We start from the raw sequence: 57,671 nt of genomic DNA, 5'->3' as shown, positions 1-57,671 counted from the left end.
GACGACCACGACTGCGACCCCGACCCGACCATCCAGCCACCCGGCGCGGCCACCACCCCAGCCCCGGCCGGGACGACCAGCACCCCGCCAGGGACCACCGATCCCCCGCGCACGACGGCTGGCCGCCCACCCGGGACGTCCGACCATCCGTACGGGACGGCTGGCCGCCCGGGCCGAACGTCCAGCCGCCCAGGCGGCATTGCTGACCCGGCCTGGCGCGACGCCGGACCGGGTCAGTGGACGGCCGACCCGCGGTGGTGCGGGACGACCCGAGACGATGTTCAGAAGTGGACGACCGGGCAGGTGAGTGTGCGGGTGATGCCGTCGACCGCCTGCACCTTCGACATCACCATCTTCCCGAGGTCGTCCACCGTGGGCGCTTCGGCCCGGACGATGACGTCGTAGGGACCGGTCACGTCCTCCGCCTGAGTGACTCCGGGGATCTGCTCGATCTCCTTGGCAACCGAGGCGGACTTGCCCACCTCGGTCTGGATAAGGATGTACGCGTGGACCACAGACGCTCCCTCGTCGGACGTCGACAGCCCGCCCTGCAGAACTACGGGCCGACAGAAGGTAACAGGCAAACGGGCCGGATGAGAGGTTCCGCGACCGAGGAATTTCACCTACCCGGTCGACCAGCGCACATCGGCTGCCACGCAGACCTCTTCTGGCCGACAATCCTGCGGCCCAGCTCCCCCGGCCCGTACTCGACTGTGAGGACGGCCACCACCGCGGCCGCCGAACCCGCGGCCGTGAACCGAAGACGAATGGCGGGATATCCGATGTTCTCGAGGCTGCGTTGAGCCGGCCGCTCGGCCCTGCGAGCGCGAGCGGGGCGGGCGGCGCGCCGCCCGGGGTGGGGGTCGCGCCGCCGAGGGTGTTGACGATCGCCGGTTCGGATTCCGGCGGCGGCGCCGGAATCCAGGCTGACCTGAAGACCATGCTCGCGTTCGGCGTGCACGGCATGAGCGCGATCGTGGCGGTGACGGCCCAGAACTCGCTGGGGGTGCACGGCGTGTGGGACCTGCCGGCCGACGCCGTGCGGGGGCAGATCCGCGCCGTCGTCGACGACATCGGCGTCGACGCGGTCAAGACCGGGATGCTCTCGTCCGCCGCGCTGGTCGATCTGGTGGCCGCGGAGCTGGACCGGATCGACGCGCCGGTGGTGGTCGACCCGGTGGGGGTGTCCAAGCACGGTGACCCGCTGTTGGCGCCGGACGCGGTCGATGTGGTGCGCCACCGGCTGCTGCCGCGGGCCACGATCGTCACGCCGAACGTGGACGAGGTCCGACTGCTCACCGGCTTCACCATCGAGGATGTGGCCGACCTGCCGCGCGCCGCCGAGGCCGTGCTGGCGCTCGGCCCCCGCTGGGTGCTGGTCAAGGGTGGGCATCTGGCGGGCGATGCCGTCGACCTGCTGACCGACGGAGCCGTGCGCGTGGAGCTGCGCGGCCCGCGCTATGATCGCCGTCACACCCATGGGACCGGTTGTACCCTCGCGTCAGCCATCGCTTCGCGCCTGGCGTGCGGCGATCCGCCGGCACGGGCCGCGCAGGCCGCCAAGGACTATGTCAGCGGCGCGCTCGCGGCCGGGTTCCCGCTCGGCGCCGGCATCGGACCGGTGGATCACGGCTATCGTCACCGTGGGTAGTTTTCCGATTGCGGGGTGGCGGGCGGACGGTTCGGACCCTCCGGACCCTGCTTCCATCGCCCCGCCCAACGTGACCTGACGCATCCGCACCCTTGCCAGGGGAGGTAGCCCGTGGGGGCTCCCAGCACGACAGCGACCACGCCAGGTAGCACGGACCAACGGTGGTACCGCATCCGCGGTGGCGCGCCGCTGCACGGCTCGGTCGAGGCCTCCGGCGCCAAGAACTCGGTCACCAAGCTGATGGTCGCCACCCTGCTCACCCCGGCGCCGTGCACGCTGACCCGGGTGCCGCGGATCGCCGAGGTCGATGTCGTCCTCGGGATGCTGACCGAGCTTGGCACCCACGTCGAATGGCTCGACGAGCACACCGTGCGCCTGACCACCGAGCGGATCGCGGACGCCTCCCTGTCCGAGGCCTACTCGGGGGTGAACCGCATCCCGATCCTGATGATGGGTCCGCTGCTGCACCGGGTCGGCGAGGCCGTGATCCCGCTGCCCGGGGGTTGCCGGATCGGCAAGCGGCCGGTCGACTTCCACCTCGCCGGCCTGCGGGCGATGGGCGCGGAGATCGTCGAGCAGGTCCGCTCCGTCCAGGTCAAGACCCTGGGGCTGCGGGGGACGCACGTCGCGCTGCCCTTCCCCAGCGTCGGCGCGACGGAGAACCTGCTGCTCGCCGCGGTCCGCGCGCAGGGCACCACGGTGATCTCGAACGCGGCGGTCGAGCCGGAGGTCGTCGACCTCATCCTGTTCCTGCAGCAGATGGGTGCGCTGGTCGACGTCGAGGCCGACCGGACGATCGTGGTGCAGGGGGTCGACCGGCTGCGCGGGGCGACCCACGCGCCGATCCACGACCGGATCGAGGTCGCCTCGTTCGCCGCCGCCGCCGTGGCCACCGACGGCCGGATCGAGGTGGTCGGTGCCCGTCAGGACCACCTGATGACCTTCCTGAACCACCTGCGCCGGCTCGGCGGCGAGTTCGAGGTAACCCCGCGCGGCATGACCTTCTTCCGGGCCCGTGCGCTGGAGGCCACCCACGTGCAGACCGACGTGCACCCCGGGTTCATGACCGACTGGCAGCAGCCGCTGGTCGTGCTGCTCACCCAGGCCCGCGGGGCCTCGGTGATCCACGAGACGATCTACGAGGACAGGTTCGGGTACACCCGTCAGCTCGCCGAGATGGGGGCGGACATCGCCCTGTCGACGCTGTGCCTGGGCGGCAAGTCCTGCCGGTTCGCCGCCCGCGACTTCGAACACTCCGCCGTCGTCAGCGGCCCGACCCCGCTGACCGGCGTCGACCTGACGATCCCCGACCTGCGGGCCGGCTTCGCCTATGTGCTCGCCGCCCTGAGCGCGGACGGGACCAGCGTCATCCGGGGCACCCGGTTCCTCGAGCGCGGCTACGAGGACCCCGTCGGCAAGCTGCGCTCGGTCGGCGCGCAGGTCGAGACCGACCCGGTTCCCGCCGACCGGGTAGCCGCCGACCGGGTAGCCGCCGACCAGGTACCCGCCGTCCACTAGCGATCAGTACTCGGGGCCCGGCTCGCGGCTCATCAGCTCCTTGACCGCCTCCAGCGGCGGGAGGCCCTCGTACAGCACGCGTTCGACCTGTCGGGTGATCGGCATGGCGACCCCGTGCTGGTCGGCCATGGCCAGCAGCGGTCGGCACGACCGCACCCCCTCGGCGACCTGCTGTTGCTCCGCCTCGACCTGGCCCAGGGTCATCCCCCGGCCGAGCTTCTCCCCGAAGGTCCGGTTGCGCGACAGCGTCGACCCGCAGGTGGCCACCAGGTCGCCGAGTCCGGCGAGGCCGGCGAACGTCATCGGATACGCGCCCAGTGCCGTCCCCAGCCGTTGGGTCTCGGCCAGACCCCGGGTGATCAGGGACGCCTCGCTGTTCGTCCCGAACCCCATGCCCGCGAGCATGCCCGCGGCCAGGGCGATCACGTTCTTCACCGCGCCGCCCAGCTCGCAGCCGATCACGTCGGCGCTGGTGTACGGCCGGAAGTAGGGCGTCCAGCAGGCCGTCTGGACCAGCTGGGCGGTCCGCGCGGACGTGCTGGCCACGACGGTCGCGGCGGGATGCTCGGCGGCGATCTCGTGGGCCAGGTTCGGACCGCTGACCACCGCGACCCGCTCCGGCGGTACCTGGGCGACCTCGGCGATCACCTGGCTCATCCGCAGCGTGCTGCCCGCCTCGACGCCCTTCATCAGACTCACGTAGATCGCGTCGGGGGCGGTCAGTGGCGCCCAGTGGGCCAGCGCCGGGCGGAGCACCTGCGCCGGTACCGCCAGCACCACCAGCCGCGCCGTCGCCAGCGCCGGCCCCGGCTCGGTGCTGGCGCGCACCCGCTCCGGGAGCCCGACCGCGGGCAGGTAGCGCGGGTTGACGTGGCGCTCGTTGATGGCCCGCACGAGCGCACCGTCGCGGGCGACGAGATCGACCCGGGTGCCGGCGTCCGCGAGCACCTTGGCGAACACCGTCCCCCAGGACCCGGCGGTCAGCACCACCGCGCGCCGGATCGGCTCCTCGCTGACGGACGGACGACCGGCGTCGTCGGCCCGTCGGCCCACCAGCACGTGACCGGGCGGGCCGGTCCGGGCCGGTTCGACGTCGACCGCGGGGGCGGCGTTGATCGGTTCGGCGATGACTGCTCCTCAGGGAGATCGGCGCCCTTCGGCGTCCCGTCGCCATCGACCGTAGACGCAACCCCCATGACCATCGTGCGCAACGCCCGCCCGACTCATGGCCTAGGGTCGCCTTCGTGTCGCTCCCCCGCGGCGAGGCGCCCTGGACGGTTCTGCTGCCCCTGAAGAACCTGGACCGAGCGAAGTCCCGCCTGCAACGATCCGATCGCCGCCGACTGGCCCTCGCCATGGCGCTGGACACGGTGACGGCGGTGCTCGCTCTCGCCCCGGACCGCGTCGGCGCCGTCGTGGTCGTCAGCGGCGACCGGACGGTGGACGAGACGCTCACCCGGGCGCCGGGCGCCGACGCCCGGCTGCTGATCGTGGCGGACCGCCCCGACCGGGGCCTCAACCCCGCGCTGCGCCACGGCGACCAGCACGCGCGCCAGCGCTGGCCGCAGCGGCCGGTGGCGGCGATGTCCGCCGACCTGCCCGCCCTGCGGCCGACCGAACTGCACCACGCCCTCACCGTCGCCGCAGGTCACCCGCGGGCGGTGCTCGCCGACACCTCCGGCGCCGGAACGGTGCTGCTCACCGCCCTGCCCGGGGTCGCGCTGGTCCCGCTGTTCGGCGCGGACAGTCACGCGGCTCATCGCCGTTCCGGCGCCGTCGACCTCACCGTGACGCTCGGCGCCGCGGTGCCCGGCCTGCGCCGCGACGTGGACACGACGACAGACCTGGCCGAGGCCCGCGTCCTCGGCGTCGGCCGCCACACCAGTGCCGCCCTGCACGCCGCCGCACCCGCCCGCTAGTCGGCGAGGGGCGGCGGGTCGCCGCGGCCGACCAGCGGGATCGGCAGCGGGCCGGGCCGGGCGAACAGGTAGCCCTGGCCGAGTTCGCAGCCGAGTTCGGTGAGTTCGGCCAGCTGGGTCTCCCGTTCGATGCCCTCGGCCACCACCACCGCCCCCAGCGCGTGCGCCAGGCTGATCATCGAGCGGCGCATCGCCGCGACCCGCCCGCCGTCGCGCGGCGCCTCGACCAGCGTCCGATCGAGTTTGACGACGTCGACGGGCAGCAGGTGCAGGGCCGCCAGGGTGCTGTGGCCGGCGCCCACGTCGTCGAGGGCGACGGACACCCCGAGGGCGCGTACCTCGTCGAGCACCTCGCGCGCACCGCGCAGATCGGTCAGCCGGCTGGTCTCGGTGATCTCCACGACCAGCCGGGCCGGGTCGAACCGGCTGGTCGCCAGCGCCCGCACCACGCTGTCGAGCAGGGTCATGTCCGCCACCCGGCTGGCCGAGACGTTGACGTGCAACCGCAGGCTGGAGTCGGGGAACGCCCGGGCGATCTCCCCGCAGGCAAGGCCCATGATCATATCGTCCAGGGTGCCGACGATCCCGCTGCTCTCGGCCGCGGCGACGAACGTGTTGGGCGGCACCGGGCCGCGGCCGGGGGCCGTCCACCGGGCGAGGGCCTCGAGCGCGACCGGCAGGTGGTCGGTCAGCCGCACGATCGGCTGGTAGTGCACGGCGAACCCGGCCGACCAGCCACCCCGACACAGCGCCGTGGCCAGCGCGTCGGCCAGGTGGGTGCCGGCGACGAGCTGCGCCTGCGGCGTCTGGCCCAGACCCGGCCGGTACACCACCAGTCGGTTGCGACCGGTCTGTTTCGCCGCGTGCAGTGCCATGTCGGCGCGGCGCAGCAGGACCTCGGTCGTCTCCTGGGTCCGGCCGGCGACGACCAGGCCCACACTCGCGTGCACCGGCCACTGGTGGCCGCCCACCGCGACCGGTTGGCGCAGCGCCGTCAGGATCCGCTCGGCGACCTGTTCGGGCAGCTCCCGGCCGCCGTCGAGCAGGATCGCGAACTCGTCGGAGCCGAGTCGGGCGACCGTGTCCGCCGTGCGCACGCAGTGCCGCAGCCGTTGCCCGACGGCCCGCAGCAGCTGGTCGCCGGCCGCATGACCAAGACTGTCGTTGATCACCCGGAAGTCGTCGAGGTCGCAGTAGACGACGGCGACGTCGCTGCCGTCGCGCCGGCGGGTGGCAAGCGCGGTGGTCAGCCGCTCGCGGAACAGCTCCCGGCTGGCGAGCTCGGTGAGCGGGTCATGGGAGATCCAGTGCCGGACCTCCCGTTCCGCGTCGCCGAGCACGGAGATCAGCTGCTCGTTGGTTCGCGCGGTGAGCAGCTGGCGCAGGACCACCGCTGTGACCAGCAGGGCCACGACGACGCCCTCGACGGGGTCGAGCGCACCCCGCGTCCGCGACCGCCCCAGCACCAGCGCCGCCACCACACCCGCGGCGAGGTAGGGCACCGCCAGCCGCGCCAGCAGGCCGCCGCACGCGCCGACGCCCCGCGGGACGCCCGGGCGACGCGCCCCCGATCGCGACCCGGCGGGACGGCGAAGCGCCGGGGGGGCGCCGCCGTGGCGGACCACCCGCAGCGCCGCCGCCACCACGAGCAGGGCTCCCAGCACGGTGGTCGCGGCCAGCCCGGCGGCGACGGGGCCCGCCGGCACCCCCCAGCCGCGGGAGACGTCCAGGTGGCCGGAACCCGGGCCCGGGCCCGGGACTGTGCCCGGTAGCGGCCCGAGGGCGGTTCGGGTGCTCCACAGGGCTGCCAGGGCCAGCGCGAGCAGGCCCACGCCCGCGCTGAGCACCGCCGGTCGGTCGACGGGCGCCCGGTAGCCGGCCACGTGCACGACGGTGAGGGCCAGCGCCAGGATCACCACCGGGTAGGCCACCGCCATCAGGTCCGCGCCGGCGGCAGCCTCGGTGGGCAGTCCGGTGAGCAGCCCCGACCAGGTGAGCAGGAACAGCGCGCCCGCCATGATCAGTTCGTCCAGGGCGACCGCGGCGGCCCCGGTGGGCAGGCCGGCCATGATCCCGGTGCCGGTCCGGCCGAAGCCGGCCGCCAGGGCCGGGCCCCACCGTCCGCTGCCGACACCGGCCGCACCCAGCAGGGTCGCCGGTGGCCCCAGCGGCACCACCGGCTGCCGCGTCCGGGACGCCGACCCGCCGCGCGACCAGGGCCGGTCCCCGCGTCGACCGACGTGCCGCGCCGGCACACTGGCCAGGGCGGCCAGCGCCAGCACCGGCATCGCCAGGTGCCCGGCATCCGCGAGGTAGCCGACCTGGGTGATCCCCCGGCGGCCGTCCATCGCCTGATCGAAGCGCCGCACCAGCCAGACCGCCTGACCCAGGGTCCAGCAGGACAGGGCGAGCGCAAGCCACCACATCCAACGGCCGCTGGAGCGGCCAAGCCGGCGCCCGGCCCAGCCGCAGCTGATCGCCGCACCCAGCCCAGCGGCGACGGCGGTGGCGTCGACGAGCAACACCCGCCTCGCCCTCCTCCCCCGTGCGTCGGCCACCCGGGACAGTGGGATCCGCGAAGAACGCGCGCATCGGCCGAACTGATCGCAGAAAGTTGCCAAGGGGTCGTTGCCGCCCCACGCGACCCTATTCCGTGATCGCCCTACCACAAAGAGTGGCGACACATCCCGCGTGCCGCGCGGTCCCGACAGTGCCTGTCGTCACTCTCGGTCGTCGATTGACTTCGGGAAGCGCCCATCCGGCGGGTGAACGGCCAGCACGCTCACCCGCTGGGTGGTCCGCAGCAGACCGCGGCCGGTGCCCGTGTAACGCCCCGAGGTGGGCGCGACGTCGGTGTAGTCCCGTCCGACGGCGACGGTGACGTAGCGCAGGTCGGCCTCCCGGTCGTGACAGGGATCGAAGGCGACCGCGACCGCGCCCGGCAGCCCGGCCAGACCCACGGGAGCCGCCTGGCGCGGCCGACCCGGCAGGCCGTCGGGCACGATCACCTCGACCCAGGCATGGGACGGCCCGTCGCCGACCAGATGCCCGGAGACGTACCGGGCCGGCAGACCGGCCGCCCGGCACAGCGCCAGCATCACGTGGGCCTGGTCCTGACAGACCCCGCTTCCTCGGGTCAGGGCCTGGGCCGCGGTCGTCGTCACGTCGGTACTGCCGGGGACGTAACGGATGTGGCTGTGCGCCCAGGCGCAGAACCGGCGGGCGGTCAGCAGCGGATCCTCCGCGCGCAGCGCCCGGGCCGCGGCGGTCAGCGCCGCGTCGGGCGCGGTCAGGGGGGTGGACGCGAGCAACCTGCGCCCGCCCAGCGCGGTGGCGCGCAGCGCGGGTCGCGGACCGCCGACCAGCCGCTCCAGGGTCACCTCGACGTCGAAGTCGAGCCGGGGCGGCACCCGTGCCAGTTCGATCACCGCCACCCGCAGGCCGTCGGCGCCGCGCTGCCAGGTGACCTCGGCGGCCGGCGCCGAGACCACAAGGCTCGACTCCCGCACCGACTGGTCACCATGACGCCGCGGCGGGACGACCACCAGACGGTGTCGCAGCGCGGTCGCCGCGCCGTCGTAGGTGTAACCGAGCCGCTGGGTGATCTGATAGCCGACCCGGGTTCCGGCGGGCAGCCCCAGCAGATCCTCGATGGCGGTGGTCACCTGCTGACCGCTCACGATCGACCCGTCGCGGCGCCACCAACGCCGGCCGCTGTGAGTTCGGACACGCTCCGGATGGTCGCCGACCCATCCGGTCGACCGCCGTCAGCCCACCGGTCCGACCCGGCGAGCGCCGATGTTTCGCTCACGCTGCCGATCGTCGCCGCCAGGTGTTTCCACACCGTTAACTCGGCCCTGACGGGCGGGTCGAGGGTTGCCGTTACCGCGACCAGCCACTCACAGCGGGGAGAGTCGGGCGAGACCCAGACCACACCGTGCCGCCAACCGCGCCCTGAGCGGGGCACTCGGGCCATTCGGCCGCAGTGCCGAGTTCGCCGGGGACTGGCACCATCTAGTGTCATGAGCGAGCTGATGGCGACCCGACCCGAGCAGCCTCAGCGCAAGGCCCGCAGCGGTCTGCTCGAGCCGTTGGAGGCGCCCCGCACCCCCGCGCCCTCGGATCTTCCCGCCGACCGGTTCATCAACCGTGAGTCGTCCTGGCTGGATTTCAACGCCCGCGTGCTCGCGCTCGCCGAGGACGTCGCCACGCCGCTGCTCGAGCGGGCGAAGTTCCTGGCGATCTTCGCGAGCAACCTGGACGAGTTCTACATGGTGCGGGTGGCCGGGCTGATGCGCCGGGAGGCCACGGGTCTGGCCGTGCGCTCCGCCGACGGGCTGAGCGCACGCGAGCAGCTGGACCTGGTGAGCCGGACGGCCTCCGAGCTGTCCCAGCGGCAGTCGCGCTGCTTCACCGACGAGGTGGTGCCCTCGCTGGCCCACGCCGGGATCAGCATCCGGTTCTGGTCCCAGCTCAGCGAGGCGCAGCGCGAACGGCTGCACGACTACTTCCACGAGCAGATCTTCCCGGTGCTCACGCCGCTCGCCGTCGATCCGGCCCACCCGTTCCCCTACATCAGCGGCCTGTCGCTGAACCTCGCGGTGCAGGTGCGGGAGCCAGGTGGGGAGACCGACCGCTTCGCCCGGGTGAAGGTGCCGCAGAACGTCGGACGGCTGGTGCCGGTGTCCCCCGACGAGCCGGACGCGGGTGGAGCCGGTCGTGGCCAGGGCGGCGCCGGGGGTGGCCAGCCGGACCGGCAGGCCTGCTTCGTGCCGCTCGAGGAGGTCATCGCCGCCCACCTCGACCAGCTCTTCCCCGGCATGGAAGTGATCAACTCGCATCTGTTCCGGGTCACCCGCAACGCCGACCTCGAGGTCGAGGAGGACGAGGCGGAGGACCTGCTCCAGGCCCTGGAGCGGGAACTGGCCCGGCGGCGCTTCGGCCCGGCGGTCCGCCTCGAGGTGGACGCCGGCATCGACGCCGACCTGCTGTCGCTGCTCATGCGCGAGCTCGAGGTGACCGAGCGCGAGGTGCACCGGGTGTCGGGCATGCTCGACCTGTCGGCGCTGTGGGCGCTCTACGAGCTGGACCGCCCGGAACTGCGCGACCCGCCGCGGGTTCCGATCACCCATCCGCGACTGTCCACCGAGGAGGGGGAGACCCCCGACTTCTTCTCGGTGCTGCGCGAGGGCGACGTGCTGGTCCACCATCCCTACGACTCGTTCACCACCTCGGTGCAGCGGTTCATCGAGCAGGCCGCCGCCGACCCGCAGGTACTGGCGATCAAGCAGACGCTCTACCGCACCTCTGGCGACTCACCGATCGTGGACGCGCTGGTCGCCGCCGCCGAGGCCGGCAAGCAGGTGGTGGTGCTGGTCGAGATCAAGGCTCGGTTCGACGAGAGCGCGAACATCCGCTGGGCCCGGGAACTGGAGCGGGCCGGCTGCCATGTGGTCTACGGCCTGATCGGGTTGAAGACCCACTGCAAGACCTGCCTGGTCGTCCGGCAGGAGCGCGGCGGGCTGCGCCGGTACTGCCATGTCGGCACCGGCAACTACAACCCCAAGACCGCCCGGCTCTACGAGGACCTGGGTCTGCTCACCGCCGACCCGGGGGTGGGCGCCGACCTCACCGACCTGTTCAACGTGCTGACCGGGTACAGCCGGCAGACCGAGTACCGCTCGCTGCTGGTCGCCCCCCAGCACATGCGCGACGGCATCCTGGCCCGGATCGACGCCGAGGCACGGGCGGCGGCGCAGGGCCGTCCGTGTGGCATCCGGCTGAAGGTGAACAGCCTGGTGGACGAGCAGGTGATCGACGCGCTTTACCACGCCTCCCAGGCGGGCGTGCCGGTGCACTGCCTGGTCCGTGGAATCTGCGCACTACGCCCGGGTGTGTCCGGACTTTCGGAGACCGTACGCGTCCGATCGATTCTCGGTCGGTTCCTCGAACACAGCCGGATGCTGGAGTTCGCGTCCACGGACGAGTTCTGGATCGGCAGCGCCGACATGATGCACCGCAACCTCGACCGTCGGATCGAGGCGCTGGTCCGGGTGGGTCAGTCGGCGGACCGCGACAGCCTGCGCGACCTGCTCGACCACGCCTTCTCCGACCAGGTCTCCGCCTGGGACCTGCGCTCCGACGGCCGGTGGGAGCGGCACACCAACGGGTCGGACGACGTCCGGCTCGCGGACTACCAGCATGACCTCATGGCGCAGGCCGTCCGGCGCGGGCACCGGTAACCGGCACCGGCTGGCGCCAGCCAGCCGTGACCGGCGCCCGCACCGCCGGTCAGTCCGAGCTCGCCGAGACGCTGGACTTGAACTCCGAACCGGGCCGGAACTTCGGCACGACGGAGGCGGCGACGTGCACGGGCTCGCCGGTCGCCGGGTTGCGGCCGGTGCGGGCGGCGCGCTCCACCCGCTCGAACACGCCGAAGCCGGTGATCGTCACCTTCTCGCCGCTGGCGACGGCCTCCTGAATCGCGTCGAACACCGCGTCGACCGCCTTGGTGGCATTCGATCGTCCGCCCTCGATCTGCTGGGCGATGCGGTCAACCAACTGGGACTTGTTCACGACAACCTCCGGACGCCCCGCAGGGCGCGGGATGGGGAGCAGATCGGGCATCACACTGCGCTGCACCGTAGGCATCTCCACTGGCGAGGGCAATTCCCGCCACCGTGTCGCGTCACACAAACCCGCACGTCATCGGGTTCGTGCCAGTGGGCGACGGGATGCGTGCTGTGCGAACCACCCCAACCAACCGGTAGATTCATCACGTTCAGTGACGAGTGCCGCCGGAATTTTTGGGCTCAATGTCACGCTTTGGTCGCCAGCCGCCTCCAACGGGGGCAGGCCCACTCTGCTACGTAGCCATCCAAACGCCTCGGGCGATGACCGGTGGCCGGATTGCCGACACCGCAGGGCAAGTCGCCGACCCGCCCCCGCACCCCTGTCGGCCCTTATGTGATTTCGATCACATTCTTGGCCGCAGGGGCTCGGGGACACGCGCGGGGGTGGGTCACCCGGTCAGCCGGTGGTCGGCAACCAGGCCGGCCGCGTGCGCTCGAACGCGGTGACGAGCTCCTCGTGCCGCAGGGTCAGGCCCACGTCGTCGAGGCCCTCCAACAGCCGCCAGCGGGTGAAGTCGTCCAGCTCGAAGGACGCCGTGACATCGGCCCCGCGGACCTCCCGGGCGACCAGGTCGACCGTGATCTCGAGGGTCGGGTCCTGCTCCACCGCCGTCTGCAGGCGCTCCACCGTCTGCGCCGCGAGCTGGACCGGCAGCAGGCCGTTACCGAGCGCGTTACCCCGGAAGATGTCGGCGAACCGGGCGGAGATGACCGCCCGGAACCCGTAGTCCTGCAACGCCCACACGGCGTGCTCGCGGGAGGAGCCGGTGCCGAAGTCCATCCCGGCGAGCAGGATCGAGGCGCCCGCGTAGGCGGGGTTGTTCAGCACGAAGCTCTCGTCCGCGCGCCACTCGGAGAACAGGCCGGCGCCGAAACCGGTCCGCTCGATGCGCTTGAGCCAGTCGCTGGGGATGATCTGGTCGGTGTCCACGTCGCTGCGGCGCAGCGGCACGGCCCGTCCGGTGTGGGTGGTGAACGCCTCCATCGGAAACGCTCCTTTCTGCGGTGGGACGAAGACAGGGTCGAGCGCGCGGGACGGTCCGGGCGCTACAGGTCGGCCGGGGCGGTGAGCCGGCCGGTGACGGCGGTGGCGGCGGCCACCTCCGGGGACACCAGATGGGTCCGTCCGCCCTGGCCCTGGCGACCCTCGAAGTTGCGGTTGGACGTCGAGGCGCTGCGCTCCCCCGGCGCCAGGGTGTCCGGGTTCATCCCGAGACACATCGAGCAGCCGGCGCTGCGCCACTGCGCGCCCGCCGCCTCGAACACCTCGTCCAGGCCCTCGGCCTCGGCCTCGGCCTTGATCAACATGGAGCCGGGCACGATCAGCACCCGGACCCCGTCGGCCACCCGCCGGCCACGCAGCACCTCGGCGGCCGCCCGCAGATCACTGAGCCGGCCGTTGGTGCACGACCCGATGAACACGGTGTCGACGGCGACCTCGGACAGCGGGGTGCCGGCCGTGAGGCCCATGTAGGTCAGCGCCCGCTGCGCCGAGGCACGGGCGGCCGGGTCGGCGTAGTCCTCGGGGGTCGGCACCGGCGAGCCCAGCGGGGCGGCCTGGCCGGGGTTGGTCCCCCAGGTGACATACGGCGTGAGGGTCGTCGCGTCGATCACGACCTCGTGGTCGTACGCGGCGTCCGGGTCGGAGCCCAGGGTGCGCCAGTAGGCGACGGCGTCATCCCAGTCGGTACCGGTGGCGACCCGCTCGCGGCCGGCGAGGTAGGCGAAGGTGGTCTCGTCCGGCGCGATCATGCCGGCGCGCGCACCGGCCTCGATCGACATGTTGCAGACGGTCATCCGGCCCTCCATCGACAGGCCCCGGATCGCCGCACCGCGGTACTCGATGACGTACCCGGCACCGCCACCGGTGCCGATCCGCGCGATGATCGCCAGGATCAGGTCCTTGGCGGTGACGCCCGGGGGAAGGTCACCCTCGACGGTGACGGCCATCGTCCTCGGTCGCCGCTGCGGCAGCGTCTGGGTGGCCAGCACATGCTCGACCTGGCTGGTGCCGATGCCGAAGGCCAACGCGCCGAACGCGCCGTGGGTGGAGGTGTGGCTGTCCCCGCACACGATCGTCATCCCCGGCTGGGACAGCCCCAGCTGCGGTCCGACGACGTGCACGATCCCCTGGCCGGGGTCGTTCATCGGGAACAGCCGCACGCCGGCCTCGGCGCAGTTCCTGCGCAGCGCCTCGACCTGCGCGGCCGACACCGGGTCCGCGATCGGCAGCAGCGTGTCCGTCGTCGGGACGTTGTGGTCCTCGGTGGCCAGGGTCAGGTCGGTCCGACGGACCGGCCGTCCGGCCAGCCGCAGCGCCTCGAAGGCCTGCGGCGAGGTGACCTCGTGCACCAGGTGCAGGTCGATGTACAGCAGATCCGGTTCGCCCTCGGCCTCGCGCACCACATGGGCGTCCCAGACCTTCTCCGCGAGTGTGCGGCCCATGACCGACCCGCTCCTTTCCGGTTTCCGGCGCTCGTCGTTCTCGCGCCGCTCGTCGATGCTGGGTGCCGACATCCCGGGCGTCACAGCCCCGAACGTCACAGCCCCGAACGTCACAGCCCCGAACGTCACAACGTCGAACGTCACAACGTCGGGCGCCATGACGTCGGGCGCCATGGCCCCGGACGCCACGACGCCGAACCGCCCGGATGTCGGGACGTCCGGGTGCCGGGTGCCGGGTGCCGGCGGGGCTGGCGTCGTCGGCCGGTGAGCGCCGTGGGGTGACGTCGTCCCGAGATGGTCCGCTCGGGATGTTGTCGTCCCAGGATGTTGTCGTCCCAGGATTCAGGATGGCAGTATCAGCTTATGAAACAGCTTAGCGGAGTCGGCGTCCTTGACAAGGCGGCCCTGGTCCTGGCCGCCGTCGAGCACGGCCCCGTCTCGCTCACCGATCTGGTCGCGCGCACCGGGCTCACCCGGGCGACGGCCCATCGACTGGCCAGCGCCCTCGAGGTGCACCGGCTGGTCGGGCGCGACCCGGCCGGGCGGTTCGTGGCCGGTCCGCGGCTGGCGGCGGCCGCCGGTATCGCGGCCCCGTTGCCGTGGGAGCTGGTCGACCAGGCCGACGCGATCCTCACCGAGCTGCGCCACGCCACCGGCGAGAGCACCCAGCTCTACGTGCGCCGCGGCGCACTGCGGCTGTGTGTGGCGGCCTCCGAGCGGGCCAGCGGGCTGCGCGACACGGTGCCGGTCGGCGCCGCCCTGCCGATGACGGCGGGATCCGGCGCGCAGGTCCTGCTGGCGTTCGCCGACGAGCCGGAGCCCGACCTGATCGGCGCCGCCCCCTTCGACGCGGCGGTCCTCGCCCAGGTGCGGGAGCGGGGGTGGGCGCAGAGCGTGGGTGAACGGGAGACCGGACTCGCCTCGGTGTCGGCACCGGTCCGCGACGAGGCGGGCACCGTCATCGCCGCGGTGTCGCTGTCCGGGCCGCTGGAGCGACTGACCCGTTCACCGGGACGTCGTCATGGCGCGGCGGTGATCGAAGCCGCCCGGCGGCTGTCGACCGCGGTGGCATCCGACTGAGCAATCCGCGCAATCACGCGTTCCGCACTGTCAACTGCCGGACACCGCAACAGTCAACTGCCGGACACCGGAAATCGGTGGATGGTTGCGCGGAGACGGGTGTGATCCACCATCCGGGCGTTCGATCACGTCCGCGGTTACCCCGATTCCGCTGGTGATCCGCGTGCTCGCGCCCCAGAGCGACAATGGGAATCACCCATTCGGGCCCCACAACAAATGCAGGCCGGGGCTACACCAACCGGGCGGTCAACCGACCGCGGCACCGCCCCGCCGCGGGTTGACGAGGCCCACCGTCGTAGCCTGTTCGAGTCGTCCGTCTCGGATGATCGGAGTGGCAGATCGGATGGTCCAAGCGGGCCATTGCAACTGGTAAGCACGTGGTGGTCCACCGCACCATCGAAATGGACCACCCGAGGCGCCAGCGGCATCCGGTCTCGGGGATCTCCGGGTTCCGCACGGATGGGCGAGAAGCGCCCACGGCGGCGCCGTCGAAAGGCATAACCGCCACGGGCGGCGCCAGGGAGGGGCAGGGCGCGGTGCGCAGACTCGGTTCGCGGTACGTGCTGCACGAGGTACTGGGGCAGGGCACGACGGGCCAGGTATGGCAGGGCGAGCGGGTCTCCGACGGCACGCCGGTCGCCATCAAGGTGCTACGGCCCGAACTCGCCGATGACCCGGTGATCGTCGAACGGTTCCTGCGGGAGTGGGACCTGCTCGCCAAACTGGACGACCCCGGTCTGGTCGCCGTGCGCGACCTGGTCAGGGAGCCGGACACGCTGGCCCTCGTGATGGACCTCGTCGACGGTCCTGACCTACGGGCCCATCTGCGGCAGTACGGGCCACGCCCCGCCCGGGAGGCGGTCGGCATCGCGATCGGCACGCTGGACGCCCTCGACCGGGTGCACGCGGCCGGCATCGTGCACCGCGACGTCAAGCCCGAGAACATCCTCATCGACTCCGCCGACCCGGATCGTCCGGTGGTGCGACTCACCGACTTCGGGATCGCCCGGATGATCGGTCGCCACACCCAGCAGGCCACCGGCCCGGTCGGCACTCCCCTGTACATGGCGCCGGAGCTGGCCGCGGGGGCCCCGCCGACCGCCGCCGTCGACGTCTACGCGGCCGGCGTCGTGCTCTACGAGATCCTCGCCGGCTCGCCGCCGTACGACTCGCCGAACCCGGTCGAGCTGTTGCGCGCGCATCGCGAGGACGAACCACAGCCGATCCACGGCGTCCCGGCACCCCTGTGGGATGTCCTGTCCCGCATGCTCGCCAAATCGCCGCGGGCCCGGCCGATCAGCGCCGCCGAGGCGGCCGACGAGCTCGACGAGGCCCTCGCCGCCAGCCTGCGTGGTGCCGCCGCGGCAGCGCCGGCAGGCATGCCGATCGGCCCCGCCGCGGCGCCCCCCGGGCGCTACACCTCCGTCGCCCGCCCCACCGGTGCCCGCCCCACCAGCACCCGGGTCCTGGGCGCCCGCTCCACCGGAGCCGCCGCCCAGGGTGCCACCGCGCCGCGCACCGCCGCGCTGGGTGCCGGCGTGATGGGAACCGCGGCGATGAGCGGCGGTGACACCCGGGGGAACTGGAGCGACCTGGAGCACACCCAGATCGCCGGCAGCCTGCCCGCGACCACCGTGGGACGAACCGGCCGAGGCTGGGACTCCGACGTGGAGATGACCCGGATCGCCGGAGCCACCGGTGCGGGCGCTGGTGCTGGTCGCGGCCTGGGTGCCGGTCGCGGTGCCGGTGGGGGCAGCCCGACCGGGAGCCGGGCCGGCGGCTGGAGCGACGCCGACGCGCCGACCGGGTTCGCCCCCGTCGTCCGGGTTCCGGCTCACTCCGGTGGCCCGGCGGCCGACACCAACACGGTCATGTCCGTGGCTCAGCAGCCCACCCCGTCCAGCGGTGGGCCGGGTGGCCACGGCGCACGGCGCGCCGACCGTCGGCGACGCACCCGGATCGCCGCCGGAGCCGGCCTCGTCGTCGCCCTGGTCGCCGGCGCCGGCGGCTGGGCGCTGGCGTCCAACGGTGACGCGAACAGCTCGCTGAGCGCGGCCACCGGCGTCGAGGTCTCGCTCAACCCGAGCGCGACCACCACGCCGGGCGAGTCGACGAGCCCCGGCGGCGGGATCGTCGCGATCCCCGGTGCGACGCAGGCGGGGGTCGTCGGTCGACCCGGTGCCCACCCGGTGTCCACCGCGGCCGGCGCCGCTCCCGCGGCCACGGCCGCACCCGCCACCTCGGCCGCACCCACGACCGGACCGACCGCGGGAAGCAGCCCGGCACCGTCCCCGACCGATGACGGGACGGCCACGGTGCCCAACACCGAGGGCTCGTCGGTCAACGCCGCGGTCAACACCCTCGGTGCCGCGGGCTTCCAGAACGTGGACAAGAAGTTCGACTGCTACGACAACGGGGCCGTGGACGCGGTCGTGCGCCAGAACCCCAAGGGCACGAAGGTCGCGAAGACCACCCGCATCGCGTTGCAGGTCCAGGGCAACGACTGCACGGTCGTCCCGAACGTCACCGGCATGACCGAGGCCAAGGCGAAGAGCACCCTGAACGCCGCCGGCTTCTACTGGATCAACGGTGCCTGCCCGTCCGGCTACACCAGCCAGGTCACTGGCTACACGCCCACCGGACGACGCCCGAGCGGCTCCACCACGGTGACCCTCACCCTCACCTGCGCCGCCCCCGCGACCACCCCGCCCCCGGCCAAGGCGCCGCCCGCCAAGGCGGCGCCCGCGACCGCCAAGTAGGCCGGGGCCCTTCCCGGACACCCGTCCAACGCCCGGTCGGACTGCCCTCACCGGCAGCCCTGCCGGGCGTTGTCGTGCGTGGCGTCCCCGACACCCCACGGCCCGCTGCGCTGCCCGCTTGCATCGCCCGCCGCCCGCGGATGCCCGCCCTCGACGATGGCACGTCCTGTGGCGCGGCTCCTGGGGGCCGGCGGGGTCGGTGCCGGACCTGCGGCGGACACCGGGCCGGGGCGGACAGCAGGACGAGCGGCGGCCTTCGGGCGTGCGGCGGCGGCCCGGCGGCGGAGGCGGCCCGGGAGGTCAGCCGAAGCGGTCGATCGGGAGGGAGCTGACGTCCGAGGAGGAGGGCAGGGAGCGCAGCTCGGGGCGGCTGCGGCCCAGCGATCGGGACGGTCGGCTGTCGTCCACCCGCAGGCTGCGTGGCAGGGGCATGGGGACCGGGAGCTCGGACTCGGGTTCGTCCACGGTGGGGATGGCGGTCGCGGTGGCGGCCCAGAGATTCACCTCGACGATGATCTCACCGCTGTCCGACGACATGCGCAGCCGGCCGCCGTGCACCTCGACCAGTCTGCGCACGACGTACAGGCCCATCCCGGCGCCGTCCGTGGAGCGGGTCGCCGTGCCATCGCGCTGGGTGAAGGGCTCGAAGAGCTGGCGGATCGTGTCGGGATCCAGGTCGGGGCCGGGGTTGCGCACCCGCAGGACGACCTCGTCGCCCACCCGGCCGGCGATGAGCCGCACCGGCGCACCCGGCCAGGAGTGCACCAGCGCGTTGTCCACCAGGTTCGCGACGACCTGGATGAGGGCCTGGCGGGCCATCCGGACGGACAGCTTGTCCGGCAGGTCGACCGTGACACTGCTGGGGGAGCTGGTGTAGGGCAGGCCGGCGAGGACGTGCCGGACGACCTCGGGCAGGTCGGCGATCGTCGTCTCGTCGGTGCCGGTGGCCGTGGCGGCCGTCAGCATGTTCTCCAGGAGCCGGGAAAGCCGGTCGGAATGGCGCACCGCGGTGTCGAGCAGGTCGTCGAGCTGGGCGTCGGTGAGCCGGTCGCGGCGGCGGCGGATGGTGAGCAGGTTTCCCCGGATACCCGTCAGCGGCGTGCGGAACTCGTGCGAGACCGTGGCGACAAGATCGCTGCGGATGCGGTCGGTCTCCTCCAGCCGAGCCATGAGGGACTGCTGCCCCTCGTGCAGCTGCTGACGGTAGTGCTCGACCCGGCGCCGGGACTGCTCGTTGTAGTGCCAGAAGACCATCTGCGCGCAGGCCAGCGCGAAGATGAACCCGGCGTGCAGACCGGCGAGCAACCACGCGTTGTCCAGCATCTGCGAACCATCCGTGACGATGTTGCCCATCGTCAGGTTCGCCACGAACACGAACGCGATCGCCAGCAGGTAGACCGTCCACTCCTCGTAGAGCGCGATCAGGGCGACCACGACGAAGAAGTGGAAGTACATGGGCGTCAGACCGTCGGCGATGTGCACCAGCACGACGGAGCAGCACAGCAGGCCCAGGCTCGCCGCGAGCGCCCGCACCCGGCGCCGCCCCGGCACCACCGCCGCCGCGAACAGCAGACCCGAGGGGGTCGCCGCCAGCAGGCCGTGCCCGGCGCTGCGACCCTCGACGGCGGCGTAGCCGACGATGATGGGCAGGTGCAGGGCCAGCATCAGGCACATCAGGGTGTGCCGGGCGGTCCAGTCCTCCAGCGGCAGGCCGCGCCCCTGGGGGAGGACGGCGGCGAGACGGCGCATCGGACTCGACGCGTCACGCTCGTCGTCATCGTCTATCGGCGGCATGGATCGTGCGGCGCCCGTCACCGCTGCCTGCTGCGCGGCGGTGGCCCGCTCGCCCCGGCGCGCGCCGGGGCGAGCCCGGGCGCTGCCATGACGACGGCGGGCCCGTTCGGGGGTCGGAGGGCTGACGGTGGACATCCGGGCAATTTTCTACCGTTCGAACCCGAGAGCACCATGGTTGTCAAGGGTGGTGTCGCATGGCGACAGTGCCCAGGTTTGACTAGGCCTTCCGCACCACCTTCGACCGGGCTCATCGGAGGATGGCGCAAGGGTTGGTAGTCCGACCAGGCTGTGGTCCGCGAGGTGGTCCCAGGACGGCCACCCATGGAGGAGGACACCGTGCCCCCAGTGGCCCTGACTGCCTCGACCGCGATCGCCTTCGGTGTTGCGCGTGCGGCCCGCTCGGGTTCGCCGGCCGCCGACCGTGCCGATGAGGCCCAGTCCGCCCTGGCGCTGACCGCACGGCCCCGGCTGCGGCTGGTCTCGACCATCGAGCCGCTCGCCGTGACCGACGGCCCGGCCCCCGAGGTGCACGGCCGGGGTGGCCCGAGCTCCTGCGGCTGCCGTGACTGCGCGATGGCCCGTCACCCGGCGGCGATGCCCCGGCTGGCCGTCGTCCGCTAGGGGCGGCGCGCCGGGCCCACAGACGACAATGGCCCACGGAGGAAACTCCGTGAGCCATTGTGACGCATGGGACACGTGCATACCTCTGGCCTTCTGAGGGAAGAAAGAAGATGCACAACTACTGTAGCCCCGACCGGATTCGAACCGGCGCTACCGCCTTGAGAGGGCGGCGTCCTGGGCCACTAGACGACGGGGCCAAGACCTCCACACCGACACCGCGAAGAGCATCGAGTGGAACCATATTGAACTGTGCGACTTACTGTACATGATGCCGGACAGGTCCGGCGAATCGGCTCTGGTGGCCGCCGATCATGCAGCTGGGGTACCAGGACTCGAACCTAGACTAACGGAGCCAGAATCCGTTGGGCTGCCAATTACCCCATACCCCAGGGGCCTCGCCAACCCCCTGGGCTACCCAGCGGGCCGTTCGGCGTTGCCTACTGTACCCCATCCGGCGCGCTGACCGGACGGGGAGGTCCGACATCGCGTCGGCGTGGCGATCCCACCCCGGGTGCCCGGCGCGAGGTCGCCGGGGCTGGGCTCCTTGTCCGGAAAAGGGCCCGGCGTTCGCCCCGCCGGCCCGGGTGGATCAGCGTGCGGTCACCGGGTTGGTCAGGGTGCCGATGCCCTCCAGAGTCACCGCGACCCGCTGCCCGGGCCGCAACGGCCCGACGCCGGCCGGGGTGCCGGTCAGCAGCACGTCCCCGGGTAGCAGGGTCATCGCCGCCGACATGTAGGCCACCAGCTCCGGGACGCCGCGCAGCAGCAGCTTCGTGCGGGAGCTCTGCCTGGCCTCGCCGTCGACGGTGGTGCGCAACGCCAGGTCGGACGGATCGAGGTCGGTCTCGATCCAGGGGCCGAGCGGGCAGAACGTGTCGTGGCCCTTCGCCCGGGTCCACTGACCGTCAGCCGCCTGCTGGTCGCGGGCGGTGACATCGTTCGCGCAGGTGTAGCCGAGGATGACCTCCGCGGCCCGCTCGGGGGGCACGTCCCGGCACAGGCGGCCGATCACGACGGCGAGCTCGCCCTCGAAGTCCACCCGTTCGCTGTCGGGCGGCAGCACGATCGGATCGCCCGGCCCGGCCACGCTGGTCGACGGCTTCAGGAACAGGATGGGGCGGGCCGGGGCGGCGTCCCCACCCATCTCACGGACGTGGTCGGCGTAGTTCTTGCCGATGCACAGCACCTTGCTGGGCAGCACCGGGGCGAGCAGCCGGACGTCGTCCAGCGCGAAACGCGCGCCGGTGAGGGAGAACGGACCGAACGGATGGGGCGCGATGGCCGCGACGACGGCCGTACCGTCCTCGACCGAACCCTCGACCACCCCGAAGCCGGGCTCGGAACCATCGGTGAACCTCGCGATACGCACGCCCCCGACCGTATCCGTCCATCGGCCGATCGCGGCGACCCGTCTGACCCGAGGTGATCAGGTTCGCCAGAACGGGGAAGCTGACCGACAATCGGGCAGGATGACCGGAGCGCTCCCGGACACGGGAGCACCGACGTGGCGGCGAGACGAGAAAGGACAACCGTGAGCGAGCTCGACACGACACCGGTGTACGACGTGGGAGCGCCCGAGCCGAAGCCGATCGACGAGGAGCTCAGCGTCAAGCTCGGCCACCTGGCCGAGGACGCGATCCTGCGCGGCAAGCCGAACGGCACCGAGCGGTGCGACAACTGCCTGTACTACCTGGACACCGACAAGGACATCACCTACTGCTGGCACCCCAAGCTGCGCGTGCTGGTGGGCGGGGACTGGTGGTGCCAGTGGTGGGAGGAGATCGAGGACTGAGCACGTTCCCGGCGGGCGGGTCATCTCGGACCCGGCCGCCGGCCGGCGCCCCTGAGGTCAGTGCCCGCCGGAGCGGCGCCCCTCGGGGCGGCGGGCGGCGGGCGGCGGGTCAGTGGGCGGCGGGATCCGGGCGCTCGCCCTGACGGCGCAGGCCGAAGGTGACCGCGTCCTCCAGGGCCGACCAGGACGCGGCGATGATGTTCTCGTCGACGCCGATGGTGTCCCAGCGGGAGCGACCGTCACCGGTGCCGACCAGGACCCGGGTGACCGCCCCGGTGCCCTGGCGACCGTCCAGGATGCGCACCTTGTAGTCGACGAGCTCCAGGTCGGCAAGGCCCGGGTAGGACTTCTCCAGCGCCAGGCGCAGAGCCCGGTCGAGCGCGTTGACGGGGCCGTTGCCCTCGGCGGTGGCGACGTGACGGGAGCCGTGCGAGGTGAGTTTCACCGTCGCTTCGCTGACCACCTCGCCGCCGGGGCGCTGCTCGACGATGACCCGCCAGGACTCCAGGGTGTAGAAGCGCTGGCGGCCGCTGACCTCGTCGCGCAGGAGCAGCTCGAAGGACGCCTCGGCACCCTCGTAGGCGAACCCGGCGGCCTCGCGACTCTTGATGATCTCCAGAATGCGTCCGAGGGCGTCGCGCTCGTCGGAGAGGTCCAGCCCGATCTCGCGGCCCTTGAGCTCCAGCGTGGCCCGGCCGGCGAGTTCGGAGACCAGCATCCGCATGTCGTTGCCGACCACGGCCGGGTCGATGTGCTGGTACATGTCCGGGTCGATCTTGACGGCGCTGGCGTGCAGACCGGCCTTGTGCGCGAAGGCACTCGTCCCGACGTAGGGGCGGTGCGGGTCGGGGACGGAGTTGGTCACCTCGTCGATGGCGTGGGCGACCCGGACGAGTTCACCAAGACGCCCGGGGGGCAGCACGGCCTGGCCGAGTTTGGTCTCCAGACCCGCGATGATGCTGAACAGGTTCGCGTTGCCGCAGCGCTCGCCGTAGCCGTTGGCGGTGCCCTGCACATGGGTGACGCCGGCCTCGACGGCGATCAGCGAGTTCGCCACCGCGCAGTCGGCGTCGTCGTGGCAGTGGATGCCCAGGCGCGCGCCGGTGGCCGCCAGCACGTCGCTGACGACGGTGCCGATGCGCCCGGGCAGCATGCCGCCGTTGGTGTCGCACAGCACGACCACCTCGGCGCCGGCCTCGGCCGCGGTCCGCACGACCGCGAGGGCGTAGTCCGGGTGGGCCAGGTAGCCGTCGAAGAAGTGCTCGGCGTCGAGGAAGACCCGCTTGCCCTCGGCGTGCAGATGCGCGACGGTGTCCCGGATCATCGCCAGGTTCTCGGCGGCGTCGGTGCGCAGCGCCCGCTCGACGTGGCGCAGGTCGGACTTGGCCACCAGGCACACGACGGACGTGCCGGCCTCACGCAGCGCGGCGACCTGCGGATCGTCGGCGGCCACCCGGCCGGCCCGCCGGGTGGCGCCGAACGCGGCCAGCTGGGCGGTGTGCAGCGACAGTTCCGAACGGGCCCGGTCGAAGAACTCCGCGTCCTTCGGGTTCGACCCCGGCCAGCCACCCTCGATGAAACCGACGCCGAGGTCGTCCAGATGGCGCGCGACCGTCAGTTTGTCTCCGACGGACAGGGACAGGCCCTCCTGCTGGGTGCCGTCCCGCAGGGTCGTGTCGTAGATGTGCAGGGAATCGGGATCGTATGGCCGCACGCCGGGCGCCTCTCCGGTGGATCGGATGGGGCCGCGGGACCAGACCGACGCGGCCGCTGCACGCTCCCCCAGCCGCACGTGGACCACACTCCGGCGAAAGCGGCCGGCAGGCGCGCAACCTGGGCCGCCACGCGCCCGGCCCCATGGGTCAGCGACCGGAACGCGCGACGGAGACGGGTTCGCCGCCGGAGGACCAGACTACGTGTAACAGGCCTGACATGTGAACAGTGTGATGTGCGCCATGGCTCCGCCCCACCGCCGGGCGCCTCACGCCGTGTGCGGCGCGCTCAGTCGCCGGCGAAGCGACGCAGCCGGTCGACCTGCATGATCGTGATGGTCTGGCCTTCGGACAGAATCCAGGCCCGCCGTTCGAACTCCCGCAGCGCCTGGTTGACCGACTGCCGGGAGCCGCCGAGCAGTGAGGCGATCTCGGTCTGGGTGAGGCCGAGCTCGATCACCGGGCGGCCCGCCTCGCGCATCCGCAACAACAGCAGCTTCGCCACCCGGCGCGGCAGGTCGAGGAACACCAGGTCGGCGTTGGCGCCGGTCAGCCGCCGCACATGGGCGACCAGAGCTCGGATCAGCTGCTCGGCGACCGCGGGACGTTCGTGGACCAGCTCCCACACCGCCGCCCGGTCGAGTACCAGCGCGGTGCTGGGCTCGAGCGCCTCGACGCTGGCCGAGCGGGTGCCCGCCTCGACGAGGTTGAGCTCGCCCAGGGTCTCCTGCGGCCCAGCGATGTTCAGAACGTGATCGCGACCGTCATCGGCCTTGGTGAGCACCTTCAGTCTGCCGCTGGCGACCACGAGCAGGGTGTCGGCGGGCTCCCCCTCGCTGAAGACCACCTGCCCCCGTCGGAATCGCCGCGTGACCGCGCGGGCGGCCAGGCGCAGCAGATCCTCCTCGTCCAGCTCCTTCAGCAGTGTGGTCGCGCGAAGTAGGGCGACCGCCTCGTTGTCGTGCATGCGGTGACCGTAGCGTTGCCGGTCCCCCTCGTGTGCCGCAGCCGTCGACAAAGCCCGTCCGGACGGGCCGGACGGACCGCGCGCGGCGTGTGGCGGCACACCTGACACCTCAGGCCGTCACGCGACTGCTGCTCCAGCAACGCACCACGTCGCGCATGCTCAGGATGCCCGCGACCTCGCCACCGGAGGTCACGATGAGGTGACGAAACTCCCCGCGCAGCATCGCGGCGGCCGCCTCGTCGAGCGACCAGCCCGGATCCGCGAAGACGACATCGCGGGTGAGGTGGTCGCCCGCGAGCTCGACGTCGGCGTCCTGCCCGGCCGCCACCGACCGCAGCACGTCCCGCTCGGTCAGGATGCCGTAGCCCTGACTGTCCGCGTCGTGCACCACCGCCGCCCCGACCCGCCGGGCGGCCATCAGCCGGGCCGCCTGGCGCAGGGTGTGCCCAGGACCGATCATGAGTACAAGGGAGCTCATCCCCTCCGAGACCTGCACGTCGCCTCCCGACGTCCGCCCCCCGACGCTTGTGCGTTCGTGAACGCTTCACAGGCGACGGTAAGCCTGGTCCGGCGCTTTTACCAGACCGAAGCGGGAATCGGCGTGCCCTCGGCGTGACATTCGCCACCCCGAGGGATGGAGTCGGCGGGTGGCGGGCTCAGCTCTGGACGAGCTCGTTCCAGGAGCGGTAGCGCTCCAGCTCGCCCCGGGTGGCCTGGTGGAAGATCTCCAGCAGCTCCCGCGTGACGGGCCCGGGCTTGCCGCTGCCGATCTGGCGGTCGTCGACGGACACGACCGGCACGATCTCGGCCGCCGTCCCGGTGAAGAACACCTCGTCGGCGAGGTAGAGATCGGTGCGCACGACGTGCTGCTCGACCACCTCGTAGCCCTGATCGGCGGCGATCTGCATGATCGAGGCCCGGGTGATACCGCCGAGCGGGCCGTCGGTGAGCAGCGGAGTGATCACCTTGCGGCCGGAGACGAGGAAGACGTTCTCCCCGGTGCCATCGGCGATGTGGCCGTTCGGGCTGGTCAGGATGGCCTCGTCGTACCCGGCCTTGACCGCCGCGACCTTCGCCAGCGACGAGTTCAGGTACTGCCCGGACGCCTTGGCCGCCGGCGGGGTGATGTTCGGGTCGTTGCGCTTCCAGGAGGAGATCATCGCCCGCACGCCGTTGGCCTCCGCCTCCTCCCCGAGGTAGGCACCCCACGGCCAGACCGCGATCATCACCTCGACGGGGGACGGCAGCGGGTTGAGCCCCATCTCGCCGTAGCCGAGGTAGACCAGCGGCCGGATGTAGCAGGAGGTGATGTCGTTGACGGCGATGGTCTCCTTCGTCGCCGCCACCACCTCCTCCTCGGTGAACCGCGGCTCCATCACGTAGATCTTCGCACTGCGGTAGAGCCGGGCGATGTGGTCGCTCAGCCGGAAGACCGCGGGCCCGTCGGCCGTCGCGTAGCAGCGAATGCCCTCGAAGACGCCCCACCCGTAGTGCAGTGTCGGGTTGAGCACGTGGATGCGGGCATCGTCCCAGTCGACGAACTCGCCGCTCATCCAGATCTTGGAGGTGGGGGTGATGGGCACAGCGGACTCCAGGCCAGTATGCGACGACTCGAGACGGACCGGTCGGCGGGAGGAACGGGGCAGGATCCACGGCCCCGGACGAGAATAACCAGCCGGTGACGCGGGGCGAGACGCGACGACCCGCCCGGCCCCCCGATCGGATCAGCCAGCGGCGCGGGTCGCCAGATCCTCGCCGCGTTCACGGGTGGACATCGTCACCGCGTCGGAACCCGCCCGGGAGGCCAGCGACGCCGCCACGGCCGCCTCCACCCGGGCGGCCTCGTCCGCGTGCCCGAGATGGTCGAGCAGCATGGCGACCGAGGCGACGGTCGCCGTGGGGTCGGCGAGCTGGCGGCCGGCGATGTCGGGCGCGCTGCCGTGTACCGGCTCGAACATACTGGGATGAACCCCCGAGGGGTCGAGGTTACCGCTGGCCGCGAGCCCGATCCCACCGGTGATGGCCGCGCCGATGTCGGTGATGATGTCCCCGAACATGTTGTCGGTGACCACCACGTCGAAGCGGCCCGGGTCGGTCACGAAGAACATCGACGCCGCGTCCACGTGCTGGTAGCCGACCTGCACCTCGGGGAATTCGACGGCGACCTCGGCGACGGTGCGCGACCACAGGTCACCGGCCTTGGTGAGCACGTTGTTCTTGTGCACGAGGGTGAGCTGGCGGCGTTCCCGCCGGGCCGCCCGACGGAACGCGTCGCGCACCACCCGCTCGACGCCGAACCGGGTGTTCAGGCTTTCCTCGGTGGCGACCTCGTGCGGCGTACCGCGGCGCAGCACGCCGCCGGCACCCGCGTACGGCCCCTCGGTGCCCTCCCGAACCACGATCATGTCGATGCTGGGATCGCCGGCCAGCGGCGAGCGGACCCCGGGGTAGAGCCGCACCGGCCGCAGGTTGACGTGGTGGTCGAGCTCGAAGCGCAGCCGCAGCAGCAGGCCCCGCTCGAGGACGCCGCTGGGCACCCCGGGATCGCCGACCGCGCCGAGCAGGATGGCGTCGTGCCCACGCAGTTCCGCGAGGACCGAGTCGGGCAGGGTCTCGCCGGTGGCGTGCCAGCGGCGCGCGCCGAGGTCGTACTCGGTCGTCTCCACCTTGGGATGCACGGCACGCAGCACCCGTAGCCCTTCGGCCACCACCTCGGGGCCGATCCCGTCACCGCCGATCACCGCAAGCCTCATAAGGCCGACTGTAGCCGTCCGCGACGACCCGGGGCGGCCCGACCCGGCCCGTGTGCTGCGCTTTCGCCCGGTCACGGCGCTGCCGTGGCCCCGCCGCCGCGCATCCGCCTCCGAGACCCGCCGGACAACCACCGAATCCAACCGCGAGATTGCGGGGAGTAATCAAAATCCGGCAACACAACGACCATGAACAACACCGTTGTTGACGAATTGACGGATGTTCGCCGCCATCCATCCGGCCATCGCCCGACATCGCCGCCGAAGATTTTTTGGCGACACTCCGACCTGGCCGTAGATCAGGGAACCCAGATCCGCGAACCATCCGCCATGCGCCACCCCACGGGCCGGACACCCGAAATGCGACTGTCGTTAATCATGGCATTTCTCGCCGGTTACCCAAAAGAGCGCGGGACCCACAACTCCGGACGGTACTCACGCCATCCGCGCGGATCAGATGGTAAAAAATTCCCTTACCAGGACAGTGCGACGTGCTTGAAGCGAGGGGGTGCACGGCGCATGATTACCCGACCGCGGTCTCCATCCGGAGCCGCCGGGGGCAGCCGTGCCGAGGGCGAGGCCGATCTCGGCGCCGTTTCGGCCAGCCGAGCACGCCCACCGACGCCCAGCATCACGGCGACCACCACGACGGCGACCACCACGACGGCGACCACTGCGTCCATCACCACGGGGTCGACCGCGACCGCCGCGGTGTCGGCCGCACGCACCGGGGCGCCGAGTGCCAGCCCTCCGTCGGCCGGTCAGGTCGCCGTGGCCGGGTCGGCCGCGGCCGGCCACGAGGCGGAACCGCCGGATCTCGACCGTGTTCTGCGCGATCCCACCGAGCCGACGCTGCACTTCCAGCCGGTGGTGGATCTACAGCGTGGGGTGATCGCCGGCTACGAGGCCCTGGCTCGTTTCGAAAGCCATCCCGGGGTCTCCCCCGACCGGATCTTCGCCGCCGCGGTCCATCACGGTGTGGCCGCCGAGCTGGAGGCCCGGGTCCTGGCCGCGGCGCTGGCCGCCCGCGACCGGATGCCCGAGCGCTGTTTCCTCGCGGTCAACGTGCTGCCGCACCTGCTGGGCGAGCCGCCGGTCGCCCAGGTCTGGCAGGACGCCGACCTGCGCCGGATCGTGCTCGAACTGAACGAGACGGTGGATCTCGACGACACCGCGGAGCTCGCCGCCATCACCAGCGAACTGCGCGACCGCGGCGCGTTCATCGCCATGGACGACGTCGGTTCCGGCTACGCCGGGCTGCGCCAGATCGCCCGGGTCCGGCCGGACTTCGTCAAACTGGACCGCTCCCTGGTCGTGAACATCGACGACGACCAGGTCAAGATCGCGCTGACCGAACTGGTCGGTGGTTTCGCGAGTCGGCTCAACGGCTGGGTGATCGCCGAGGGGGTCGAACGCGCCGACGAGCTGGCCATGCTGGTGGCGTTGGGCGTCCCGCTGGGGCAGGGATTCCTGCTGGGCCGGCCGAGGCCGGACTGGCAGCAGCTCGACGTCGGGGTGGCCCGTCGGCTGCGGCAGCTGTCCGAACGCACCAACCGGGCCGCGAGCATCGAGAGCCTGATGGAACGGGCAACGGTGAGCATCGGCGATTCGGGGCACTGCGCGATGTCCACCGACTGCCCGAGCTGCCCGATGCGCGCCCCGGCCGGCCCGCCGGACACCGCGCACGGTCGGGGCGACGAGCAGAACCCACGCGCGACGATCATCGTCTCCAACCGGTGCCGGCCGGTCGCCCTGCACGTCAGTGCGGGCGGAGGTGAACTGCGCCGGATGCCGACCACGCTGTTCGCCCGCCCCGAGGAACCGGTGACCGAAGTGGCGCGGCGGGCGATGACCCGCTCCCGGGCCAACCGGTTCGACCCGGTGATAATCGTGACCGAGATGGGCCGACCACTCGGCCTGGTCAGGATGGAGAGCCTGATGCTGCGCCTTGCGGAGCTGTCGACATGAGGCGAAACCGGTATTGGACCGCGCAGGCCCTGATGGCGCCGAGCCCGGCGCTCGTCGGCCATTCCCGGCCCACGGAGATCACCCTGCGCCGGCCGGCAATGAAGGAATTCTACTGCGGGGCGATCATTCACGGTTGCGAGACCCGGATCACCGCCGCCAACGAGGCCGACCTGCTGCGTTCGGTCGACACCCACGCCCGCGTCGACCATGGCATGACCGATGTTCCCGATGCCCTGTTGGACGAGGTACGCGGCGATATCACCGGCACCGTCGCACGCACCGAACGGCCAGACTGACCGCGGCGTCCGATGTTCACCCGCGGCCCGCCTGGCCCGCCCGCCGGGCCGCTGATCGGCGGACCAGCGGACGGGCGAGCGGGGAGCAGCCGGGGGCGCGCTGCCGGGGCGTGTCGGTCAGGCGACCGGGGCGCCGCTGGTCTCGGCGGAGCGCTGGGTGGCCACGGCTGACCCGGGCAGCTGACCCGGGGCGGTGCCGGTGGCACGGGCGGCCCGGTTCACCGCGCTGACCACGGCCCGCAGCGACGCCGTGACGATGTTCGGGTCGATCCCGACGCCCCAGTAGATGGTGCCGTCAACGTCGACCTCCAGGTAGGCCGCCGCCCGCGCGTCGGCGCCGGAGCCCAGCGCGTGCTCGTTGTAGTCGAGGATGCGCACCGGCAGACCGCGGGTGGCCAGCGCCGCGACGAACGCGTCGATCGGCCCGTTGCCCACGCCGGTGATGATCGTGTCCGCCCCGTCGACCCGGACGGAGACCGAGACCTCGTCCCGCTCCCCCGAGGCGGCGGTCGTCCGCGAGCCCAGCAGTTCCAGCGGGCCGCGGTCGGCCCCGCCGGCCAGGAAGTACTCGTCCGAGAAGATCCGCCACAGCTGCTCGGCGGTGACCTCGCCGCCTTCGGTGTCGGTGTGCCGCTGGACCACCCCGGAGAACTCGATCTGCAGCTTGCGCGGCAGATCCAGGGAGTGTTCGGCCTTGAGCAGGTAGGCGACCCCACCCTTGCCCGACTGGCTGTTCACCCGGATGACGGCCTCGTAGGTGCGGCCCACGTCCTTCGGATCGATCGGCAGGTAGGGCACCTCCCACAGGGTCTGCCCGGTGCGCGCCATCGCCTCGAAGCCCTTCTTGATGGCGTCCTGGTGGGAACCGGAGAAGGCGGTGTAGACGAGGTCGCCGCCATAGGGATGGCGCGGGTGCACGGGCAGCTGGTTGCAGTACTCCACCGCGCGGCGCACACCGTCGATGTCGGAGAAATCGATCATCGGGTCGATGCCCTGGGAGAACAGGTTCAGGCCGAGGGTGACCAGGCAGACGTTGCCGGTGCGCTCACCGTTGCCGAACAGGCAGCCCTCGACCCGGTCGGCGCCGGCCAGGACGCCGAGCTCGGCCGCCGCCACCGCGCAGCCGCGGTCGTTGTGCGGATGCAGGGACAGGATGACCGCCTCGCGCCGGGTCAGGTTGCGACCCATCCACTCGATCTGGTCGGCGTAGACGTTCGGGGTCGACATCTCCACCGTCGCCGGCAGGTTCAGCACCACCGGACGTTCGGCCGTCGGCTCCCAGACGTCCATCACCGCCTCGCACACCTCGACGGCGTAGTCGAGTTCGGTGCCGGTGAACGACTCGGGGCTGTACTGCCAGCGGACATGGGTGTCACCCAGCAGCTTGTCGGCGTACTGCGCGCACCAGCGGGCACCCTGCACGGCGATCTCGGTGATACCGGCCCGCTCCAGCCCGAACACGACCCGACGCTGCAGCGTGGACGTCGAGTTGTACAGGTGGATCAGCGCGTTGTCGGCACCGACCAGGGACTGCGCGGTGCGCTCGATCAGTTCCTCGCGGGCCTGGGTCAGCACCTGGATGACGACGTCGTCGGGAATCCGGTCGGACTCGATGAGCTCGCGGATGAAGTCGAAGTCGGTCTGGCTGGCCGCCGGGAAACCGACCTCGATCTCCTTGTAGCCCATCGCGACCAGCAGCTCGAACATCTGCATCTTGCGGGCGGGCGTCATCGGGTCGATCAGCGCCTGGTTGCCGTCACGCAGGTCGACACTGCACCACTGCGGGGCGCGGGTGATGGTCTGCTGCGGCCAGGTGCGGTCCGGCAGGGTGACGGGGGTGAACGGCCGGTACTTCTCCACCGGCATCGCGCCGGGACGCCGCCCGGCCGGCACTGCCGAACGGATGGGGGAGACCTGCGGTTGCGTGGTCATCGCGCTCCTGCTTCTGCTTCCTCGAACGAGGTCATACCGTCGCCGGCGCACGAGAACACCGCGACGAGGAAGCCAGCTGGATCAGGCCCCGCCGCGGCGGCTAAGGAGAAGGAGCGCACACATCGCTGTTACAGACTACCCGACGTCGGATCGACCGTCCGCCCGGAAACACTCGCCACCCGCCGGGCATCCACGCTACCGCGCGGGCTCGGGCGGACGCGGCGCCCGCGGAGCCCAGGGCGCTCAGGTGACGATCGACCCGATGACGCGAATCGGCTCGTTGCGCGTACGCAGGTCGTCGGGCCGCACCGTACAGACGCCGCGGCGCACGCCCGCGGCGTAGCTCGGCTCCGACGGGTAGAGGGCGCCGACGGCGAGATGCGGCGCGGAGTCGATGGCGCCGGTGCTGTCCCGCAGGGCGCCGGCACATCGCTGCCGGGCGCGCTGCGCCAACGTCGAGGCGCCGGGGAAGTTCTCGTCCGGCCCGGCCAGGTCGACCAGCCGGGTGACCTGGTCGATGTGCGGCTGGTCGCAGCCGACCCGGACCGGGACGACCGGGCGCAGCACGTCGATGTCGCCCGCGGGCAGGGGCGTCCAGGCCAGGCAGTCGCCGCGGTGCAACGACGAGATCAGCGCCGCGCTCACTGTGAAGCCGGCAGGCGGTTCGCTGAGCCCGCTGGTGACGGCGGAGCGCAGCGTGGGGGTGCTGCCCACGGCCGTGGCGGCCCCGGCTCGGGCGGCGGTCACCCCGGTGCCGCCGCGGGTCGCGGTCTGGCGCAGCGCGACCACGGTGATGGTGATCATCCCGACGACGATGGCCAGGAAGGTGACCATCCGGGCGATCCGCCGGGAACGGCCGGGTGGCGCGGGTGGGGACACCATCCGATGGAAGACGCCGGGCAGCCCGCGGGGGGCGGGCACCACCTGGCAGCGAGTGGAGCCGCTGGCCGGTTCCGAGGACCGGCCGCGTTCGTCCGCGGACGGCTCGAGGAAGCGGGCCCCCCGCACGAAACGCTCGTTCAGGCGAAGCCCCTCGAACGGGTCCTCATGCCGCGGCGCCATGACTGCCACGGTAAACCCGACGGCGAGTTGAACGCGCATGTTCAGCATAAAGATCACCCTGGCACCGCACCGGTCGGGCAGCCTGGTCGCGCGGGCGTGTCGCCTGCGTTCCAGGCAGACGTCCCCGGCGCGCCCACACTCGGCCGTGACCTGCTCCACCTGCCGCGATGCCACCCACGGGCGGGTCAGCGGGCCGAGTCGACCCGGCGCCGGGATGACGGCGCCGGGTCGGTCACTCAGGCGTTGATCCAGGACATCAGCGGCCGCAGCCGGCCGCCGACCTGCTCGATCGGGTGCTGCTTGCCCTCCTCGACCAGCTTGGTGAAGGTCGGACGGCCGTTGTCGTCCTCGGCGACCCACTCACGGGCGAAGGTGCCGTCCTGGATCTCCTCCAGGATCTTGCGCATCTCGGCCTTGACCGCCGGGGTGACGACCCGCGGACCGCGGGTGACGTCGCCGTACTCGGCGGTGTCGGAGATCGAGTAGCGCATCTGCGAGATGCCGCCCTCGTACATCAGGTCGACGATGAGCTTGAGCTCGTGCAGACACTCGAAGTAGGCGACCTCGGGGGTGTAGCCCGCCTCGACGAGGGTCTCGAACCCGGCCTGGACCAGGGCCGACGCACCGCCGCAGAGCACGGCCTGCTCACCGAACAGGTCGGTCTCGGTCTCCTCGGTGAACGTGGTGCGCAGCGCCCCGGCGCGGGTGCCGCCGATGCCCTTGGCGTAGGCGAGCGCGATGGCGAGCGCCTTGCCGGTGGCGTCGTTCTCGACGGCGACGAGCACGGGCACGCCCTTGCCCTCCTCGAACACCCGGCGGACCAGGTGGCCGGGGCCCTTGGGGGCGACCATGAACACGTCGACGCCGGCCGGCGGCTCGATCAGGTTGTAGCGGATGTTGAAGCCGTGGCCGAACGCCAGCGCCTTGCCCTCGGACAGGTGCGGGGCGATCGACTCGGCGTAGATCCTGCGGTGGGTGGTGTCCGGGGTGAGCAGCATGATGATGTCGGCCTCGGCGGACGCCTCGGCCGGGGTGAGCACCCGCAGGCCCTGCTCGGCCGCCTTCTGCCGGCTGCGGCTGTCCGCGGGCAGGCCGACCCGGACGTCGACGCCGGAGTCGCGCAGGTTCAGCGCGTGCGCGTGGCCCTGGCTGCCGTAGCCGATGATGGCGACCTTGCGGTCGGCCAGGACGTCCAGCGAGGCGTCGTCGTCGTAGTAGATCTCGACCATCGTGGGGGTCTCTCTTCTCATGGGGATCTCGTCGGAACTTCGGACGGGAAACTGCGGTGGTTCAGGCCGAGCGCTCGACGGCCCGCAGACTGCGGTCGGTGATCGAGCGTGAGCCGCGGCCGAGCGCCACCATGCCGGACTGCACGAGTTCCCGGATGCCGAACGGCTCGAGCATCCGGATCAGGGCGTCCAGCTTGTCGCGGGTGCCGGTGGCCTCGATGGTGACCGCCTCGGGGGCGACGTCGACCACCTTGGCGCGAAAGAGCGCGACCGTCTCCAGCACCTGGGAGCGCACGGCGAGGTCGGCCCGCACCTTGACCAGCAGCAGTTCCCGCTGCACCGAGACGGACGTGTCCATCTCGACGATCTTGAGGACGTTGACCAGCTTGTTGAGCTGCTTGGTCACCTGTTCCAGCGGCAGGTCATCGACGGCGACGACGATCGTCATCCGGGAGACCTCGGCGTTCTCGGTCGGCCCGACCGCCAGCGACTCGATGTTGAAGCCGCGCCGGGAGAACAGGCCCGAGACCCGGGCGAGCACCCCGGGTCGGTTCTCCACCAGCACGGACAGGGTGTGCGTGGTCCTCACAGGTTCACCTCGGCGTCACCGGAGTAGTCGAAGTCGGGCGCGAGGTCGCGGGCGACCCGGATCTCGTCGTTGCTGGACCCGGCGGCGACCATCGGCCAGACCATCGCGTCGGGATGGACGACGAAGTCGACGACGACCGGCGCGTCGTCGATCGCCATGGCCTTCTCGATCGTCTCGTCCACCTCGCCCGCGGACTCGCAGCGCAACCCGACGCAGCCCAGCGCCTCGGCGAGACGGACGAAATCCGGCACCCGCTTGACCCCGGATCGCGGGGAGTCGGGATGCGTGCCGAGTTCGGTGTTGGAGTAACGCTGATCGTAGAACAGGGTCTGCCACTGGCGGACCATGCCGAGCGAGCCGTTGTTGATGATCGCCACCTTGATCGGGATTCCCTCGAGCGCGCAGGTGGCGAGTTCCTGGTTGGTCATCTGGAAACAGCCGTCGCCGTCGATCGCCCAGACGGTGGCCTCCGGACGGCCGACCTTCGCGCCCATCGCGGCGGGAACGGCGTACCCCATCGTCCCGGCGCCACCGGAGTTCAACCACGTGTACGGGTGCTCATAGGTGATGAACTGCGCCGCCCACATCTGGTGCTGGCCGACCCCGGCGCTGAAGATGGTCTCCGGGCCGCAGATGCGACCGAGGCGCTCGATGACGTGCTGCGGGGCGAGCGACCCGTCGGGCGGGGTGTCGTAGCCGAGCGGGTAGGTGCGCCGCCAGCCGTCCAGCGCCCGCCACCAGGCCTCGAGGTCCGGCCGGGGCTCGGCGACGAGCGCGGCGATCAGATCGTTGATCACTTCGCGGCAGTCACCGACGATCGGCACGTCGGCGATGCGGTTCTTGCCGATCTCGGCCGGGTCGATGTCCGCGTGGATCACGGCGGCCTTCGGCGCGAACGACGAGAGCTTGCCGGTGACCCGATCGTCGAACCGGGCGCCGAGGGTGATGAGCAGATCGGCCTTCTGCAACGCGGTGACCGCGGCGACCGACCCGTGCATCCCGGGCATGCCCAGGTGCTGCGGATGGGAGTCGGGGAACGCGCCGCGGGCCATCAGGGTGGTGACGACCGGAATGCCGGTCATCTCGGCCAGCGTGCGCAGCTGCGCCGCCGCCCGCGCCTTGAGCACCCCACCGCCGACGTAGAACACCGGCCGACGACTGCCACTGATCATCTTCGCCGCCTCGCGCACCTGCTTGGCGTGCGGGCGGGTGACCGGCCGGTAGCCCGGCAGGTCGAGCGTCGGCGGCCACACCTCGTGCGGCAGCACCCGGGTCAGCGACTGCAGGATGTCCTTGGGCAGGTCGACCAGCACCGGACCGGGTCGCCCGGTGCCGGCCAGGTGGAACGCCTCGGCGATCGTGCGGGGAATGTCGTCCGCGGACTGGACGAGGAAGTTGTGCTTGGTGATCGGCAGCGTGATGCCGCAGATATCCGCTTCCTGGAAGGCGTCCGTACCGATCGAGGCGCTCGCGACCTGGCCGGTGATGGCCACCATCGGCACCGAGTCCATGTAGGCGTCGGCGATCGGGGTGACCAGGTTCGTCGCGCCCGGGCCGGAGGTCGCCATGCAGACGCCGACCCGACCGGTGGCCTGGGCGTAGCCCTCGGCCGCGTGCCCGGCGCCCTGCTCGTGACGAACGAGGATGTGCCGCACTCGGGTCGAGTCGAACAACGGGTCGTAGGCGGGCAGGATCGCGCCACCCGGAATGCCGAAGACCACCTCGGCTCCGACCGCCTCGAGGGAGTGGACGAGCGACTGGGCTCCGGTGATCTCTCGTGTCATCTGGGCGTCTTCCTTGAGGCCGTGGAGATGGCGATATCGGGGGTGAAAACCCGCCGGGCACGAAAAAGCCCCTCGTGCCAAGGGCACTGAGGGGCGGCGCACGGAGTCGAGGTTGTCGACTACGAACGCATCGGACGTACGAGAAGCAGGATGTGCACGGAACTACCGTGCCGGAGTTCCGGCCGTACGTCAAGCAACGCCGCGCCCCGACTCCGGTCAGCGACCGCCGACGGCGGGATTGGGGGCGATCTGACCGCCGTCGAGGGCGGTCAGGAACCGGGCGGCGATCGGCGCGGCGGTCTCGGCGCCGAAGCCACCGTCCTCGACGACGACGGCGAACGCGACGTCGCCGCGGTAACCGACGAACCAGGCGTGCGTCGGCGGCGGGTTGCCGTCGGCGTACTCGGCCGTGCCGGTCTTGCCGAACACCTCACCGGGCATCGGGACGGCCGCGGCCGTGCCCTCGGTGACCACCGCCCGCATGAAGTCGCGCAGCGGCCCGAGCACGTTCGTCGGGATCGCGTTGCTGCGCGCCGGCTGCCCGGCGACGAACGGCTGGCGCCAGGTGCCGCTGGCCACGGCCGCCGCCACGCTCGCCATCTGCAGGGGTGAGGCCTCGATCCGGGCCTGCCCGATGGACGCCGACGCCGACTCCGCACCGTCGCGCGGGGCCGGGAAGGTGCCGCCGAAGCTCGCGATGTCCAGCGGTGAGGTGCCGTCGAAGCCGTAGAGCGCCGCGGCCTTGGCCAGGGCGTTCGCGGGCAGTGACTCCTCCAGCCGGATGAACGCGGTGTTGCAGCTCTTCGCGAACGCGGTGCGCAGCGGGATCGTGCCGAACTGCTCGGCCTCGGCGTTCTGGAACGTCCGCCCGTCGACGCTGACCGACTGGGTGCAGTCCAGCGGGGTGTTCGCGGCCCGCCCGTTCATCAGCGCCGCCGTCGCCGTAATGATCTTGAAGGTGGATCCGGGTGGGTACTTGCCGCGCACCGCCCGGCTCGCCCCGGTCGCCGGATGGTTCGCCAGCGCCAGCACCCCACCGGTGCGGGTGTCGATCGCGACCATCGCCGCGGTCGGGCGCGCCGCGGTCGCCAGCGCCTGCTCGGCGGCCTGCTGTACCCGCAGGTCCAGCGTGGTCCGCACGGCCTGGCCGTCGGTCATCGGATAGGTGTGCAGGGTCTGCACCACCTTGCCCGGTACCACCTGGCCCTGGGCGTCGCGGGTGGCGGCCGCGCGCACGACGACCGCGCCGCCCTGGGCGCGCAGCCGGTCGTCATAGACCCGCTCGAGACCCGACAACGGCCCCGTGCGACCCACCAGGTTGCTGGCGAGGTCACCGGAGGAGCGCAGTGGCTGGCCGTCGGCGGACTCCAGCTCCCCCCGGTGCCCGGTGGACGCGGTCCGGTCCAGCACCAGCCCCGCCCGCAGCGCCGGGTGGACGGCGGGCAGGTCCGCGCGGACCTTCCAGCCGTGATCGGTCGAGGTCAGGTTCAGCACCCCGGCGTACTCCAGCGGACTCGGCAGACCCGAGAGGTCCAGCTTCGCCACGTACGGCGCGGTGGCCACCGCACCGTGCCGGCTGACCGACCCGGGCGTGAACGTCGCCCCGGTGACCAGCAGCCGGTCCCGCACGTCGGCCATGGTCGCGAGCAGCGTCGCCACGCTGGTGCTGCCGGTCACCGTCGCCGCGGTCACCGCGGCCCGGCCGGCCTGGTCACTGCCGGCACTCCCCGCACCCGAAGTCGCCGCACCCGAAGTCGCCGCACCCGAGGTCGCCGAGCTGGCGCCGCCAGGCGACCCGGAGGCGCTGGGGGTGGCGGCGCCGCCGGTGGTCGCCAGGGTTCGCCAGGCCGCGAGGTAGGCGGCCGCCGCGGTCCGGACCCGCCTGTCGGCGGCCTGGTCGTCCGCCCGGTTCTTCAGGACGTAGCCGACCCCGCTGGCCGCGGCCAGCACGACGACCACCACCGCCGCGATGATCGCACGACGCCGACCACGACCTCGACGCCGAGACGACGACGCGGTGAACCCACCCGGAGTGAGAGGCACGACGACCTGTCCCCCCCTCGCTGACGACTGACGCCACTGATGACCACCACCGACGACGGCCACTGCCGCCGACGACCACCGCGCGCGTCGACTCTCGCCGCCGGTGCTCCGGCGGCCGCCTACGGCCGGCCGGACCTCACCCTACGAACACCCCCGGCGTCACGCATCCGACGCGCCGGGCGGCGTGGGCAACCCGACACGCGGGTCGGACACCACCGGAAATCGTGGTCCTCCCCGGCTCATGCCACACCGGGACAACTTCGTTCGGCCCCACATCGGACGTCAACCCGGGCAGCAACCCGGACAGGACGATCCGCATCAGGAAAGACGTGATGACAGGGCACAGGAAAACGCGGGCCCACGCGATTGCACCCTATCCGGATGTTCATCGGGAATACGCCGCGGCGGATCAGGGGCGACCTGTCGCCATCCCGACACGAACGCCGTCGAGGGCCACCGCGAGCAGGCGGTCGGCCTGCGCGCTGTCCTGCGTCCGGACGGTGACCAGGGAGATGCCCACGATGAGCTGGACGAGATCGACCGCGGTCAGATCGGCCCGGGCGGCACCGGTCCGCTGCGCGTCGGCCAACAGGCGGGCGGCCATCCCCATGATTTTTTCGTGGCAGTCGGTGACCGGGTACCGCTCGCCGAGCCCGCCGCCCGACAGATAGCTGCCGGCCAGCCCCTGGTTGACCCGGGCGTGCTCGAGCAGCAGCCCCAGCCAGCCGGCGAGCGCCGCACCCGCGGGCCCCGCGGCGGCGAGTTCCGCGCCACGGCGACACAGGGTGGCGACACCATCGACCAGGATCGCGCCGAGCAGATCCGCCCGAGCGGGGAAGTGCCGGTAGAGCGTGCCCTGGCCGACCCCGGCCCGGCGCGCCACCTCGGCGAGCGACACCTCCGGCCCGACCTCGGTGAACGCCTCCCGGGCCGCGGCGAGGACCCGCTCCCGGTTGCGTCGGGCGTCGCTGCGCACGGGCCGCTCGGTGGCCGGCTCGCTCGTCGACGCCATCAGGCCACCTCCGTCTGCCGGGCCAACCGCCCGCGCGGCCCAGCGGAACACCCGGTTCCGCGACCTCAAACGTACGGCATGGACAAATGGAGAGCCTGTCCGTATCGTCCGGTCCAGATAAACGGACAAGCTGTCCGCTTGTCTGGACATCCGTGTTCCACCTCAGGGAGATGCCTGTGACAGCGCAGCTGCGCACCCGGCTCGGGCGAGTCGGGATCTGGACGATGGCCTTCGAGGAGCAGCCGGCCGGACGGGTCGGCGAGGGCGCCGCGGAGCTCGAGGAGCTCGGCTACGGGGCGTTGTGGTTCGGCGAGGGGTTCGGTCGGGACACGGTGAGCCAGGCCTGGCTACTGCTGTCGACGACCCGGCGGATCACCGTCGCGGCGGGCATCGCGAACATCGCCTTCCGCGGCCCGATCACCATGGCGGCGGCGACCCGCGCGCTCGGCGAGGCCTATCCCGGCCGCTACCTGCTGGGTCTCGGCGGCCACCGGGTCGACGACCAGGAGATGCTGTTCGACGGCGTCCGCATCCCGGCGGTGGGCAGGGCGGTGACGTCGATGGGCGACTATCTGACGGCGATGGACACGGCGCCGGCGCACAGCCCCGCGGCGGCGCCGGCCGTCCCCCGGGTGCTGGCCGCGCTCGGGCCGAAGATGCTGGCCCTGGCCGCGCGGCGGACGGCGGGCGCCCATCCGTACTTCGTGCCCGTCGAGCACACCCGACGGGCACGCGAGATCATGGGGCCGGACGCGCTGCTCGCCGTCGAGCAGGCCCTCGTGCTCGACACCAACATCGATCGGGCCCGCGAGCTGGCCACGGCGCATGTCGGGATGTACACCTCGCTCGCCCCGCATCAGGAGGCGAGTATGCGCAGGCTGGGCTTCGGCGACGACGACCTGCCGGGCGGCCCGGGTGGCAGCCCGAGCCGCCGTCTCGTCGACGCCATCGTCGCCTACGGCGACGTCGAGGTGCTCCGGGAGCGCGTCCGCCAGCATCTGGACGCCGGCGCCGACCATGTGTGCGTCCAGGTCCTCACGGCCGACACCACGCGGCCACCCACGTCCGCCTGGCGTGAGCTCGCCCCCGCCCTGCTGGACCAGCCGGCCGGCGCCGCGACGACCTAGGACACCACCCCTGGGAACACCGCTGTCAGGCCGCGCCGAGGCGCTCCAGCAGGAGCGCACGAATGGTGGCGGCGTCGGCCTGGCCCTTCATCGCCTTCATGACCGCGCCGACCAGTGGGCCCACCGCGTTCAGCTTGCCGCCGCGGACCTTCTCGGCGATGTCGGGGGCGCCGACGATCGCCGCGTCGACGGCGGCGGTGAGCGCGCCGTCGTCGGCGACGACCGCGAGGCCACGGCCGGCGACGACCTCGTCGGGTGTGCCCTCGCCGGCGAGCACCCCGTCGATGACCTTGCGGGCCAGCGCGTCGGTGAGCTCGCCCGCGGCGATCAGCACGGTGATCCGGGCGACGTCGGCGGGTGTGATCGCGAGGTCGGCCGGGGCGAGGGAGGCGTCGGCGGCGCGGCGGGCCAGCTCGTTGAGCCACCACTTGCGGGCGGCCACCGGGGACGCGGCGCCGGCCGCGACCGTCTGCTCGACCAGGTCCAGGACGCCGGCGTTACGCATGTCGACCAGGTCACGGATGGTGTAGCCGTGCTCGGCGATCAGGCGGGTGCGCCGGGCCGCGGGCAGTTCGGGCAGGCTCGCCCGCTGCGTCTGGACGTACTCGGCGGACAGCGCCAGCGGTGCGAGATCCGGCTCCGGGAAGTACCGGTAGTCGGTCGCCTCCTCCTTCGAGCGGCCGGACGAGGTGCGTCCGGCGTTCTCGTCGAAGTGGCGGGTCTCCTGGACGATGCGTTCGCCGTCGTCGAGCCGCGTCGCCTGGCGGGTGATCTCGTAGCGCACGGCGCGTTCGACCGAGCGCAGCGAGTTGAGGTTCTTCGTCTCGCTGCGGGTACCGAACGGCGCGTCGGGTTCGCCGGGCGCGGGCCGGCGTCGCAGTGAGACGTTCGCGTCGCAGCGCAGCGAGCCCTGCTCCATCCGCACGTCCGAGACGCCGAGCGCGCGGATCAGCTCGCGCAGTTCGTCGACGTAGGCGCGGGCGACCTCCGGCGAGCGGACATCCGGCTCGGTGACGATCTCGACCAGCGGGATGCCGGCCCGGTTGTAGTCGACCAGCGAGTGGGTCGCCCCGTGGATGCGCCCGGTGGAGCCACCGACGTGCAGCGACTTGCCGGTGTCCTCCTCCATGTGGACGCGGGTGATGCCGACCCGGTGGATCTCACCGTCGACCTCGACGTCGAGGTAGCCGTCCGTGCACAGCGGCTCGTCGTACTGGCTGATCTGGAAGTTCTTCGGCATGTCCGGGTAGAAGTAGTTCTTGCGGGCGAACCGGCACCACGACGCGATGTCGCAGTGCAGCGCCAGGCCGATCAGCACGGCGAACCGCACCGCCGCCTCGTTGACGACCGGCAGCGACCCGGGCAGCCCCAGGCACACCGGGCAGACCTGGGTGTTCGGCTCGGCGCCGAACGCCGTCGCACAGCCACAGAACATCTTCGAGGCGGTACCGAGTTCGACGTGCGTCTCGAGTCCGATCACCGGCTCGTAGCGGGCGATCGCATCGTCGTAGGACGCCAGGGCGCTGGTGGGAGCCGCGGTGCTCACCGGTCGTTCTCCTCGAGGGTCTGGTCGGACGAGACGTCGGTGCCCGACGGCCCATCCGGGTCGGACGATCCGGATGGGCCGCCGCCGCCACGGGTGTCGCGCAGGTGGACGCGGGTCAGGAACACCGCCCCCGGCAGGCCGATCACACCCCAGAGCAGCAGGATCGGATTGACCGTCGCGATGCCCAGCCCCAGCACCACCACGGTGAGCAGCCACACCACGACGACGAGCAGCCGGTCCTGCCGGCGGCTGCGCAACGTCACCATCGCCGGTCTCCCCCGCTCGCCGCGGCGATCACAGCGCCGGTGCCTCGTCGAGCAGCGGGTGGCCGCGACGGTCGTCGAGGGCCGCCTCCAGAGCGCCGCCGACCCGGTAGAGCCGGTCGTCGGCGAAGGTCGGCGCCATGATCTGCAGGCCGACGGGCAGGCCGTCCGCGAGCCCGACGGGCAGGCTCATCGCGGGGCCACCGGCCAGGTTCGACGGGATCGTGCACAGGTCCGACAGGTACATCGCGACCGGATCGTCGACCTTCGCGCCGATCGGGAAGGCCGGTGTCGGCGTGGTCGGCGAGATCAGCACGTCCACCTGCTCGTAGGCGGCGGCGAAGTCGCGACTGATGAGCGTGCGGACCTTCTGCGCCTGCCCGTAGTAGGCGTCGTAGTAACCCGACGACAGCGCGTAGGTGCCCAGGATGATGCGCCGCTTGACCTCGGGGCCGAAACCGGCCTCGCGGGTGCGGCTCATGACCTCCTCGGCGCCGGCCTGCCCGTCGTCGCCCAGGCGCAGCCCGAAACGCATCGCGTCGAACCGGGCCAGGTTCGACGAGCACTCACTCGGCGCGATCAGGTAGTAGGCGGGCATCGCATAGGTGAAGTGCGGGCAGCTGACCTCGACGATCTCGGCGCCGAGCTCGGTCAGCGTCTCGACGGCGGCGGCGAAGGCGGCCCGCACCCCGGGGTCGTAGCCATCCCCGGACAGTTCCCGCACCACACCGACGCGCATGCCCCGCACGTCCCGGCGGGCGGCGGCGGCCACCACCGGTGGCACCGGCACGTCGACGCTGGTCGAGTCGAGTGCGTCGTGCCCGGCGATCGCCGCGTGCAGCAGCGCCGCGTCACCGACGGTGCGGGCCAGCGGCCCGGCCTGGTCGAGCGAACTGGAGAAGGCGACCAGCCCGTACCGGCTGACCGCGCCGTAGGTCGGCTTCACCCCGACCAGCCCGCACACCGCGGCCGGCTGGCGGATCGACCCGCCGGTGTCGGTGCCGATCGCCAGCGGCGCCTCGAAGGCGGCGACGGCCGCGGCGCTACCACCACTGGACCCACCCGGGATGCGGGTGGTGTCCCACGGGTTGCGGGTCGGCCCGTAGGCCGAGTTCTCGGTGGAGGAGCCCATGGCGAACTCGTCCATGTTCACCTTGCCGAGCAGCACCACGTCGGCGGCACGCAGCCGGGTCACGACAGTCGCGTCGTACGGGGCCTGCCAGCCCTCGAGGATACGGCTGCCGCAGGTGGTGGGCATGCCGCGGGTGGCGAGCACGTCCTTGAGGGCGAGCGGGACCCCGGCGAGCGGGCCGAGCGCCTCGCCGGCGGCACGCCGCTGGTCGACCCGGCGGGCCGCGGCGAGCGCGCCCTCACCGTCGATGTGCAGGAAGGCGTGGATGGTGTCGTCGACCTTGGCGATCCGCTCGAGCGCCGCCTGGGTCGCCTCGACGGCGGACAGCTCGCCCGCGGCGATCGCCGCCGCGGTGGCCGCCGCCGTCAGCCGGGTCACGTCGCCCCCGGCCGCACCCACGCTGGTGCTGGCCGGCTGGGGCACGGGGGATGTGGGATGGTCGGTCATGCGGGCGGCGACCTCACTCGTCCGGATCAAGGATGCGGGGCACCCGGAAGCGGCCGTCCTCGGCGGCCGGGGCGCCGGCCAGGGCGTCCTCGGCGGACAGCGACGGACGGACGACGTCCGGGCGCAGGACGTTCGTCAACGGCACGGCGTGGCTGGTCGGCGGGATGTCCGCCGCCGCGACCTGGGAGACCCTGGCCACCGCCGACAGAATCGCCTCGAGCTGCGGCGCCAGTGCGTCGAGCTCGGCGTCGGTCACCGACATCCGCGACAGCCGGGCGAGATGGGCTACCTCGTCCCGCGTGATCCCCATGATGGCGTGCGGCCCCTTCGTGGGCGGTGGGCTCGTGCGGCCCGTGACTGGACGGACGCGTGCCGCGGGCGGCGCGGCGGCCCCGGCCGGTTCCCGGCTCGAACGGCTCCCGACCGGACCCTCTCCCGGTTCGAGCCGGGGACGATCGCAGCGGGACCCAGGACCGCGCGTCATGCTCGCGTCGGCGTGATGTCATCGTACGGCCCGACAGCCGCAACCGGTTCCGCCCGCCCCCGGTGCGGCCGACGGCGTCGGGCACCGGCCGGCGCGTCAGGCGCCGACATGAGCCGGACCTGGCGTTTCGCCGCCCCGGCCGGGGTGCGCCACGTCATCTCGGCGTGACCGATCGGCTATCCAAGCGACACGCTCTTTGTGCATGCTCAGCTACATGTCGTATCTGATGCGGGTGGTGCTGCCTGACCGACCGGGCACCTTGGGGGCCGTCGCGACGGCACTGGGCGCTGCCGGTATCGACATCCAGAGTGTCACCGTGGTGGAGCGCAGCTCCGAGGGCGCCGTCGATGACCTGCTGTTCGTGCTGCCGCCGGGTGGCCTCGCGGACCGGGCGCTCAGTGCCGCGCTGTCGGTGTCCGGGGTGACGGTCGAGTCGCTGCGCCCGTTCCTCGCGGACGGCCGGGCGGTGGCGGGCGACCTCGATCTCGCGGACTCGCTGGCCGAGCACCCCGAGCAGGCGCCGGCGACCCTCGCCCGGCTCGCGCCCTGTGTGTTCAACGCCGACTGGGCGGTGCTGCTCGAGCATCTCGATGCCGATGACGTGCGGATTCGCGAGTCGTCAGTGGGCGCGCCGGTGCTCGGCGGGGGCGATCTGGGGGTGCCCGAGCGGGTCCGGTTGGCGCTTCCCTGGCTGCCGCTGGCCCAGGCCCGGGCGGTGCGGGCCGATGAGGGCGGCTTCCCGGCCCGCTGGCTGGCGGTGGACATGGCGCTGGCCGCCGCTCCGGTCGGCCACCCGCGGCTGGTGATCCTGCTGGGACGCCCCGGCGGCCCCGCCTTCCGCGCCTCGGAGATCGCCCGGCTCGCCCACCTCGCCGGCATCGCCGCCCGGCTCGCCCGTCACGACTGAACCGACCCCGCCGCACCGCACCCGCGGATCAGCCCGAGCCAGCACCACCGTCCGGCGCGGAACCCTCGGTGGCCACGGCGCCCTCGATGGCCACGGCGCCCTCGATGGCCACGGCACCGGCCGGTTCCGCGGAACCGTCGGTGGCCACGGGTTCGGCGACGGCGCGGGCGGCGTCCACACCCCGCTCGAGCAGGACGGCGAAGCCGGCCTCGTCCAGGACGGGCACTTTCAGGCTGCGCGCCTTGTCGTACTTGGACGCTCCGGGGTCGGCGCCCACGACGACGAACGCCGTCTTCCTGCTCACCGAGCCGGTGACCTTGCCACCGCGGGACTGCACCGCCTCGGTGGCGCTGTCCCGGCTCCAGCCGTCCAGGGTGCCGGTGACGACGACAGAGACGCCGTCGAGGGGTCGGGGACCATTGTCGGCGCCGACGTCGGCCAGCGATGCCCCACCGGCGCCGAGGCGGGCGACGACGTCGCGGTGGCGCTCGTCGGCGAACCAGTCGACCACGGCCTGGGCGATCGTCGGGCCGACACCGTCGACGGCGGCGAGGACCTCGACGGGAGCCGCCGCGATCGCGTCGAGCGAGCGCAGCTCCCGGGCGAGCGCACCGGCGGCGGCCGGGCCGACGTGCCGGATGGACAGGCCGACCAGCAGCCGCCACAACGGACGGTGCCGGGCCGCCTCGACCCCGGCAAGAATCTTGTCGATCTTCTTCTGGGCGAAGCCGCGCAGCCCCTCGAACGACTCGGGCCCCAGGTGGAACACGTCACCGATGTCGTGCACCCGGCCGGCCTCGAGCAACGCGACCGCCGTCTCGTAGCCCAGGCCGTCGATGTCCAGCGCCCCCCGGGACGCCAGATGGAAGATCGCCTCCCGCAGCTGCGCCGGGCAGGCTTCGGTGTTGGGGCACCGGATGTCCACATCACCCTCGGGCCGGACCAGGGCGGTGCCGCACTCCGGGCAGTGGGTGGGCATGACGAACGCCCGCTCGCTGCCATCACGCAGGTCGACGACCGGGCCGACGATCTCCGGGATGACGTCGCCGGCCTTGCGCAGCACGATGGTGTCGCCGATGAGCACGCCCTTGCGGCCCACCTCGTCGATGTTGTGCAACGTGGCGAGCCCGACCGTGGACCCGGCGACCAGCACCGGCTCGAGCGCACCGAACGGCGTCACCCGCCCGGTGCGCCCCACGTTGACCCGGATGTCCAGCAGCTTCGTGGTGACCTCTTCCGGCGGGTACTTGAACGCGACCGCCCAGCGCGGCGCCTTGGACGTCGACCCCAGCCGACGTTGCAGAGCGAACGCGTCGACCTTGACGACCACCCCGTCGATCTCGTGTTCCACGTCGTGGCGGGCCTGCCCCCAGCGGTGCAGGTACCCCAGCACGTCGGAGACGGCGGGGAACACCTCGAAGCGGGTGGACACCGGCAGCCCCAGCTCGGCGAACCGGGCGTAGGCGCCGGACTGGGAGTCGGCCTGGAAGCCGCGGTGCGCCCCCAACCCGTGAACGATCATGTCGAGCGAGCGGGAGGCGGTGACCCGCGGGTCCTTCTGCCGCAGCGAGCCCGAGGCGGCGTTGCGCGGATTGGCGAACGGCTTCTCGCCGCTTTCGACCAGCGAGGCGTTGAGCTCGGCGAACCGCGCCGTGGGGAAGAACACCTCACCGCGCACCTCGAGCAGCTCCGGCACCGCCGGGCCGCGCAGCCGGGTCGGCACCCGCGCCAACGTCCGGATGTTGGGGGTGATGTCCTCCCCCGTGCGACCGTCCCCACGGGTCGCCGCCCGCACCAGCCGCCCGTCGGCATAGACGAGATCGACCGCCAGCCCGTCGATCTTCAGCTCGCACAGCCAGGCGGCGACCTCGCTCTCGCGCGCCGCCCGCGCCGCCCACTGGTGGAACTCGTCGTCGTCGAAGACGTTGTCCAGCGAGAGCAGCCGCTCCAGGTGCTCGACCGGGGTGAACAGGGTCGAGTACGCCCCGGCGACCTTCTGCGTCGGCGAATCCGGCGTGCGCAGGTCGGGATGGCGCTCCTCGAGTGCCGTCAGCTCCCGCATCAGCGCGTCGTACTCGGCGTCGGCGACGGTCGGCGCGTCCAGCACGTAGTACCGGTAGGCGTGCTCCTCCAGCTCCTGCGCGAGTTCGGCCGCCCGAGCCCGCTGCGGCGCCCCGGCCGCCTCAGCCGCCCCGGTCACCGTGGCCGTCTCCGCCGCCGCGGGACCTGCCTTCGCCGGAGACGCCTCGCCTGGCGCGGACGTGCTCATGCCGGCGCGTCCACCAACACGCGACCGGCCTGACGACAGTGCCGCAGGACCGCTCGCGCCGTCTCCGCGCCGAAACCGACCAACCCACACGCGGGTGCCACGGCGACCACCTCCCCGAGCTGCTCCGGCCGGAAGCCCAGCCGGTTCCACAGTGCGATGACGGATTCGACGCTACGACGGACGTCCGACAGTTCCGCCGTCGCGGCGGCCGTCGACACGATCCCGGCGATGAGCCGACCACCCGCGTCCACGTATTCGCCGATCAGATCGTCCTCGGCCCAGGTGAGCAGCGCCGCGTCCACGCCGATGAAGTCCGCCCCCGCCGACTGCAGGGTGGCGAACGGCACCGACGGCGCGCAGCAGTGCACCCCCACCCCGACCGCACCGGACGCCCGGGCCGCCTCGGCGACCGCACGCAGCCGCGTGGCGGCCAGGCCGTCCTCGACCGCCCGCAGCACCGAGAAGCCACTGGGTGTGCGGACCCGACCGGCCAGCACCGCCGGCAGCGACGGCTCGTCAAGCTGGACGATCAACTTCGCCCCCGGCACCCGACTGGCCACCTCCTTCAGATGCTCGCCGAGGCCCGCCGCCAACGACTCGGCGATCTCGCGGGTGGCTCCGACGTCCGAGAGCGCCTTGTGCCCCCGGGGCAGCTCGAGCTGGGCCGCCAACGTCCAGGGTCCCGCAACCGCGATCTTGAACGGTCCGGTGTAGCCGGCCGCCGTCTCCACCAGCGCATCCAGGTCACGGACGAGCAGATCCCGGGCGCGGCGCAGGTCCATGCCCACCCGCGGCACCAGCCGCCACCCCGCCGGCTGCAGATCGACCGGCAGCTCCAGCAGGATCGCGCCGCTACGCCCGAGGAGCCCCGCGCCCGGCCCGCGCTCCGGCAGCTCCGGCAGGTGCGGCAGATCCGGCAACTCGTCGAACACCAGCTTCTGCGCCTCGGCCGCGTCGGTGCCGGGCAGCGACCCGACCCCCGTCGCCGCCCCCAGCGGCCACAACGACCCGGCCGCACCCGCCGTCGCGTCCCGCTCCGCGTTCCGGCCCTGCTCCTCGTCCCGGTCCCGCTTCTCGTCCCGGTCCCGCTCCGCGTTCCGGTCCCGCTCCGCGTTCCGGCCCTGCTTCTCGTCCCGGTCCTGCCGCGTGTTCCGGTCCTGCCGCGTGCTTCGGTCCTGCTGCACGTTCTGCCCCTGCTCCACACACCGGCCCTGCTCCATGCCTCGGCCCGTCACGGCGCCTCAACCCTGCGCGGAGTCGACGCCGCCGCACCCGGCCACGGGGTAGGCGTCCGATCTCCGCATACGGCCATTCTGGCCGACGCGACGCACCCCTGACCGTCGCCCACCGGCCCGCCCGCGCGCCGAACCCCACCCGCTCTCCCGGGGCGACGCGACGTGGGATGCGTGGGGTGAGTGGGATGCGTGGGGTGGGTGGGGTGCGTGGGGTGGTGGGACGGTGAGGCGGGTCAGCCGGACGTGGTGCGGATGTGGCCGCCGCCGAGGACACGGTCGCCGTCGTACAGGATGACGGCCTGTCCAGGGGCGGTTCCCCGGACAGGGGCGCCCAGCGTCACGATGAGCGCGTCGCCGCGGCCCTCCGCCTCGGCGGGGACGACCCCGCCGTGCGCCCGGACCTGGGCCTGGCAGGTGAGGACTCCCTCGTGCGGCCAGGCCGCGCGATCGGCGACGAGCTGGTGGACGTCGAGGGCCTCGGCCGGGCCGACGGTGACAGTGCTGGTCGCCGGGGAGATGTCGAGGACGTAGCGGGGTCGGCCGTCCGGTGCGGGCTGGCCCAGACGCAGGCCGCGGCGCTGGCCGACGGTGAAGGCGAAGGTCCCGTCGTGGGCGCCGAGGGTGGCACCCGTCTCGGCGTCACGGATGGGCCCGGGGCGCGAGCCGAGCCGGTCGCGCAGCCATCCGCCGGTGTCACCGTCGGCGATGAAGCAGATGTCATGGCTGTCGGGCTTGTCGGCGACGGCGAGTCCACGGGCGGCCGCCTCGACGCGGACCTGCGCCTTGGTCGAGTCACCCAGCGGGAAGCGGGCGGCGGCGAGCTGCTCGGGTCGTAGCGTCCCGAGCACGTAGGACTGGTCCTTGCCGGGGTCGACCGAGCGACGCAGCGTGCCGTCGGCGTCGAGGCGGGCGTGGTGACCGGTGACGACCGCGTCGAAACCGAGGGCCAGGGCGCGGTCGAGCACGGCGGCGAACTTGATCCGCTCGTTGCAGCGCACGCAGGGGTTCGGGGTGCGTCCGGCCGCGTAGGAGGCGACGAACTCGTCGATGACGTCGGTCTCGAACCGCTCGGCGAGGTCCCACACGTAGAACGGGATGCCCAGCACGTCGGCCGCCCGACGGGCGTCGCGGGCGTCCTCGAGCGTGCAGCAGCCGCGCGCCCCCGTCCGGTCGGACGCCGGCGACCGCGACAACGCCAGATGTACACCCGTGACCTCGTGGCCCGCGTCGACGGCGCGGGCGGCCGCGACCGCGGAGTCCACCCCACCGGACATCGCCGCAAGTACCCGCATCCCAGCCACCGCCTCTCCCGTTGCGTCCTGCTGTCCGTCCGATCTGTTCCCGACCGACCAGCTCACGTCCGCGCGTCCGACATCGTCAGACGCCGGATGTTCCGGCCAACGCCGCCCGGCCGGCCCGTTCGGCCGCCGGACCGATCGCCTCGACGAGCGCGTCGATGTCGGCGGCCCGCGAGGTGTGGCCGAGGGTGAACCGCAGCGAACCCCGGGCGTGATGGTCGCTGGCGCCCATCGCCAACAACACGTGCGAGGGCCGCGCCACTCCCGCCGAGCACGCCGAACCGGTGGAGCATTCGATGCCGCGGGCGTCGAGCAGCATCAGCAGCGAGTCTCCCTCGCAGCCGGGGAAGCTCAGATGGGCGTTGCCGGGCAGTCGCCGCAGCGGGTCGACCCCGCCGGGACGGTCCAGCGGCGGGCCGTTGAGGACGGCCGTCGGCACCTGCTCGCGGACCCGGAGCACCAGATCGTCGCGCAGCGCCGCGAGCCGCCCGGCCTCGACCGGGGACTGCGCGCACGCCACACCCGCCGCCGCCGCGAACGCCGCGACTCCCGCGGTGTTCAACGTCCCGGACCGGATGTCGCGTTCCTGACCACCGCCGTGCGTGTGCGGCTCGAGCAGGAGTCCGCGCCGCACGACCAGCGCGCCCACCCCGACCGGACCGCCGATCTTGTGCGCCGAGACGGTGATCGCGTCGGGACCGTCCTCGCCGACCGCGACCGGGATCTGCCCGAAGGCCTGCACCGCGTCGGTGTGGAACGGCACCCCGTAACGGTGCGCGACGGCGGCGAGCCGGGCGACCGGCTGGACCGTCCCGACCTCGCTGTTCGCCCACATCACCGACACGACGGCGACACCGGCGGGGTCCCGCGCGATCGCGGCCTCCAGGGTGCTCGGATGCACCAGGCCGACCTCGTCGACGTCGAGCAGTTCCACCTGGGCGCCCTGGGTGGCGCCGAGCCAGTCGACGGTGTCCAGGACCGCCCGGTGCTCCACCGCGCTGACCAGGATGCGCCGCCGCGCCGGATCCGCCGCGCGGCGCGCCCAGTACAGGCCCTTGAGCGCCAGGTTGTCGCCTTCCGTGCCGCCGGCGGTGAACACCACGTCGGACGGCCGGGCGCCGAGTTCGGCGGCCAGCGCCTCCCGCGATTCCTCGACGACCCGGCGCGCGCGGCGGCCGCTGGCATGCAACGACGAGGCATTGCCGGTGTCAGCGAGCACCGCGGTGTACACGGCGAGCGCTTCCGGCCGCATCGGCGTCGTCGCCGCATGGTCGAGGTAGGTCACAGAGAAACAGGGTAGTCGGGCCGAACTGTTCCACGTGGATCTGTCGATCACACCGTGGCCCGACCCGACCGACGTGACCAGTGCGCCCAGGACGACCGCCGCGCCCAGGACGACCGCCACCAGCCGGGCATCGACGGACGAACCGGCAGCAACGGCGCGGCGCTGCGCTGCGTCAGGCAGCCGGCCCACACCCCGACGCAGTAGGCGCTGTCGTCGGCCAGTCGCAGCAGCACGTAGGGAACCAGCCCGACCGCGGGCCGCCGCTCCCACCAGTCCCACACCAACGGCAGCGCCACCGCGACGAGCACCACACCGGACGCCCGCCGCACCCGGGCGCCACCGGTGCCGGGCAGTGCGACACCGGCCAGGGCGGCGCCGGCCAGCACCGGGAGCCAGGTCCGTCGCGTGGTCTCGGCGGCGAACACGAGCGCGCGGCGGCGTTGCCGCCCGGTCAGCGTCAGCACGGCGCCGGTCCTGCGGTCCACCCGCGCCAGCCGACGCGAGAGCCGCAGCGCCGTGCGGGCCGCGGCCACCAGGGCGACGGGCCCGGCCAGGCCCACCCCGATCCGGCCGCGCTGCGCCGCGAGCAGGCCGGTGAGCAGCATGGTCGCCGCGGCCGCGCCGGAGGGACGCAGCAGCCCCGGATGGCGCCGAGCCAGCGAGGCCGCGGACGAGCCGTAGTCGTAACGCTGCCGCGCCCACCCGGACCAGGACGCGCGCGGCTGGTGACAGACGACGGCGCTCGGCTCGTACCGCAGCGCCTGCCCGGCCCCCAGCAGCCGCCAGACCAGGTCGACGTCCTCGCCGTAGCGCAGCGACGGGTCGAAGTCGACCTGCTCCCGGCGGATGAGCAGCGCCGCGGTCGGCACATAGGACACCCGGGAACCCGGCTGGACCGGCGCCGGGCGGGGGCCGAGATCGAGCGGCGAGTGATCGGCCTCGTACCGTTCCCGCAGGCTCGCCGGGCGCCCGGCCGCGACCGGGGAGGCGACCCGCGGCGCGGCCGCGACGACCTGGGCGTCGACCAGGTGCGCCACGAGCCGGTCCAGCCAGTCGGGGGTGGGTTCGACGTCGACGTCGCAGAAGGCGACCAGGTCGGTTCGGGCCGCCCGGGTACCCGTGGTCCGCGCGGCGGCGGGCCCCCGCGCGTGGTCGTGGCGCAGGACCCGCGCACCGGCCGCGGTGGCTTCGGCGGCGGTGGCGTCCCGGGAGCCGTCGTCGACGACGACGACCTCCGCGCAGTGGACGCGCAGCGTGCGCACGAGCGGGCCGATCCGCCCGGCGCCGTCGCACACCGGCACGACAGCGGTGATCCGTTCCCGACTCGAGCCCCGCGCCGGTGCGACCGGTGCCAGGGGATGGAGCAGGCCGGCCTCGACCAGCCGACGGGCGAGCTGCCCCGCCCCGGGCCCCGCCGTCCCGACGGTCGCACCGTCACGTAGGGCGAGGAAGGCCCGCCGTCCGCCGGCGGACAACGTGAACAGGCGCAGCGGCGACCCGCCCAGCAGGACCAACCCGCCGTCCCCGCCCCCAGCACCCCCGGCACCGGCACCGGCACCACCGCGACCGGCGCCGGTCGCGGGAGTCAGCTCCATCAGGTCCGGATCGGCCCGGACCCGCATGAACGCGGGCAATGGCCGCGGCGGTTCAGAAGTCGCCGGCGGCACGGCGCAGGTCGGTGAGAAGGGAGTTCAGGGTGCGGATTCCGCCGTCGCCGAGGCCTGGGTCCGCGAAGACGGTGTCGTTGAGCTTCTCGGTCGCCGCCAGCGCCGTGGCCCGCCCCTCCTCGGTGATCTCGGCCAGGATCGCCCGCCGGTCGGTCGGATGGGGGTTGCGCCGCACCTGCCCGCGCGCCTCCAACCGGTCGACGGCGCTGGTGACGCTGGTCGGATGGACCTGAAGCCGACTCCCGATCTTGTTCAGGGGCAGCGAGCCACGCCGGGAGAACAACAACAGCATCAGCAGCTCGTAGCGGGCGAAGGTCAGATCCAGGGGGCGCAGGACCTCGTCGACCCGGGCCAGCACGATCTGCTGCGCCCGCATCAGGGAGGTCACCGCAGCCATGCCATCCGCGACCTCGCCCCATCCGTGGGCGACCCAGTGCCGCTGGGCCTCCGCGATCGGATCAGTGGGCAGCGGTTTGGGGGTGGCCACGGCTTCGGTCGCTCCTGCGTGTGGGGGGACGTCTCCCGCCCGACCGCCGGTCGGGGACCGTCACGGCCGACGGTCAGCGTCCATTGCACCCCAGGACGGACGCGTAGGCAAAGATTCAGCCGTGCCCGAGCATTGCGCGTCGCACCCCTGAAGCGCTCGGTGACTAAATTCATATATTTCTGCGATATTGACCACCAGCCTCGAAGAACGCTTCGGTGATCTGACCGAGCGAGCACACCCGTATCGTGTTCATCAGCGCGGCGAAGACATTTCCGCCACCCGCGGCGGCGGCCCGCAGTGCGGCCAGGGCCGGCAGGGAGGCGGCCGCGTGGCGCTGCTGGAAGGCGGTCAGCCGGGCGAGCTGGGAGCGCTTCTCCTGTTCGGTGGCACGGGCGAGTTCCAACGGGCGTCCACCCGCCGCATCACCACCCTCGGCGCCGCCGGCACCAGCATCCCCGCCTGCCCCGTCCGGGTCGTCACCACCGTCACCACCGTCACCACCGTTGCCACCGGCGGCGCGGGTGGGAGCCTGAAAGGTGTTGACCCCGACGATGGGCAGCGTGCCGTCGTGCTTGCGCCGCTCATAGAGCATCGACTCATCCTGTATCCGGCCGCGCTGGTAACCGGTTTCCATCGCCCCGAGCACCCCACCGCGGTCGCTGATCCGTTCGAACTCGGCGAGGACCGCCTCCTCCACGAGATCGGTGAGTTCCTCCACCGCGAACGAGCCCTGCAGCGGATTCTCGTTGGCCGACAGACCCCATTCCTGATTGATGATCATCTGGATGGCCAGGGCCCGGCGCACCGAGCTCGGGGTGGGTGTGGTCACCGCCTCGTCGTAGGCGTTGGTGTGCAGGCTGTTGCAGTTGTCGTAGAGCGCGCACAACGCCTGCAGCGTGGTCCGGATGTCGTTGAAGTCCATCTCCTGCGCGTGCAGCGAACGCCCCGAGGTCTGGACGTGGTATTTCAGCATCTGGGATCGTTCGCTGGCCCCGTACCGTTCGCGCAGCGCGATCGCCCACAGGCGGCGGGCCACCCGTCCGATCACGGTGTACTCCGCGTCCATTCCGTTGGAAAAGAAGAACGACAGGTTCGGGGCGAACTCGTCGATGCCCATACCCCGGGCGAGATAGGCCTCGACGTAGGTGAATCCGTTTGCCAACGTGAACGCGAGCTGGGTGATGGGGTTGGCTCCGGCCTCCGCGATGTGATAGCCGGAGATGGAGACCGAGTAGAAGTTGCGCACCTCGTGGGCGATGAACCACTCCTGCACGTCCGCCATCGCCCGCAGGGCGAAGTCGGTCGAGAAGATGCAGGTGTTCTGGCCCTGATCCTCCTTGAGGATGTCGGCCTGCACCGTGCCACGCACGGTGGTCAGGGCCCGCGCGGTGATCTGCTCCCGCTCGGCGGCGGACGGCTCGCGTCCATGCGTGCGGGTGAACCCGTCCAGTTGCTGGTCGATCGCGGTGGTGAGGAACATGGCGAGGATCGCCGGCGCCGGACCATTGATCGTCATGGACACGCTCGTCGACGGATCACACAGGTCGAAGCCGTCGAACAGGCCCTTCATGTCGTCCAGTGTGGCGACCGACACCCCCGAGGTGCCGATCTTGCCGTAGATGTCCGGCCGGGCCGCGGGATCCCGCCCGTACAGCGTGACCGAGTCGAACGCGGTGGACAGCCGGGTGGCCGGTGACCCGGCGGACAGCAGGTGGAACCGGCGGTTGGTCCGCGCCGGATCACCCTCTCCGGCGAACATCCGCGCCGGGGCCTCACCGACCCGGCGCAGCGGATAGCAGCCGGCTGTGTAGGGAAACGCCCCCGGCAGGTTCTCCCGGCGCAGAAAACGCAGCAGCCGGGCGTCATCGTCGATGTCGGGCACCGCCACCCGTGGAATCCGGCTACCGGCCAGTGTGGTCCGCCACAACGGTGTCGGGATGTCCCGTCCGCGCACCTGGTAGACGAGTTCGTCCGCCTTTCGCGCCGCCACCGTCCGCGGCCACTGGACGAGCAGTTCCCGGGCCCACGGCGCCAGCTCCGAGTCGGCCTGTTCGCGCAGCTGCCGCACCCGGTCCGCCGCCGCCGAAACCACGAGCTCACCCGTGGCCGTCCGCTCGGTCATGGTCATGGTCATGGGTGTGAGCGTCGGCGTGGCGGCGGCGGACTCGCGCAGGGCGTCTTCGGCGGTGGCCAGATGTTGGCGGCGCCGGGCCAGCTGGGCATTGCGCTGTGTCTGCCCATGATAGTCCCGGACCGTCTCGGCGATCTCCGCCAGATAGCGGGCTCGGCTGGCGGGAATGAGGGCGCGTAATCCCTGGGACACGCGGTTCTCGACGCGGTCCAGCGCGCCCGGTTCGGCGGCCAGGCCCCGCTCCCGCAACAGCACGACCAGATGCTGGTAAAGGGCCGTCACACCGTCGTCGTGGAAACGCGCGGCGGAGGTCCCGAAGACCGGCATGTCCTCCCAGCTCTGGTCGAACACCTCCCGGTTGCGCAGCAGCTGCCGGGCGACGTCGCGGCGCGCGTCCTGCGCCCCACGGCGCTCGAACTTGTTCACCGCGACCACGTCCGCCACATCCAGCATCTCGATCTTTTCCAGCTGGGACGGCGCGCCGTACTCCGGAGTCATCACGTACAGCGAGACATCGCTGTGTTCGGCGACGGCCGCATCCCCCTGCCCGATCCCCGGAGTCTCGAGAATCACCAGGTCATAGCCGGCCGCCCGGCAGGCGACGATGCTGTCGCGTACCGGTACGGGCACCTCGCTGCCGGCCCCGCGGGTCGCCAGCGACCGAAAGAACACCGGCTCCTCGCCCGTGAGCGAGTTCATCCGGATGCGGTCACCGAGCAGCGCCCCGCCGCCGCGGCGCCGGGACGGATCGATCGCGAGCACCGCGATCCGCAGCCGACCGCCCTGGTCCAGCTGGAACCGTCGGAGCAGTTCATCGGTGAGCGAGGACTTCCCCGACCCCCCGGTACCGGTGATCCCCAGTACCGGCATCGGCGGACGGCGCAGGGCCTGCGCCCGCAGCGCCGTGGCAAGCTCGCCCGCCTCGCCGTCCGCCGCCTGTCGCCGCGACATGAGCACGGTGATCGCCCGCGCCAACGCGTACTGCCCGCCGCCCAGGACCTCCTCGAGCTTCGGCCCCTGCGCCGCCAGGTCCACATCACACACCCGGACGATGTTGTTGATCATCATGGTCAGCCCCATGGCCTGACCATCCGCCGGGGAGAAGATGCGCGTGACGCCACGCGACTGAAGCAGCTCGATCTCGGCCGGCACGATCACCCCACCGCCGCCGCCGAACACCCGGACATCACCAGCGCCGCACTCCCGCAGACGCTGCACCAGATAGCTGAAGTACTCGACGTGTCCGCCCTGATAGGACGACACCGCCACCCCCTGCACGTCCTCCTGGACGGCGGCGGTCACCACATCCTCCACACTGCGGTCATGCCCGAGGTGCACGACCTCGGCGCCCTGGGCCTGCAGCAGCCGACGCATGATGTTGATCGCCGCATCATGTCCGTCGAACAGTGCCGCCGCCGTCACGATCCGCACCGGATGGACCGGCACATGCAGGCCCGTCCGCGCCGCCGCGGGTCGCCCGGCTACCGCTCGACCGGACGCGCTCACCGCCGCGGGCACAGTGCTCTGCTCGACCGATGGCATCTCGACCGATGGCATCGCGGCACCTCCCGGTCAGCCCGGGCGGGACCCCCCGGCCCGCGCCCACTGATGTTCCGTCCCCCGACAGTAGGACGTCCATCTAGCTGGGGCCACTTGATCTCGACAGGACCCAGGTCCGACGGCTCTGGCGCCCGCGCTCACGCGAAGCCTCACCAGTCGTCGATCACCGCTGTTCCCTGGTTCGCGGGACGCCCACGCTTCCGCCTGCGACTTCGCCCGCAGCAAAGAAAAAGGGCCGGCGGCAAACAAGCCGACAGCCCACGGAACCCATCCACACC

45 protein-coding genes and 2 tRNA genes (1 of these 47 running past the window's edge) are annotated in these 57,671 nt (G+C 72.3%); 12 read left to right on the top strand and 35 right to left on the bottom strand.

Annotated elements, in window-relative coordinates; all coding sequences use genetic code 11:
- Positions 1–9: the beginning of a DUF3515 family protein gene (locus MXD59_RS10260; protein ID WP_248824483.1), read on the bottom strand. 435 nt of this gene lie to the left of the window's left edge; only the first 9 of its 444 coding nucleotides appear in the window; the start codon lies at positions 7–9; its stop codon lies off the left edge, out of view.
- 272 nt (positions 10–281) lie between these two features.
- Positions 282–515 (bottom strand): Lrp/AsnC family transcriptional regulator, encoded by a 234-nt coding sequence (locus tag MXD59_RS10255; RefSeq protein WP_248824482.1) that lies wholly within the window; start codon positions 513–515, stop codon positions 282–284.
- Positions 516–877: 362 nt separating this feature from the next.
- Between MXD59_RS10255 and thiD the strand changes: the two genes are divergently transcribed.
- Positions 878–1,651, top strand: coding sequence for a bifunctional hydroxymethylpyrimidine kinase/phosphomethylpyrimidine kinase (thiD, locus tag MXD59_RS10250; RefSeq protein ID WP_308301687.1), 774 nt, complete (start codon positions 878–880; stop codon positions 1,649–1,651).
- A gap of 111 nt (positions 1,652–1,762) precedes the next feature.
- Positions 1,763–3,169: a UDP-N-acetylglucosamine 1-carboxyvinyltransferase gene (gene murA / locus MXD59_RS10245; RefSeq protein WP_248824481.1), complete on the top strand. Its 1,407-nt coding sequence runs from the start codon at positions 1,763–1,765 to the stop codon at positions 3,167–3,169.
- A gap of 3 nt (positions 3,170–3,172) precedes the next feature.
- On the opposite strand, the gene MXD59_RS10240 is transcribed toward murA, so the two are convergent.
- A complete protein-coding gene (locus tag MXD59_RS10240; RefSeq protein ID WP_248824593.1) occupies positions 3,173–4,171 on the bottom strand; it encodes an NAD(P)H-dependent glycerol-3-phosphate dehydrogenase in 999 nt (332 codons plus the stop codon).
- Positions 4,172–4,413: 242 nt separating this feature from the next.
- Between MXD59_RS10240 and cofC the strand changes: the two genes are divergently transcribed.
- Positions 4,414–5,088 carry a 2-phospho-L-lactate guanylyltransferase gene (cofC, locus tag MXD59_RS10235; protein WP_248824480.1) on the top strand — a complete coding sequence of 225 codons (675 nt, stop codon included), beginning with the start codon at positions 4,414–4,416 and terminating at the stop codon, positions 5,086–5,088.
- Here the strand turns inward: cofC and MXD59_RS10230 are convergent.
- The gene (locus tag MXD59_RS10230; protein ID WP_248824479.1) at positions 5,085–7,613 is read right to left on the bottom strand and encodes a putative bifunctional diguanylate cyclase/phosphodiesterase; all 2,529 of its coding nucleotides are present in this window, start codon (positions 7,611–7,613) and stop codon (positions 5,085–5,087) included. The genes cofC and MXD59_RS10230 overlap by 4 nt on opposite strands.
- Before the next feature lie 195 nt (positions 7,614–7,808).
- Entirely contained in the window at positions 7,809–8,768 is a 960-nt protein-coding gene (locus MXD59_RS10225; RefSeq protein ID WP_248824478.1) for a transglutaminase family protein, read from the bottom strand.
- Between the two features lie 342 nt (positions 8,769–9,110).
- Here MXD59_RS10225 and MXD59_RS10220 point away from each other — a divergent pair, with 342 nt between their 5' ends.
- Positions 9,111–11,330 (top strand): RNA degradosome polyphosphate kinase, encoded by a 2,220-nt coding sequence (locus tag MXD59_RS10220; RefSeq protein WP_248824477.1) that lies wholly within the window; start codon positions 9,111–9,113, stop codon positions 11,328–11,330.
- 49 nt (positions 11,331–11,379) lie between these two features.
- Here MXD59_RS10220 and MXD59_RS10215 read toward each other — a convergent pair whose 3' ends face one another.
- The 3 genes from MXD59_RS10215 to leuC form a co-directional block, all read right to left on the bottom strand.
- On the bottom strand, positions 11,380–11,664 hold the full coding sequence (locus tag MXD59_RS10215; RefSeq protein WP_163547079.1) for an HU family DNA-binding protein: 285 nt from the start codon (positions 11,662–11,664) through the stop codon (positions 11,380–11,382).
- 453 nt (positions 11,665–12,117) lie between these two features.
- Positions 12,118–12,705 (bottom strand): 3-isopropylmalate dehydratase small subunit, encoded by a 588-nt coding sequence (gene leuD, locus MXD59_RS10210; protein WP_248824476.1) that lies wholly within the window; start codon positions 12,703–12,705, stop codon positions 12,118–12,120.
- A 62-nt stretch (positions 12,706–12,767) separates the two neighbouring features.
- On the bottom strand, positions 12,768–14,165 hold the full coding sequence (gene leuC, locus MXD59_RS10205) for a 3-isopropylmalate dehydratase large subunit (RefSeq protein WP_283096680.1): 1,398 nt from the start codon (positions 14,163–14,165) through the stop codon (positions 12,768–12,770).
- A gap of 363 nt (positions 14,166–14,528) precedes the next feature.
- Here leuC and MXD59_RS10200 point away from each other — a divergent pair, with 363 nt between their 5' ends.
- On the top strand, positions 14,529–15,245 hold the full coding sequence (locus MXD59_RS10200; protein WP_163547087.1) for an IclR family transcriptional regulator: 717 nt from the start codon (positions 14,529–14,531) through the stop codon (positions 15,243–15,245).
- A gap of 536 nt (positions 15,246–15,781) precedes the next feature.
- Positions 15,782–18,004 (top strand): serine/threonine-protein kinase, encoded by a 2,223-nt coding sequence (locus tag MXD59_RS26370; RefSeq protein ID WP_308301686.1) that lies wholly within the window; start codon positions 15,782–15,784, stop codon positions 18,002–18,004.
- A gap of 300 nt (positions 18,005–18,304) precedes the next feature.
- Here MXD59_RS26370 and MXD59_RS10180 read toward each other — a convergent pair whose 3' ends face one another.
- Positions 18,305–19,933 (bottom strand): sensor histidine kinase, encoded by a 1,629-nt coding sequence (locus MXD59_RS10180; protein ID WP_248824474.1) that lies wholly within the window; start codon positions 19,931–19,933, stop codon positions 18,305–18,307.
- A 201-nt stretch (positions 19,934–20,134) separates the two neighbouring features.
- On the opposite strand from MXD59_RS10180, the gene MXD59_RS10175 reads away from it, so the two are divergent.
- Complete coding sequence (locus MXD59_RS10175; protein ID WP_248824473.1) at positions 20,135–20,419, top strand: hypothetical protein; 285 nt, start codon at positions 20,135–20,137, stop codon at positions 20,417–20,419.
- A 124-nt stretch (positions 20,420–20,543) separates the two neighbouring features.
- On the opposite strand, the gene MXD59_RS10170 is transcribed toward MXD59_RS10175, so the two are convergent.
- The 3 genes from MXD59_RS10170 to MXD59_RS10160 all read right to left on the bottom strand — a co-directional run bounded on the left by MXD59_RS10170 (position 20,544) and on the right by MXD59_RS10160 (position 21,788).
- Positions 20,544–20,616: transfer RNA gene (locus MXD59_RS10170), tRNA-Glu, on the bottom strand.
- A gap of 120 nt (positions 20,617–20,736) precedes the next feature.
- Positions 20,737–20,808, bottom strand: a tRNA-Gln gene (locus MXD59_RS10165).
- Positions 20,809–21,008: 200 nt separating this feature from the next.
- Entirely contained in the window at positions 21,009–21,788 is a 780-nt protein-coding gene (locus MXD59_RS10160; protein WP_248824472.1) for a fumarylacetoacetate hydrolase family protein, read from the bottom strand.
- A gap of 162 nt (positions 21,789–21,950) precedes the next feature.
- Between MXD59_RS10160 and MXD59_RS10155 the strand changes: the two genes are divergently transcribed.
- Positions 21,951–22,211, top strand: a complete 261-nt coding sequence (locus tag MXD59_RS10155) for a hypothetical protein (RefSeq protein ID WP_163549402.1) — start codon at positions 21,951–21,953, stop codon at positions 22,209–22,211.
- Positions 22,212–22,320: 109 nt separating this feature from the next.
- On the opposite strand, the gene cimA is transcribed toward MXD59_RS10155, so the two are convergent.
- The 5 genes from cimA to MXD59_RS10130 all read right to left on the bottom strand — a co-directional run bounded on the left by cimA (position 22,321) and on the right by MXD59_RS10130 (position 27,643).
- The gene (cimA, locus tag MXD59_RS10150; RefSeq protein ID WP_163549403.1) at positions 22,321–23,925 is read right to left on the bottom strand and encodes a citramalate synthase; all 1,605 of its coding nucleotides are present in this window, start codon (positions 23,923–23,925) and stop codon (positions 22,321–22,323) included.
- 287 nt (positions 23,926–24,212) lie between these two features.
- Positions 24,213–24,890, bottom strand: coding sequence for a Crp/Fnr family transcriptional regulator (locus MXD59_RS10145; RefSeq protein ID WP_248813276.1), 678 nt, complete (start codon positions 24,888–24,890; stop codon positions 24,213–24,215).
- A gap of 109 nt (positions 24,891–24,999) precedes the next feature.
- Positions 25,000–25,386, bottom strand: a complete 387-nt coding sequence (locus MXD59_RS10140) for a CBS domain-containing protein (protein WP_163549405.1) — start codon at positions 25,384–25,386, stop codon at positions 25,000–25,002.
- A gap of 160 nt (positions 25,387–25,546) precedes the next feature.
- Positions 25,547–26,473, bottom strand: coding sequence for a branched-chain amino acid transaminase (locus MXD59_RS10135; RefSeq protein ID WP_248824471.1), 927 nt, complete (start codon positions 26,471–26,473; stop codon positions 25,547–25,549).
- Positions 26,474–26,614: 141 nt separating this feature from the next.
- Positions 26,615–27,643 (bottom strand): 3-isopropylmalate dehydrogenase, encoded by a 1,029-nt coding sequence (locus MXD59_RS10130; protein ID WP_248824470.1) that lies wholly within the window; start codon positions 27,641–27,643, stop codon positions 26,615–26,617.
- A gap of 516 nt (positions 27,644–28,159) precedes the next feature.
- Between MXD59_RS10130 and MXD59_RS10125 the strand changes: the two genes are divergently transcribed.
- Both MXD59_RS10125 and MXD59_RS10120 read left to right on the top strand, forming a co-directional pair.
- Positions 28,160–29,608 carry an EAL domain-containing protein gene (locus MXD59_RS10125; protein ID WP_248824469.1) on the top strand — a complete coding sequence of 483 codons (1,449 nt, stop codon included), beginning with the start codon at positions 28,160–28,162 and terminating at the stop codon, positions 29,606–29,608.
- On the top strand, positions 29,605–29,904 hold the full coding sequence (locus tag MXD59_RS10120) for a DUF1059 domain-containing protein (RefSeq protein ID WP_248824468.1): 300 nt from the start codon (positions 29,605–29,607) through the stop codon (positions 29,902–29,904). Before MXD59_RS10125 ends, MXD59_RS10120 begins: the two co-directional genes overlap by 4 nt.
- A gap of 117 nt (positions 29,905–30,021) precedes the next feature.
- Here the strand turns inward: MXD59_RS10120 and leuA are convergent, their stop codons facing one another.
- From leuA to MXD59_RS10085, 7 genes are all read right to left on the bottom strand, one after another.
- Positions 30,022–31,836: a 2-isopropylmalate synthase gene (leuA, locus tag MXD59_RS10115; RefSeq protein WP_372512021.1), complete on the bottom strand. Its 1,815-nt coding sequence runs from the start codon at positions 31,834–31,836 to the stop codon at positions 30,022–30,024.
- A 243-nt stretch (positions 31,837–32,079) separates the two neighbouring features.
- Complete coding sequence (locus tag MXD59_RS10110; protein WP_248824467.1) at positions 32,080–32,898, bottom strand: septum formation family protein; 819 nt, start codon at positions 32,896–32,898, stop codon at positions 32,080–32,082.
- Positions 32,899–33,134: 236 nt separating this feature from the next.
- On the bottom strand, positions 33,135–34,127 hold the full coding sequence (gene ilvC, locus MXD59_RS10105; RefSeq protein WP_248813300.1) for a ketol-acid reductoisomerase: 993 nt from the start codon (positions 34,125–34,127) through the stop codon (positions 33,135–33,137).
- A gap of 61 nt (positions 34,128–34,188) precedes the next feature.
- Entirely contained in the window at positions 34,189–34,716 is a 528-nt protein-coding gene (gene ilvN / locus MXD59_RS10100; protein WP_248824466.1) for an acetolactate synthase small subunit, read from the bottom strand.
- Positions 34,713–36,587, bottom strand: a complete 1,875-nt coding sequence (locus tag MXD59_RS10095; protein ID WP_308301685.1) for an acetolactate synthase large subunit — start codon at positions 36,585–36,587, stop codon at positions 34,713–34,715. The genes ilvN and MXD59_RS10095 overlap by 4 nt, the downstream gene beginning before the upstream one ends.
- Before the next feature lie 129 nt (positions 36,588–36,716).
- Positions 36,717–38,543 carry a penicillin-binding transpeptidase domain-containing protein gene (locus MXD59_RS10090; protein ID WP_248824464.1) on the bottom strand — a complete coding sequence of 609 codons (1,827 nt, stop codon included), beginning with the start codon at positions 38,541–38,543 and terminating at the stop codon, positions 36,717–36,719.
- A gap of 409 nt (positions 38,544–38,952) precedes the next feature.
- Positions 38,953–39,555, bottom strand: coding sequence for a TetR/AcrR family transcriptional regulator (locus MXD59_RS10085; RefSeq protein WP_248813282.1), 603 nt, complete (start codon positions 39,553–39,555; stop codon positions 38,953–38,955).
- 170 nt (positions 39,556–39,725) lie between these two features.
- On the opposite strand from MXD59_RS10085, the gene MXD59_RS10080 reads away from it, so the two are divergent.
- A complete protein-coding gene (locus MXD59_RS10080; RefSeq protein ID WP_372512017.1) occupies positions 39,726–40,682 on the top strand; it encodes a TIGR03620 family F420-dependent LLM class oxidoreductase in 957 nt (318 codons plus the stop codon).
- A 25-nt stretch (positions 40,683–40,707) separates the two neighbouring features.
- Here MXD59_RS10080 and gatB read toward each other — a convergent pair whose 3' ends face one another.
- The 4 genes from gatB to gatC are packed head-to-tail and all read right to left on the bottom strand — an operon-like array spanning position 40,708 to position 44,380.
- Positions 40,708–42,228 carry an Asp-tRNA(Asn)/Glu-tRNA(Gln) amidotransferase subunit GatB gene (gene gatB / locus MXD59_RS10075; protein ID WP_248824463.1) on the bottom strand — a complete coding sequence of 507 codons (1,521 nt, stop codon included), beginning with the start codon at positions 42,226–42,228 and terminating at the stop codon, positions 40,708–40,710.
- On the bottom strand, positions 42,225–42,494 hold the full coding sequence (locus MXD59_RS10070) for a hypothetical protein (RefSeq protein WP_248824462.1): 270 nt from the start codon (positions 42,492–42,494) through the stop codon (positions 42,225–42,227). Before MXD59_RS10070 ends, gatB begins: the two co-directional genes overlap by 4 nt.
- Before the next feature lie 28 nt (positions 42,495–42,522).
- The gene (gene gatA / locus MXD59_RS10065; protein ID WP_248824461.1) at positions 42,523–44,070 is read right to left on the bottom strand and encodes an Asp-tRNA(Asn)/Glu-tRNA(Gln) amidotransferase subunit GatA; all 1,548 of its coding nucleotides are present in this window, start codon (positions 44,068–44,070) and stop codon (positions 42,523–42,525) included.
- Between the two features lie 13 nt (positions 44,071–44,083).
- Positions 44,084–44,380, bottom strand: a complete 297-nt coding sequence (gatC, locus tag MXD59_RS10060) for an Asp-tRNA(Asn)/Glu-tRNA(Gln) amidotransferase subunit GatC (protein ID WP_163548592.1) — start codon at positions 44,378–44,380, stop codon at positions 44,084–44,086.
- Positions 44,381–44,756: 376 nt separating this feature from the next.
- Between gatC and MXD59_RS10055 the strand changes: the two genes are divergently transcribed.
- Positions 44,757–45,461, top strand: a complete 705-nt coding sequence (locus tag MXD59_RS10055) for an ACT domain-containing protein (protein ID WP_248824460.1) — start codon at positions 44,757–44,759, stop codon at positions 45,459–45,461.
- A gap of 28 nt (positions 45,462–45,489) precedes the next feature.
- On the opposite strand, the gene ligA is transcribed toward MXD59_RS10055, so the two are convergent.
- The 7 genes from ligA to icmF all read right to left on the bottom strand — a co-directional run bounded on the left by ligA (position 45,490) and on the right by icmF (position 57,390).
- Positions 45,490–47,730, bottom strand: a complete 2,241-nt coding sequence (gene ligA, locus MXD59_RS10050; RefSeq protein ID WP_248824459.1) for an NAD-dependent DNA ligase LigA — start codon at positions 47,728–47,730, stop codon at positions 45,490–45,492.
- Positions 47,727–48,950, bottom strand: a complete 1,224-nt coding sequence (locus tag MXD59_RS10045; protein WP_248824458.1) for a methionine synthase — start codon at positions 48,948–48,950, stop codon at positions 47,727–47,729. The genes ligA and MXD59_RS10045 overlap by 4 nt, the downstream gene beginning before the upstream one ends.
- A 248-nt stretch (positions 48,951–49,198) precedes the next feature.
- On the bottom strand, positions 49,199–50,257 hold the full coding sequence (gene mnmA, locus MXD59_RS10040) for a tRNA 2-thiouridine(34) synthase MnmA (RefSeq protein ID WP_248824457.1): 1,059 nt from the start codon (positions 50,255–50,257) through the stop codon (positions 49,199–49,201).
- A gap of 85 nt (positions 50,258–50,342) precedes the next feature.
- The gene (locus tag MXD59_RS10035) at positions 50,343–51,548 is read right to left on the bottom strand and encodes a cysteine desulfurase family protein (protein ID WP_248824456.1); all 1,206 of its coding nucleotides are present in this window, start codon (positions 51,546–51,548) and stop codon (positions 50,343–50,345) included.
- Positions 51,549–51,595: 47 nt separating this feature from the next.
- Positions 51,596–53,143, bottom strand: a complete 1,548-nt coding sequence (gene mftF, locus MXD59_RS10030) for a mycofactocin biosynthesis glycosyltransferase MftF (protein WP_248824455.1) — start codon at positions 53,141–53,143, stop codon at positions 51,596–51,598.
- Positions 53,144–53,195: 52 nt separating this feature from the next.
- A complete protein-coding gene (locus MXD59_RS10025) occupies positions 53,196–53,702 on the bottom strand; it encodes a MarR family winged helix-turn-helix transcriptional regulator (protein ID WP_163549944.1) in 507 nt (168 codons plus the stop codon).
- A gap of 169 nt (positions 53,703–53,871) precedes the next feature.
- The gene (gene icmF, locus MXD59_RS10020) at positions 53,872–57,390 is read right to left on the bottom strand and encodes a fused isobutyryl-CoA mutase/GTPase IcmF (RefSeq protein ID WP_248824454.1); all 3,519 of its coding nucleotides are present in this window, start codon (positions 57,388–57,390) and stop codon (positions 53,872–53,874) included.
- Positions 57,391–57,671 lie beyond the last annotated feature (281 nt).

Source organism: Frankia umida, assembly GCF_023242945.1.
GTDB classification, from domain to species: Bacteria; Actinomycetota; Actinomycetes; order Frankiales; family Frankiaceae; genus Frankia; species Frankia umida.
This window is presented reverse-complemented; position numbering and strand designations above follow the sequence as displayed.

Bases quoted from the DNA above. Each gene is read 5' to 3' on its own strand.
- MXD59_RS10220 (WP_248824477.1), top strand. From the start codon at position 9,111: ATGAGCGAGCTGATGGCGACCCGACCCGAGCAGCCTCAGCGCAAGGCC.
- leuD (WP_248824476.1), bottom strand. From the start codon at position 12,705: ATGGAGGCGTTCACCACCCACACCGGACGGGCCGTGCCGCTGCGCCGC.
- leuC (WP_283096680.1), bottom strand. From the start codon at position 14,165: ATGGGCCGCACACTCGCGGAGAAGGTCTGGGACGCCCATGTGGTGCGC.
- MXD59_RS10200 (WP_163547087.1), top strand. From the start codon at position 14,529: ATGAAACAGCTTAGCGGAGTCGGCGTCCTTGACAAGGCGGCCCTGGTC.
- MXD59_RS10180 (WP_248824474.1), bottom strand. From the start codon at position 19,933: ATGTCCACCGTCAGCCCTCCGACCCCCGAACGGGCCCGCCGTCGTCAT.
- MXD59_RS10145 (WP_248813276.1), bottom strand. From the start codon at position 24,890: ATGCACGACAACGAGGCGGTCGCCCTACTTCGCGCGACCACACTGCTG.
- MXD59_RS10130 (WP_248824470.1), bottom strand. From the start codon at position 27,643: ATGAGGCTTGCGGTGATCGGCGGTGACGGGATCGGCCCCGAGGTGGTG.
- MXD59_RS10125 (WP_248824469.1), top strand. From the start codon at position 28,160: ATGATTACCCGACCGCGGTCTCCATCCGGAGCCGCCGGGGGCAGCCGT.
- MXD59_RS10120 (WP_248824468.1), top strand. From the start codon at position 29,605: ATGAGGCGAAACCGGTATTGGACCGCGCAGGCCCTGATGGCGCCGAGC.
- leuA (WP_372512021.1), bottom strand. From the start codon at position 31,836: ATGACCACGCAACCGCAGGTCTCCCCCATCCGTTCGGCAGTGCCGGCC.
- MXD59_RS10110 (WP_248824467.1), bottom strand. From the start codon at position 32,898: ATGGCGCCGCGGCATGAGGACCCGTTCGAGGGGCTTCGCCTGAACGAG.
- ilvC (WP_248813300.1), bottom strand. From the start codon at position 34,127: ATGGTCGAGATCTACTACGACGACGACGCCTCGCTGGACGTCCTGGCC.
- MXD59_RS10085 (WP_248813282.1), bottom strand. From the start codon at position 39,555: ATGGCGTCGACGAGCGAGCCGGCCACCGAGCGGCCCGTGCGCAGCGAC.
- MXD59_RS10080 (WP_372512017.1), top strand. From the start codon at position 39,726: ATGCCTGTGACAGCGCAGCTGCGCACCCGGCTCGGGCGAGTCGGGATC.
- MXD59_RS10070 (WP_248824462.1), bottom strand. From the start codon at position 42,494: ATGGTGACGTTGCGCAGCCGCCGGCAGGACCGGCTGCTCGTCGTCGTG.
- gatA (WP_248824461.1), bottom strand. From the start codon at position 44,070: ATGACCGACCATCCCACATCCCCCGTGCCCCAGCCGGCCAGCACCAGC.
- gatC (WP_163548592.1), bottom strand. From the start codon at position 44,380: ATGGGGATCACGCGGGACGAGGTAGCCCATCTCGCCCGGCTGTCGCGG.
- MXD59_RS10055 (WP_248824460.1), top strand. From the start codon at position 44,757: ATGCTCAGCTACATGTCGTATCTGATGCGGGTGGTGCTGCCTGACCGA.
- ligA (WP_248824459.1), bottom strand. From the start codon at position 47,730: ATGAGCACGTCCGCGCCAGGCGAGGCGTCTCCGGCGAAGGCAGGTCCC.
- MXD59_RS10045 (WP_248824458.1), bottom strand. From the start codon at position 48,950: ATGGAGCAGGGCCGGTGTGTGGAGCAGGGGCAGAACGTGCAGCAGGAC.
- mnmA (WP_248824457.1), bottom strand. From the start codon at position 50,257: ATGCGGGTACTTGCGGCGATGTCCGGTGGGGTGGACTCCGCGGTCGCG.
- mftF (WP_248824455.1), bottom strand. From the start codon at position 53,143: ATGGAGCTGACTCCCGCGACCGGCGCCGGTCGCGGTGGTGCCGGTGCC.
- icmF (WP_248824454.1), bottom strand. From the start codon at position 57,390: ATGCCATCGGTCGAGATGCCATCGGTCGAGCAGAGCACTGTGCCCGCG.